The 56005-nt window shown below is 47.1% G+C and carries 57 protein-coding genes, 7 tRNA genes and 2 rRNA genes (1 of these 66 cut by a window edge); 49 read left to right on the forward strand and 17 right to left on the reverse strand.

Annotation, left to right across the window (positions count from 1 at the left end):
• The 9 genes from HU147_RS05460 to HU147_RS05500 all read left to right on the forward strand — a co-directional run.
• Positions 1 to 1343 (forward strand): 23S ribosomal RNA (locus HU147_RS05460); the annotation flags it as partial.
• A gap of 52 nt (positions 1344 to 1395) precedes the next feature.
• Positions 1396 to 1511, forward strand: a 5S ribosomal RNA gene (gene rrf, locus HU147_RS05465).
• 39 nt (positions 1512 to 1550) lie between these two features.
• Positions 1551 to 1623: transfer RNA gene (locus HU147_RS05470), tRNA-Thr, on the forward strand.
• A 53-nt stretch (positions 1624 to 1676) separates the two neighbouring features.
• Positions 1677 to 1751: transfer RNA gene (locus HU147_RS05475), tRNA-Glu, on the forward strand.
• A 16-nt stretch (positions 1752 to 1767) separates the two neighbouring features.
• A tRNA-Val gene (locus HU147_RS05480) sits at positions 1768 to 1843 on the forward strand.
• A gap of 9 nt (positions 1844 to 1852) precedes the next feature.
• Positions 1853 to 1936: transfer RNA gene (locus HU147_RS05485), tRNA-Tyr, on the forward strand.
• Positions 1937 to 1955: 19 nt separating this feature from the next.
• Positions 1956 to 2030, forward strand: a tRNA-Gln gene (locus tag HU147_RS05490).
• Between the two features lie 10 nt (positions 2031 to 2040).
• A tRNA-Lys gene (locus HU147_RS05495) sits at positions 2041 to 2113 on the forward strand.
• A 28-nt stretch (positions 2114 to 2141) separates the two neighbouring features.
• Positions 2142 to 2214: transfer RNA gene (locus tag HU147_RS05500), tRNA-Ala, on the forward strand.
• A 70-nt stretch (positions 2215 to 2284) separates the two neighbouring features.
• Here HU147_RS05500 and HU147_RS05505 read toward each other — a convergent pair.
• Complete coding sequence (locus HU147_RS05505) at positions 2285 to 3364, reverse strand: citrate synthase/methylcitrate synthase (RefSeq protein WP_224075306.1); 1080 nt, start codon at positions 3362 to 3364, stop codon at positions 2285 to 2287.
• Positions 3365 to 3467: 103 nt separating this feature from the next.
• Between HU147_RS05505 and HU147_RS05510 the strand changes: the two genes are divergently transcribed.
• The 9 genes from HU147_RS05510 to glmS all read left to right on the forward strand — a co-directional run bounded on the left by HU147_RS05510 (position 3468) and on the right by glmS (position 12915).
• A complete protein-coding gene (locus HU147_RS05510) occupies positions 3468 to 4349 on the forward strand; it encodes a LysR family transcriptional regulator (RefSeq protein ID WP_224075307.1) in 882 nt (293 codons plus the stop codon).
• A 13-nt stretch (positions 4350 to 4362) separates the two neighbouring features.
• Positions 4363 to 4926, forward strand: a complete 564-nt coding sequence (locus HU147_RS05515; protein ID WP_224075308.1) for a GNAT family N-acetyltransferase — start codon at positions 4363 to 4365, stop codon at positions 4924 to 4926.
• Positions 4927 to 4996: 70 nt separating this feature from the next.
• The gene (gene rocF / locus HU147_RS05520) at positions 4997 to 5905 is read left to right on the forward strand and encodes an arginase (protein ID WP_036802655.1); all 909 of its coding nucleotides are present in this window, start codon (positions 4997 to 4999) and stop codon (positions 5903 to 5905) included.
• Between the two features lie 226 nt (positions 5906 to 6131).
• Positions 6132 to 6695 carry an RNA polymerase sigma factor SigW gene (sigW, locus tag HU147_RS05525; RefSeq protein WP_036802658.1) on the forward strand — a complete coding sequence of 188 codons (564 nt, stop codon included), beginning with the start codon at positions 6132 to 6134 and terminating at the stop codon, positions 6693 to 6695.
• A gap of 12 nt (positions 6696 to 6707) precedes the next feature.
• A complete protein-coding gene (locus tag HU147_RS05530; protein ID WP_224075309.1) occupies positions 6708 to 7343 on the forward strand; it encodes a zf-HC2 domain-containing protein in 636 nt (211 codons plus the stop codon).
• A gap of 98 nt (positions 7344 to 7441) precedes the next feature.
• A complete protein-coding gene (gene cdaA, locus HU147_RS05535; RefSeq protein WP_224075310.1) occupies positions 7442 to 8278 on the forward strand; it encodes a diadenylate cyclase CdaA in 837 nt (278 codons plus the stop codon).
• Positions 8271 to 9278 (forward strand): CdaR family protein, encoded by a 1008-nt coding sequence (locus HU147_RS05540; protein WP_224075311.1) that lies wholly within the window; start codon positions 8271 to 8273, stop codon positions 9276 to 9278. The genes cdaA and HU147_RS05540 overlap by 8 nt, the downstream gene beginning before the upstream one ends.
• Before the next feature lie 80 nt (positions 9279 to 9358).
• A complete protein-coding gene (gene glmM, locus HU147_RS05545) occupies positions 9359 to 10708 on the forward strand; it encodes a phosphoglucosamine mutase (RefSeq protein WP_224075312.1) in 1350 nt (449 codons plus the stop codon).
• 404 nt (positions 10709 to 11112) lie between these two features.
• The gene (gene glmS / locus HU147_RS05550; RefSeq protein ID WP_224075313.1) at positions 11113 to 12915 is read left to right on the forward strand and encodes a glutamine--fructose-6-phosphate transaminase (isomerizing); all 1803 of its coding nucleotides are present in this window, start codon (positions 11113 to 11115) and stop codon (positions 12913 to 12915) included.
• A 115-nt stretch (positions 12916 to 13030) separates the two neighbouring features.
• Here glmS and HU147_RS05555 read toward each other — a convergent pair whose 3' ends face one another.
• Both HU147_RS05555 and HU147_RS05560 read right to left on the reverse strand, forming a co-directional pair.
• On the reverse strand, positions 13031 to 13252 hold the full coding sequence (locus tag HU147_RS05555; protein ID WP_224075314.1) for a helix-turn-helix domain-containing protein: 222 nt from the start codon (positions 13250 to 13252) through the stop codon (positions 13031 to 13033).
• A 9-nt stretch (positions 13253 to 13261) separates the two neighbouring features.
• Entirely contained in the window at positions 13262 to 13741 is a 480-nt protein-coding gene (locus tag HU147_RS05560; protein ID WP_224075315.1) for a DUF2975 domain-containing protein, read from the reverse strand.
• A gap of 501 nt (positions 13742 to 14242) precedes the next feature.
• Between HU147_RS05560 and HU147_RS05565 the strand changes: the two genes are divergently transcribed.
• The 5 genes from HU147_RS05565 (at position 14243) to HU147_RS19510 (ending at position 18907) form a co-directional block, all read left to right on the forward strand.
• Entirely contained in the window at positions 14243 to 15721 is a 1479-nt protein-coding gene (locus HU147_RS05565) for a purine-cytosine permease family protein (RefSeq protein ID WP_224075316.1), read from the forward strand.
• 85 nt (positions 15722 to 15806) lie between these two features.
• Complete coding sequence (locus HU147_RS05570) at positions 15807 to 16301, forward strand: SRPBCC family protein (RefSeq protein WP_224075663.1); 495 nt, start codon at positions 15807 to 15809, stop codon at positions 16299 to 16301.
• A 127-nt stretch (positions 16302 to 16428) separates the two neighbouring features.
• Positions 16429 to 17202 (forward strand): hypothetical protein, encoded by a 774-nt coding sequence (locus tag HU147_RS05575; protein ID WP_224075317.1) that lies wholly within the window; start codon positions 16429 to 16431, stop codon positions 17200 to 17202.
• 14 nt (positions 17203 to 17216) lie between these two features.
• Positions 17217 to 17774 (forward strand): histidine phosphatase family protein, encoded by a 558-nt coding sequence (locus tag HU147_RS05580; RefSeq protein WP_224075318.1) that lies wholly within the window; start codon positions 17217 to 17219, stop codon positions 17772 to 17774.
• A gap of 8 nt (positions 17775 to 17782) precedes the next feature.
• Positions 17783 to 18907, forward strand: coding sequence for a GNAT family N-acetyltransferase (locus HU147_RS19510; RefSeq protein ID WP_317985492.1), 1125 nt, complete (start codon positions 17783 to 17785; stop codon positions 18905 to 18907).
• Positions 18908 to 18923: 16 nt separating this feature from the next.
• Here HU147_RS19510 and HU147_RS05595 read toward each other — a convergent pair whose 3' ends face one another.
• Genes HU147_RS05595 through HU147_RS05605 form a run of 3 tightly spaced genes read right to left on the reverse strand, consistent with a single transcriptional unit; the run spans position 18924 to position 20750 of the window.
• Entirely contained in the window at positions 18924 to 19367 is a 444-nt protein-coding gene (locus tag HU147_RS05595; RefSeq protein ID WP_224075319.1) for a GDYXXLXY domain-containing protein, read from the reverse strand.
• Positions 19364 to 20536, reverse strand: a complete 1173-nt coding sequence (locus tag HU147_RS05600; RefSeq protein WP_224075320.1) for a DUF2157 domain-containing protein — start codon at positions 20534 to 20536, stop codon at positions 19364 to 19366. Before HU147_RS05600 ends, HU147_RS05595 begins: the two co-directional genes overlap by 4 nt.
• Entirely contained in the window at positions 20487 to 20750 is a 264-nt protein-coding gene (locus HU147_RS05605; protein ID WP_224075321.1) for a hypothetical protein, read from the reverse strand. The genes HU147_RS05600 and HU147_RS05605 overlap by 50 nt, the downstream gene beginning before the upstream one ends.
• A gap of 31 nt (positions 20751 to 20781) precedes the next feature.
• Between HU147_RS05605 and HU147_RS05610 the strand changes: the two genes are divergently transcribed.
• Positions 20782 to 21843: a GGDEF domain-containing protein gene (locus tag HU147_RS05610; protein ID WP_224075322.1), complete on the forward strand. Its 1062-nt coding sequence runs from the start codon at positions 20782 to 20784 to the stop codon at positions 21841 to 21843.
• A 36-nt stretch (positions 21844 to 21879) separates the two neighbouring features.
• Here the strand turns inward: HU147_RS05610 and HU147_RS05615 are convergent, their stop codons facing one another.
• Positions 21880 to 22248 carry a DUF3899 domain-containing protein gene (locus HU147_RS05615; protein ID WP_224075323.1) on the reverse strand — a complete coding sequence of 123 codons (369 nt, stop codon included), beginning with the start codon at positions 22246 to 22248 and terminating at the stop codon, positions 21880 to 21882.
• A 138-nt stretch (positions 22249 to 22386) separates the two neighbouring features.
• Between HU147_RS05615 and HU147_RS05620 the strand changes: the two genes are divergently transcribed.
• From HU147_RS05620 to HU147_RS05645, 6 genes are all read left to right on the forward strand, one after another.
• Positions 22387 to 24039 (forward strand): peptide ABC transporter substrate-binding protein, encoded by a 1653-nt coding sequence (locus HU147_RS05620; protein ID WP_224075324.1) that lies wholly within the window; start codon positions 22387 to 22389, stop codon positions 24037 to 24039.
• Positions 24040 to 24143: 104 nt separating this feature from the next.
• The gene (locus HU147_RS05625; protein ID WP_036802683.1) at positions 24144 to 25073 is read left to right on the forward strand and encodes an ABC transporter permease; all 930 of its coding nucleotides are present in this window, start codon (positions 24144 to 24146) and stop codon (positions 25071 to 25073) included.
• Positions 25070 to 26128: an oligopeptide ABC transporter permease gene (gene opp3C / locus HU147_RS05630; RefSeq protein WP_036802684.1), complete on the forward strand. Its 1059-nt coding sequence runs from the start codon at positions 25070 to 25072 to the stop codon at positions 26126 to 26128. Before HU147_RS05625 ends, opp3C begins: the two co-directional genes overlap by 4 nt.
• Before the next feature lie 13 nt (positions 26129 to 26141).
• Positions 26142 to 27176 (forward strand): ABC transporter ATP-binding protein, encoded by a 1035-nt coding sequence (locus HU147_RS05635; protein WP_224075325.1) that lies wholly within the window; start codon positions 26142 to 26144, stop codon positions 27174 to 27176.
• Between the two features lie 69 nt (positions 27177 to 27245).
• Entirely contained in the window at positions 27246 to 27875 is a 630-nt protein-coding gene (locus HU147_RS05640; RefSeq protein WP_224075326.1) for an NUDIX hydrolase, read from the forward strand.
• A 36-nt stretch (positions 27876 to 27911) separates the two neighbouring features.
• Positions 27912 to 28148, forward strand: coding sequence for a hypothetical protein (locus HU147_RS05645; RefSeq protein ID WP_224075327.1), 237 nt, complete (start codon positions 27912 to 27914; stop codon positions 28146 to 28148).
• A gap of 42 nt (positions 28149 to 28190) precedes the next feature.
• Here HU147_RS05645 and HU147_RS05650 read toward each other — a convergent pair whose 3' ends face one another.
• From HU147_RS05650 to pxpB, 4 genes are read right to left on the reverse strand one after another with little or no spacing between them, the layout of a single operon-like run.
• A complete protein-coding gene (locus HU147_RS05650) occupies positions 28191 to 29378 on the reverse strand; it encodes an NRAMP family divalent metal transporter (RefSeq protein ID WP_224075328.1) in 1188 nt (395 codons plus the stop codon).
• A 24-nt stretch (positions 29379 to 29402) separates the two neighbouring features.
• A complete protein-coding gene (locus tag HU147_RS05655; RefSeq protein ID WP_224075329.1) occupies positions 29403 to 30173 on the reverse strand; it encodes a LamB/YcsF family protein in 771 nt (256 codons plus the stop codon).
• The gene (locus HU147_RS05660) at positions 30170 to 31150 is read right to left on the reverse strand and encodes a biotin-dependent carboxyltransferase family protein (RefSeq protein WP_224075330.1); all 981 of its coding nucleotides are present in this window, start codon (positions 31148 to 31150) and stop codon (positions 30170 to 30172) included. Before HU147_RS05660 ends, HU147_RS05655 begins: the two co-directional genes overlap by 4 nt.
• The gene (gene pxpB / locus HU147_RS05665; protein WP_224075331.1) at positions 31134 to 31832 is read right to left on the reverse strand and encodes a 5-oxoprolinase subunit PxpB; all 699 of its coding nucleotides are present in this window, start codon (positions 31830 to 31832) and stop codon (positions 31134 to 31136) included. The genes HU147_RS05660 and pxpB overlap by 17 nt, the downstream gene beginning before the upstream one ends.
• Before the next feature lie 252 nt (positions 31833 to 32084).
• On the opposite strand from pxpB, the gene HU147_RS05670 reads away from it, so the two are divergent.
• From HU147_RS05670 to HU147_RS05680, 3 genes are read left to right on the forward strand one after another with little or no spacing between them, the layout of a single operon-like run.
• Positions 32085 to 33017 (forward strand): ABC transporter ATP-binding protein, encoded by a 933-nt coding sequence (locus tag HU147_RS05670; protein ID WP_224075332.1) that lies wholly within the window; start codon positions 32085 to 32087, stop codon positions 33015 to 33017.
• 12 nt (positions 33018 to 33029) lie between these two features.
• On the forward strand, positions 33030 to 34298 hold the full coding sequence (locus tag HU147_RS05675) for an ABC transporter permease (RefSeq protein ID WP_224075333.1): 1269 nt from the start codon (positions 33030 to 33032) through the stop codon (positions 34296 to 34298).
• A gap of 2 nt (positions 34299 to 34300) precedes the next feature.
• Complete coding sequence (locus tag HU147_RS05680; RefSeq protein WP_224075334.1) at positions 34301 to 35404, forward strand: ABC transporter permease; 1104 nt, start codon at positions 34301 to 34303, stop codon at positions 35402 to 35404.
• 48 nt (positions 35405 to 35452) lie between these two features.
• On the opposite strand, the gene HU147_RS05685 is transcribed toward HU147_RS05680, so the two are convergent.
• Positions 35453 to 36301, reverse strand: coding sequence for a transporter substrate-binding domain-containing protein (locus HU147_RS05685; protein WP_224075335.1), 849 nt, complete (start codon positions 36299 to 36301; stop codon positions 35453 to 35455).
• 178 nt (positions 36302 to 36479) lie between these two features.
• Here HU147_RS05685 and HU147_RS05690 point away from each other — a divergent pair, with 178 nt between their 5' ends.
• The 4 genes from HU147_RS05690 to HU147_RS05705 are packed head-to-tail and all read left to right on the forward strand — an operon-like array spanning position 36480 to position 40032.
• Positions 36480 to 37118 (forward strand): TetR/AcrR family transcriptional regulator, encoded by a 639-nt coding sequence (locus HU147_RS05690; RefSeq protein ID WP_224075336.1) that lies wholly within the window; start codon positions 36480 to 36482, stop codon positions 37116 to 37118.
• On the forward strand, positions 37115 to 38032 hold the full coding sequence (locus HU147_RS05695; RefSeq protein WP_224075337.1) for an ABC transporter ATP-binding protein: 918 nt from the start codon (positions 37115 to 37117) through the stop codon (positions 38030 to 38032). The genes HU147_RS05690 and HU147_RS05695 overlap by 4 nt, the downstream gene beginning before the upstream one ends.
• Positions 38025 to 39629 carry an ABC transporter permease gene (locus tag HU147_RS05700; RefSeq protein ID WP_224075338.1) on the forward strand — a complete coding sequence of 535 codons (1605 nt, stop codon included), beginning with the start codon at positions 38025 to 38027 and terminating at the stop codon, positions 39627 to 39629. The genes HU147_RS05695 and HU147_RS05700 overlap by 8 nt, the downstream gene beginning before the upstream one ends.
• Before the next feature lie 19 nt (positions 39630 to 39648).
• Positions 39649 to 40032: a VOC family protein gene (locus tag HU147_RS05705; protein ID WP_224075339.1), complete on the forward strand. Its 384-nt coding sequence runs from the start codon at positions 39649 to 39651 to the stop codon at positions 40030 to 40032.
• A gap of 84 nt (positions 40033 to 40116) precedes the next feature.
• Here the strand turns inward: HU147_RS05705 and HU147_RS05710 are convergent, their stop codons facing one another.
• Positions 40117 to 40806 (reverse strand): LrgB family protein, encoded by a 690-nt coding sequence (locus tag HU147_RS05710; RefSeq protein WP_224075340.1) that lies wholly within the window; start codon positions 40804 to 40806, stop codon positions 40117 to 40119.
• Positions 40807 to 40808: 2 nt separating this feature from the next.
• Positions 40809 to 41180, reverse strand: coding sequence for a CidA/LrgA family protein (locus HU147_RS05715; protein ID WP_224075341.1), 372 nt, complete (start codon positions 41178 to 41180; stop codon positions 40809 to 40811).
• A 244-nt stretch (positions 41181 to 41424) separates the two neighbouring features.
• Here HU147_RS05715 and HU147_RS05720 point away from each other — a divergent pair, with 244 nt between their 5' ends.
• From HU147_RS05720 to brnQ, 4 genes are all read left to right on the forward strand, one after another.
• The gene (locus HU147_RS05720) at positions 41425 to 42123 is read left to right on the forward strand and encodes an AIM24 family protein (protein ID WP_224075342.1); all 699 of its coding nucleotides are present in this window, start codon (positions 41425 to 41427) and stop codon (positions 42121 to 42123) included.
• A 76-nt stretch (positions 42124 to 42199) separates the two neighbouring features.
• Complete coding sequence (locus HU147_RS05725) at positions 42200 to 43117, forward strand: DUF2971 domain-containing protein (protein WP_224075343.1); 918 nt, start codon at positions 42200 to 42202, stop codon at positions 43115 to 43117.
• Positions 43118 to 43142: 25 nt separating this feature from the next.
• Entirely contained in the window at positions 43143 to 43919 is a 777-nt protein-coding gene (locus HU147_RS05730) for a glucose 1-dehydrogenase (RefSeq protein WP_224075344.1), read from the forward strand.
• A gap of 297 nt (positions 43920 to 44216) precedes the next feature.
• Entirely contained in the window at positions 44217 to 45587 is a 1371-nt protein-coding gene (gene brnQ / locus HU147_RS05735; protein WP_224075345.1) for a branched-chain amino acid transport system II carrier protein, read from the forward strand.
• A 112-nt stretch (positions 45588 to 45699) separates the two neighbouring features.
• Here brnQ and HU147_RS05740 read toward each other — a convergent pair whose 3' ends face one another.
• A complete protein-coding gene (locus HU147_RS05740) occupies positions 45700 to 46353 on the reverse strand; it encodes a GntR family transcriptional regulator (protein WP_224075346.1) in 654 nt (217 codons plus the stop codon).
• Between the two features lie 170 nt (positions 46354 to 46523).
• Between HU147_RS05740 and HU147_RS05745 the strand changes: the two genes are divergently transcribed.
• The 8 genes from HU147_RS05745 to HU147_RS05780 all read left to right on the forward strand — a co-directional run bounded on the left by HU147_RS05745 (position 46524) and on the right by HU147_RS05780 (position 55192).
• On the forward strand, positions 46524 to 46880 hold the full coding sequence (locus HU147_RS05745; RefSeq protein ID WP_224075347.1) for an STAS/SEC14 domain-containing protein: 357 nt from the start codon (positions 46524 to 46526) through the stop codon (positions 46878 to 46880).
• 134 nt (positions 46881 to 47014) lie between these two features.
• Positions 47015 to 48208, forward strand: coding sequence for a class I SAM-dependent rRNA methyltransferase (locus HU147_RS05750; RefSeq protein ID WP_224075348.1), 1194 nt, complete (start codon positions 47015 to 47017; stop codon positions 48206 to 48208).
• Between the two features lie 155 nt (positions 48209 to 48363).
• On the forward strand, positions 48364 to 49575 hold the full coding sequence (locus HU147_RS05755) for an MFS transporter (protein WP_224075349.1): 1212 nt from the start codon (positions 48364 to 48366) through the stop codon (positions 49573 to 49575).
• A 22-nt stretch (positions 49576 to 49597) separates the two neighbouring features.
• Entirely contained in the window at positions 49598 to 50158 is a 561-nt protein-coding gene (locus tag HU147_RS05760) for a GNAT family N-acetyltransferase (protein WP_224075350.1), read from the forward strand.
• Between the two features lie 48 nt (positions 50159 to 50206).
• Positions 50207 to 51946, forward strand: coding sequence for an ABC transporter ATP-binding protein (locus HU147_RS05765; protein WP_224075666.1), 1740 nt, complete (start codon positions 50207 to 50209; stop codon positions 51944 to 51946).
• 62 nt (positions 51947 to 52008) lie between these two features.
• A complete protein-coding gene (locus HU147_RS05770) occupies positions 52009 to 52773 on the forward strand; it encodes a MerR family transcriptional regulator (RefSeq protein WP_224075351.1) in 765 nt (254 codons plus the stop codon).
• A 567-nt stretch (positions 52774 to 53340) separates the two neighbouring features.
• Positions 53341 to 54192, forward strand: a complete 852-nt coding sequence (locus HU147_RS05775; RefSeq protein WP_224075352.1) for an endonuclease/exonuclease/phosphatase family protein — start codon at positions 53341 to 53343, stop codon at positions 54190 to 54192.
• Positions 54193 to 54352: 160 nt separating this feature from the next.
• A complete protein-coding gene (locus tag HU147_RS05780; protein WP_224075353.1) occupies positions 54353 to 55192 on the forward strand; it encodes an endonuclease/exonuclease/phosphatase family protein in 840 nt (279 codons plus the stop codon).
• A 111-nt stretch (positions 55193 to 55303) separates the two neighbouring features.
• Here the strand turns inward: HU147_RS05780 and HU147_RS05785 are convergent, their stop codons facing one another.
• On the reverse strand, positions 55304 to 55933 hold the full coding sequence (locus HU147_RS05785; RefSeq protein WP_224075354.1) for a queuosine precursor transporter: 630 nt from the start codon (positions 55931 to 55933) through the stop codon (positions 55304 to 55306).
• A gap of 11 nt (positions 55934 to 55944) precedes the next feature.
• Positions 55945 to 56005 carry the end of a preQ(1) synthase gene (gene queF / locus HU147_RS05790; protein ID WP_224075355.1) on the reverse strand. The gene runs 434 nt beyond the window's last position, so the window shows 61 of its 495 coding nt (coding positions 435–495); the start codon falls outside the window, past its right edge; the stop codon is at positions 55945 to 55947.

The following is a 56005-nucleotide window of genomic DNA, read 5'->3' on the forward strand; positions in this document are numbered from 1 at the left end:
CCCTGGAGTCCCTGATTTCACACTGCCAAGAAAAGCCTCTAGCGAGGCGGGAGGTGCCCGTACCGCAAACCGACACAGGTAGGCGAGAAGAGAATTCTAAGGTGAGCGAGTGAACTCTCGTTAAGGAACTCGGCAAAATGACCCCGTAACTTCGGGAGAAGGGGTGCTCTGGTAGGGTGAAAAGCCCGAGAGAGCCGCAGTGAATAGGCCCAGGCGACTGTTTAGCAAAAACACAGGTCTCTGCAAAACCGTAAGGTGACGTATAGGGGCTGACGCCTGCCCGGTGCTGGAAGGTTAAGGGGAGTGCTTAGCGCAAGCGAAGGTGCGAACTGAAGCCCCAGTAAACGGCGGCCGTAACTATAACGGTCCTAAGGTAGCGAAATTCCTTGTCGGGTAAGTTCCGACCCGCACGAAAGGCGTAACGATCTGGGCACTGTCTCAACGAGAGACTCGGTGAAATTATAGTACCTGTGAAGATGCAGGTTACCCGCGACAGGACGGAAAGACCCCGTGGAGCTTTACTGCAGCCTGATATTGAATTTTGGTGCAACTTGTACAGGATAGGTAGGAGCCAGAGAACCCGGAGCGCCAGCTTCGGGGGAGGCGTCGGTGGGATACTACCCTGGTTGTATTGAAATTCTAACCCGCGCCCCTGATCGGGGCGGGAGACAGTGTCAGGCGGGCAGTTTGACTGGGGCGGTCGCCTCCTAAAGAGTAACGGAGGCGCCCAAAGGTTCCCTCAGAATGGTTGGAAATCATTCGCAGAGTGTAAAGGCACAAGGGAGCTTGACTGCGAGACGTACAGGTCGAGCAGGGTCGAAAGACGGGCTTAGTGATCCGGTGGTTCCGCATGGAAGGGCCATCGCTCAACGGATAAAAGCTACCCCGGGGATAACAGGCTTATCTCCCCCAAGAGTCCACATCGACGGGGAGGTTTGGCACCTCGATGTCGGCTCATCGCATCCTGGGGCTGTAGTCGGTCCCAAGGGTTGGGCTGTTCGCCCATTAAAGCGGTACGCGAGCTGGGTTCAGAACGTCGTGAGACAGTTCGGTCCCTATCCGTCGCGGGCGCAGGAAATTTGAGAGGAGCTGTCCTTAGTACGAGAGGACCGGGATGGACACACCGCTGGTGTACCAGTTGTTCCGCCAGGGGCATCGCTGGGTAGCTATGTGTGGCCGGGATAAGTGCTGAAAGCATCTAAGCACGAAGCCCCCCTCAAGATGAGATTTCCCATTGCGCAAGCAAGTAAGATCCCTCAAAGACGATGAGGTAGATAGGTTCGGGGTGGAAGCGCGGCGACGCGTGCAGCTGACGAATACTAATCGATCGAGGACTTAACCAACACGTTGTTTTCACCTGTCGCATATCCAGTTTTGAGGGCGCAAGCACTCCTGTCCAGTGATGATGGCAAAGAGGCCACACCCGTTCCCATCCCGAACACGGAAGTTAAGCTCTTTTGCGCCGATGGTAGTTGGGGGTTTCCCCCTGTGAGAGTAGGACATTGCTGGGCCATTTTGTTTTTTTAATGCCGTAACGAATCTTTTACCTTGCTTCCATAGCTCAGCAGGTAGAGTGCTTCCATGGTAAGGAAGAGGTCACCGGTTCGAACCCGGTTGGAAGCTTTTGTTATTATAAGGTTTCTGTAAACGGGAAAAGCACTTATTCATCTTTTTATGGCCCCTTGGTCAAGCGGTTAAGACACCGCCCTTTCACGGCGGTAACACGGGTTCGAATCCCGTAGGGGTCACCATTTTTTATAGTTATGTGGAGGATTAGCTCAGCTGGGAGAGCATCTGCCTTACAAGCAGAGGGTCGGCGGTTCGATCCCGTCATCCTCCACCATTATTTCTCGGTGGGGTAGCGAAGTGGCTAAACGCGGCGGACTGTAAATCCGCTCCTTCGGGTTCGGCAGTTCGAATCTGCCCCCCACCACCAGTTTTATTTATATTGGCATTGGGGTATAGCCAAGCGGTAAGGCAACGGGTTTTGATCCCGTCATGCCCTGGTTCGAATCCAGGTACCCCAGCCATTTTTATTTTGAGCCATTAGCTCAGTTGGTAGAGCATCTGACTTTTAATCAGAGGGTCGAAGGTTCGAATCCTTCATGGCTCATTCTTTATTCCTTGCGCCTGTTCAGCGCGGGGCCTTAGCTCAGCTGGGAGAGCGCGACGCTGGCAGCGTCGAGGTCAGGGGTTCGAGCCCCCTAGGCTCCATTGTTCCATGTGTATTTGTACTATCCATGTGTAAAAAGCCCGTATCCAATTTATTGGATGCGGGCTTTTTTTAGGTTCCGATGTATTCAGATTGCGGACGGAAGATGACATTGTCTTCTTGCTGTTCCAGCGCATGGGCAGTCCAGCCAACAATGCGGGCTGCGCTAAAGGTAGGGGTAAAAAGCACTGGAGGCATTGCAATGGACCGCATAATGGCAGCCGCATAAAATTCCACGTTCGTGTGCAGCGCACGTCCTGGCTTGTGCTGGTTCAAGAGACGGGTAATCTCTTTTTCAGCCGCAACAGCTAAATCTAACCACGGGTCTGCTCCTTGCAAGGCCAAGCATTTCTCCCTGAGCACAATCGACCGTGGATCTTCAGTCCGGTAAATGCGATGGCCAAAGCCCATAATTTTTTCGCCACGGTCTAGTTTTTCGAGAATGACCGGCTCAATGCGCTCCGGCGTTTTAATTTCATCGAGCAAGTCAATGACTCCTGAAGGCGCGCCGCCGTGAAGGGGGCCTTTCATAGTGCCGATAGCGGAAGTAACCGCAGAAACAAGGTCGGATTCTGTGGAAATGGTGACGCGTGCAGCGAATGTGGAAGCGTTCATGCCATGCTCCATCGTCAGCTTTAAATACGTTTCCAATGCCTCGATCTGCGCTTCAGAAGGTTCATGCCCATTCAGCATCCACAAATAATTAGCGGTATGCCCAAGATCTTCGCGCGCTTGAATCATTTCTTTTTCTTCCTGCAGGCTGAACAGAAGAGCAATCAGTACCGGGAAGGCACCTGTTAAAGCTACCGCTTGTTCTCCAATCGGCAATTTGGTAAATTCCTTGTGGCTGTAAGCGGAGATCAAGGTCCGCAGATTGTCCATCAAGGGCGCTTCGCGGGGCAGCAGTCTGGCTGTTTCAATAACGTGATTTGGAAGCTTGCGGTATTCCATTAGCGCATTCTTCAAACCGGCCAGTTCCTGCGGGGATGGGTTCTGGCCATGCCACAAAAAGTATGCAGCTTCTTCAAATGACTTTCCGCTGATTGCCTCTTTTACCTGTTTGCCGCGGTAACGTAATTCGCCTTTGTCGCCGTCTACAGAAGCTATCTTTGTCTGGACCGCTGTAATTCCTTTCAATCCCTTCTGGAACATCGTAACTCCTCCTTTTCTTTTATTTTACCCCCACTTATTGATAACAAAAATTAAAGATATATAATTAAAATAATTCAAATTATTAATTGAAAGGAGCAAGTTAATGGACCTCAATTGGCTGCGTACATTTGCAGATGCTGCTGAAACTTTGAATTTCCGAAAGACTTCCGAACGGTTATTGATGTCGCAGCCAAGTGTCACGGTCCATATCCGGCTGCTGGAAGAAAGCCTTGGAATTTTGTTGTTCAAGCGTGAAAAGAACCGGGTTTCACTGACAGAAGAAGGCCGCCACTTCCGCCAAAAGGCTAACAGCATACTCGCCCAGATGGATCAAAGCATCGAGGAACTCCAAGCCTTTGCCCAAGGGTATCGCCAGAAATGGACGCTTGCCATTTCGCCTTTAATGGCCGAGACGATTTTGCCTTATGTTTTAAAATCGTTTACCCGGGACCACCCGGACCTTGAACTCGTGATACAAGTGGAAGAGTCGGAACACATAGAAGAACTGGTGGAAACAGGGCAGGTGTCAGCAGGCATTTCCGCCTTGCGATCTAAGCGGCAAGATATCCACTGTGAAACGGTTTACAACGATCCGCTTCTTTTTATTTTGCCAAGAGATGCTTACGATGACGAGTCAGGCCCAGCGGTTTCAGGAGAAGCGATGCTCCAGTCGGCCATTTTGTTTACGCATCACCATCCGGCTTTTTGGGACGAGCTGCTGCTGAAGCTGCGTCTTCGTGTGACGGGAATACGGACCATGAAAGTGACACAGGCGCATATTGCCAAACGGTTTATTCAAGAAGGTCTTGGCGTATCGTTTTTGCCTAAATCCATGGTAAGGCGGGAGCTGATTGAGGGACGTTTAATGGACGCCCATTTTGATTTGTTTCCGCTGCCGACGGTGTCGACGTATTTTCTGGCGAAACAGATGGGAGAACTCGAAAAAGAGTTTTTGCAGCGAGTCCAGTCGGTACATTTTAGTTAAAAGGAGGAAGGGCATGAGAATCGAACAGTCGAATATCCGGTTACGGTTATTAACACGAGATGATTTTGAGGCATTGTGGAAGCTTTACAAACCGGCGATTTTTGAGCATATGCTGACGAAAGTGGAAAGCTTTGAACAGTTGTGTGCTTGGCTGGAAACAGGACTAAAAGGGGACGATGTACTTATTTTTGCAGTGGAAGACTCAAACAGCGGGAGCATCGTCGGCACGACCCGCATTTATGCAATCGATAAAGCAAATAAAAGCTGTGAAATTGGTTCAACTTTTTATGCAGAAACTGCACAGCGTACTCATGTGAATACTGCAGTAAAATTTGCATTGCTTGAATATTGTTTTGAAAAAAGGGGGATGATTCGGGTGCAATTCAAAACAGATGCAGAAAACAGCGCTTCCCAAAAGGCTTTGGAACGAATCGGCGCCAAAAAAGAAGGGCTGCTCCGCAACGAACGAATCCGCTCAACCGGCAAGCCAAGAGATGCCGTCGTGTATTCCATCATTGATTCGGAATGGCCGGCAGTAAAAAACGGATTATCGGAAAAATTGAATAAATATACTTGATTTTGTTCGGTTGAGCCAAAGCTTCCTTAACAGGTACAATGAATTCATCTTGTTAAGGGGGCATAAAATCATGAATAAATTAAACGTATCTATTATCGGAGTACCGATGGACCATGGCCAGAATCGCCGCGGAGTGGACATGGGGCCGAGCGCCATCCGCTATGCAGGTGTTGTAGAACGCATTGAAGCTTTAGGGCACACCGTGACGGATGAAGGGGACATCCAGATCGGCCATGCAGACGGCTCCATTGACACAGAAACCAACCTGCGCAATTTAAAAGTGGTAACGGATGCAACCGAAGCACTCGGTGCGAAAGTGTTTGAAGTAGCAGAAGCAGGGAATTTCCCGCTCGTTCTTGGCGGAGATCATAGCATCGCCATCGGAACGCTCGCAGGAATCTCCGAGCGCCATGAGAACCTTGGGGTTATCTGGTATGATGCGCATGCGGATATGAATACAAGTGATACGTCGCCATCCGGCAATATCCACGGAATGCCTTTGGCAGCAAGTTTCGGCCTGGGCCATGAACAATTGACGAACATCCGCGGCTATTCGCCAAAAGTGAAGCCTGAAAATATTGTGATCATTGGCGCCCGTTCTGTAGACCCAGGTGAGCGTGAGTTGATCAAAGAGCGCGGCATCCGTGTCTACAGCATGCATGAACTGGATAAAATGGGAATGGATGCGGTGATTGATGACGCTATCCATTACCTGAAAGAAGAACGCCGAACAGATGCAGTCCATTTGTCTTTGGATTTGGACGGCATCGACCCAATGTATACACCGGGTGTCGGCACACCGGTGCCAGGCGGCATTACGTACCGGGAAAGCCATTTGGCTATGGAGTTGCTGCATGATGCAGGAATCATCACTTCTGCCGAATTTGTGGAAGTTAATCCGATCCTGGATGAAAAAAACCGCACCGCGGATGTAGCGGTGGCACTAATCGGTTCATTGCTCGGCGAAAAATTACTTTAAAACAGGCGAAAGCCTGTTTTTTTTATTTTATTTAAACGTTTCTTCTTCAATAGCCCAAAGCGCCTTTCGAGTGATTTTTTATTTGAAAGAACCAAAACAATCTGGGAATAAGATGGATTTTAATGGTTTAAGTTTGGTACGATAGAAAGAGAAAAATAAAAATGAAACTTTTTGAAAAGCAATCCGTATATAAAAGACAGCCGCATAGGCGGAGGGAAATGAGAACATGGATGCGTTAGTCAATAAACGAATAAAAAAAGTATTAAAAGGCGATCAGAACGCATTCGCCGAACTCGTTGAGCTGTATCAGCACCAGCTATATCAAATCTGTTACCGGATGCTAGGGAACAAACATGAAGCGGAAGATATAGCGCAAGAAGCGTTTACACGTGCATATGTCAATCTTCATACGTTCGATCAAAAGCGCAAGTTTTCGACGTGGCTTTACCGCATCGCGACGAATTTGTGCATTGACCGGATCCGCAAGAAAAAGCCGGATTATTATCTGGACGCAGAAGTGCGCGGGACTGAAGGATTAAATATGTACTCGTCCATTGCCAACGATGATCAGCTGCCGGAAGAAGAGCTGATGCGGATGGAAGTACAGGAACGCGTGCAATACGAGATAAGTCGCTTGCCAGATAAGTACCGTGCCGCTATTGTATTAAAGTATATTGAAGAATTGCCCTTATCGGAAATCAGCGAAATTCTGGATTTGCCGTTAGGTACCGTGAAAACACGGATACACCGGGGAAGAGAAGCTCTTCGGAAGCAATTGAGCAATTTGTAGGAGGCGAGCACGATGAAAGCGTGTCCGGAAAACATCATTCATTTTATGGATGATTATTTAGACGGGGATTTAAACCCGGCCGATGAAGCAGTGTTTAAAACACATTTGGAAAGCTGCATCGAATGTCGAAAAATGTACCATGAACAAACCAAAACGATCGCACTTGTCCAAAGTGCATCACATATACAGGCACCGGCCGATTTTGTGGCAAAGACCATGCAGCGGCTGCCGAAAGAAAGACAGCGGGTCGGTGTGCAGCGCTGGTTCCGGAATCATCCGCTGCTCACAGCTGCCGCCTTATTTCTTTTGTTGATGAGCGGCATGCTGTTTTCGAATTTCAACAATGATCAGCAATTTGCCTTTACGAAACAGCCGAACCTGGTGGTAGAAGGGGAAACGGTTGTTGTGCCGGAAGGTGAAGTGGTAACAGGCGATTTGACGATCCGAAATGGAGATTTGCGTGTGGAAGGTGAGCTGCACGGAGATGTTACCCTCGTCAATGGCCAGTACATGGCTTCGAGCGGAGTCATTACCGGGGAAATTGAAGAGATCGACAAAGTGTTCGAGTGGATTTGGTACACCATTAAAGACGGTGTGAAAGATGCCGCTGCCATTTTTAGCGGCAACGAAGAAAATAGCGGAAAGTAACCTATCCTGTACCGGGATAGGTTTTTTCAATGAAGGCAAGGGAAATTCACTTATGTTATACTGATTTATATGCAGATGTTGAAAAGCGAGGGTTGCAGATGCCGTTTTTGGAGAATTTAACAAACCAAACACCACTCGAACTTTTAGTAAATGTCATTGATATTTTATTAGTATGGTTCGTTATATATAAGTTGATTACCATCATTAAAGGGACGAAAGCGGTCCAGTTGTTAAAAGGGATCTTTTTTATCGTTATTGCGTATCTGATAACCCGCGCTCTCAATTTGGAGACTTTGGGTTGGATCATGCAGCAAGTGCTGAATTGGGGGTTCCTTGCCATCATCATCATTTTTCAGCCGGAGATGCGGCGGGCACTGGAACAGCTGGGACGCGGGAAATTGTTTTCCAGCAGCCAGCTGAACGAAGAATCCGAACGCAACCGGTTGATTGAAGCGATGTCAAAATCGGTCAGCTATATGGCGAAGCGCCGGATTGGCGCACTGATTTCAATTGAGCGGGAAACCGGATTAAGCGAATACATTGAGACCGGAATCCCAATGAACTCGGACATAACGTCAGAGTTGCTGATCAATCTGTTTATCCCGAATACACCGCTGCATGATGGAGCCGTGATTGTACAGAAAAATCGCATCGCTGCCGCCGCTTGTTATTTGCCGTTGTCTGAAAGCCCTTTTATCTCCAAAGAGCTTGGTACCCGGCATCGTGCGGCGCTTGGCATCAGTGAAGTGACCGATGCCATCACCATCATTGTGTCGGAAGAAACGGGCGCCATCAGCTTGACGGCAAATGGAGATTTGCACCGCAACTTATCGCTGGAAGATTTTGAAGTGAAGCTGCGCCGAATTTGGTTTGGCGCCGAACAACAGCCAGCTGATTCTTCCCGTTGGAACTGGAGGATGAAAAAGAATGGATAAATTAATGGACAGCCCTTGGTTTTTGCGGATTATGGCACTTCTGTTAGCATTTCTTTTATTCTTTTCGGTTAAAGCCGATGAAGACGCTGCAAATTCGGCGAACAATGGCACGATTACAGAAGAAATTGAAGGCGTCGAGCTGGAAGTTTTTTATGGGGATACTAACTTGATGGTGAGCGGCTTGCCAGAGCTGGCGGACTTGACGATTTCCGGTCCTACCAGTGCCGTGCAGACGACTCGGCAATTGAAAGATTTCACTTTGTTTGTTGACTTGCGCAATTTGCCGATCGGCGAACACCGGGTTCCAATTCAGACAGAGAATTTATCAGAACAGCTGAGAGTGCAGATTGATCCGGCTTTTGTAGACATCACCATTGAAGAGCGGGTAACACAGGAATTTCGGATCGATCCGGAAATGAACGAACGCTTGCTGAAAGAAGGATTTATTTTAGAGGAAATTTCAGCAGAGCCGAAAACTGCTTCGATAACTGGCCCGAAAAGTGTCATCGATTCCATCAGTTTTGTAAAAGCGACCGTTACCGGCGAGCCGGGAGTAGATGAATCTTTTACAACTGAAGCCCGTATCCGGGTACTGGCGAATGATTTGACGAAATTGGAGAATGTCGTAATTGAACCGGAAGTGGCAGAGGTTTCAGCTGAAATTGAAGAATACAGCAAAGAAGTTCCGGTGACCATTAAGAAAAACGGAGAAGCTCCTACAGGCGTAACGATCGAGTCACTGGTTCCATCCAGCGAGACGGTACGGATTTACGGTCCGAAAAGTGCAGTAGATGCACTGCAGGAATATGTAGTGGAAGTGAATGCGGGAATTGTTACGCCAACGGATACGACAGTGGAAGCGGAGTTAAAAGCGCCGCCAGGGACCACTTCCGTCATGCCAAAAACGTTGAAAGTCGAAGCGGAAATCAGCGTCGACGAAACAGTTGAAGCACCAGAAGGCGCGGAAATTCCAGAGGTGTCAGAAAATCCGCCTTCTTAACGGGCAGGTCCGGATTTGATGTTTCAATAAATCATGTATAATGAAGCGATATTATGCTAGAGATTGAAGGAGAGAAAAGAATGGGAAAATATTTTGGAACTGACGGGGTGCGGGGTGTTGCGAACAGCGAATTGACACCTGAATTGGCATTTAAATTGGGACGCTTCGGCGGCTATATCTTAACAAAAAGCTCGAAAGACAAACCGAAAGTATTGATTGGCCGTGATACACGGATTTCAGGCGAAATGCTGGAAGGTGCTCTTGCAGCCGGATTGCTGTCTGTCGGAGCGGAAGTGATGCGCCTCGGTGTCATCAGTACACCAGGAGTTGCTTATTTAACGCGTGTCATGAGTGCAGAAGCAGGCGTCATGATTTCAGCATCCCACAATCCAGTGGAAGACAACGGCATCAAATTCTTTGGATCTGACGGATTTAAATTATCCGATGAGCAGGAGCTGGAAATTGAAGCATTGCTTGATGCGGAAGAAGATACATTGCCGCGTCCAACTGGCGGCGACCTTGGAAGCATTACGGATTACTTTGAAGGCGGCCAAAAATACATCCAGTATTTGAAGCAGTCAGTGGACGAAGAATTCAACGGAATCCACGTAGCGCTCGATTGTGCACATGGAGCGACTTCTTCACTTGCTACGCATGTATTCGCTGATCTGGATGCGGACATTTCGTCAATGGGCGCTTCGCCAAATGGCTTGAATATCAATGATAAAGTGGGCTCTACGCATCCTGAAAAATTGGCTGAATTGGTAGTTGCCAAAAAAGCGGATGTGGGCTTGGCGTTTGACGGCGACGGCGACCGTTTGATTGCCGTAGATGAAAAAGGGCAGATTGTCGATGGCGACCAGATTATGTATATCATCGGGAAGTATTTGCATTCAGAAGGACGCTTAAAGAAAAACACTGTCGTCTCCACAGTTATGAGTAATATGGGCTTTTACAAAGCACTTGAAGAACATGGCATGGAAAGCAAGCAGACAGCTGTCGGCGACCGCTATGTTGTAGAAGAAATGAAGAAAAATGACTATAATCTTGGCGGCGAACAGTCCGGCCATATCATCTTCCTGGACTACAACACAACCGGCGATGGTTTATTGACTGGCATGCAGCTGGTCAACATCATGAAAGTGACAGGCAAAAAACTTTCTGAATTAGCAGGCGAGATGACCATCTTCCCTCAAAAACTTGTCAATATCCGCGTAACCGATAAACATGCGGTAACAGACAACGAGAAGGTGGCAGCAGCCATTGCGGAAGTAGAACAAGACATGGCTGGAAACGGCCGCGTGCTGGTACGCCCTTCGGGTACAGAACCGCTTGTGCGGGTAATGGTGGAAGCGGCTTCTGCAGAAGACTGCGAACGATACGTAGAAGAAATTGCGAAAGTTGTCCGGGCTGAAATGGGCTTGAATTAATAGAACTAACCGGTCTAAAAGGCAGAAGCCTTTTAGACCGGTTTTTTGGTATTATCAGGATTTATTTTGTTAAGGTTTTGTTGACGGGCGTCCGCCGGCAAGGTATGATAAACTTGCCAAGGTTTAGGCCGCCAAAAAAGGGGGATAGTAAGGCGTATGAGGAAAACAGTTAAAGCGCCAGTACTGGGAAAATCGGATGGACAAATCACTTTCCAGTAGACGAGGAGGAGGAGTATCGAGATTTCGGCGGATACCTCCCGGCCGCGAAGCCCGGTCGTAATATCCAGCATTTAAAGCAGTTGAGCGATCAGCTGTACAACGATGCGGATGGGCTCACGACAAGTGTTTGCGGACATGTGCAAACGCTCATTTTGATTTTATTAGGAAAGCGGAGGAATTACATTATGTGTGGAATCGTCGGGTATATTGGAGAAAATGATTCAAAAGAAATTTTGCTAAAAGGATTGGAAAGACTGGAATACCGTGGCTATGATTCAGCAGGGATTGCTGTACGCAACGGCAAAGGCATTACGGTTTTTAAAGAAAAAGGGCGCATTGCTGACTTGCGCGCAGTTGTTGAAGATGAAGTAATGGGAACAAGCGGGATCGGTCATACGCGCTGGGCAACTCACGGAAAACCGAATCGCGTAAACGCTCACCCTCATCAAAACGACAACGACCGTTTTACTTTGGTGCATAACGGCGTTATTGAAAACTACCACCACATCCAGCGCGACTATTTGGCGGATGTACAAATGGAGTCGGATACGGATACAGAGATCATTGTGCAATTGATCGGCAAATTCGTAGCAGAAGGCATGACAACGCAAGAAGCTTTTAGCAAAACTTTGACATTGCTTAAAGGATCATACGCGATCGCATTATTGGACGCGGAAGAAGAGCAAACAATTTTTGTAGCGAAAAACAAAAGCCCATTGCTTGTCGGACTTGGAGACGGCTTTAACGTAGTCGCAAGCGATGCAATGGCTATGCTTCAAATCACAGACCAATTCGTGGAATTGATGGATAAAGAAATCGTGATCGTGCGCAAAGACAGCGTGGAAATTTTGACATTGGACGGAGAGAAAGTAAGCCGCCAGCCATTTAAAGCTGAAATTGACATGAGCGATATTGAAAAAGGCACTTACCCTCACTACATGTTGAAAGAAATCGACGAGCAGCCGGCAGTGATGCGCAAAATCATCCAGGCTTACCAAGGCGCCGATGAAAAATTGACAATCCAGCCTGAAATCGTTGAGGCATTGAAAGATGCAGACCGCATTCACATCATTGCAGCCGGTACAAGTTATCATGCAGGATTGATCGGTAAAGAATACTTGGAAAAAATGGCTCAGATTCCGGTAGAAGTGCACGTAGCAAGTGAATTCGGCTACAACATGCCGCTTCTGTCCCAAAAACCGTTGTTCATCTTCATCTCACAATCAGGTGAAACAGCTGACAGCCGCCAAGTATTGGTGAAGATCAAAGAACTTGGACACCCATCGTTGACCATCACGAACGTAGCAGGCTCTACGCTATCGCGTGAAGCGGATTACACATTGTTGTTGTACGCAGGCCCGGAAATCGCTGTAGCGTCTACAAAAGCCTACACAGCGCAAATTGCGGTCCTTTCAATTCTTGCAGCGGTAACAGCACAGTCAAAAGGCATCGACATCGGCTTTGACCTGGTACAGGAACTTGGAATTGTAGCGAACGGCATCCAAGCGCAAGTGGACATGAAAGAAGAAATGGAGCAAATTGCCCGTGACTTCCTTTCCACTACACGCAACTGCTTCTTTATCGGCCGTGTAATGGATTACTTTGTGGGCCTTGAAGGTGCATTGAAACTGAAAGAGATTTCGTATATCCAAGCGGAAGGCTTTGCCGGCGGCGAATTGAAGCACGGTACAATCGCTTTGATCGAAGAAGGCACGCCAGTAATTGCACTAGCAACACAAGAAGCGGTTAACTTGAGCATCCGCGGAAACGTGAAAGAAGTAGCGGCACGCGGCGCTCATCCTTGCATCATTTCGATGGAAGGCTTGCAAGAAGAAGGCGACAGCCTTGTGCTTCCAAAAGTACACGAATTGCTGTCTCCGCTGGTATCGGTTATTCCGATGCAGTTGATCTCTTACTATGCAGCGCTTCACCGCGACTGTGACGTAGACAAGCCGCGTAACTTGGCTAAATCGGTTACAGTTGAATAAGTAAAATTTGAAAATTTGAGCCCGCTAATTCTTTATAGAATTAGCGGGCTTTTTAATGCTTTGGACTGTTTTAAGGCAACGAAAAAGGAACAGGTTTATCCTGCTCCTTTTGATTTTACTGCTCTTGCACATTTTCGGCTCTGTATTCCAGAATGTCCCCCGGCTGGCAGTCCAGCGCTTTACAGATAGCCTCAAGCGTAGACAAGCGGACTGCTTTCGCTTTGCCGTTTTTTAGGATGGACAAGTTGGCCATCGTGATTCCGACCCGTTCCGAGAGCTCCGTGACGCTCATTTTCCGTTTCGCCAGCATAACGTCAATATTGATTATAATTGCCATATTCTCACCTCAGACCGTTAAATCGTTTTCAGATTTTATATCGATGGCATTTTGCAGCAGCTTTTGAAGAACCGCCGCGAAAACGGCGATTACTATGGCGCCAAACGTAATGATCATTCCGATGCCGCCGAGTCCCGGAGCATCATCCACCTCTGCCATATACAGAATAATTGGCAGGCACAACATATACAGGATCGTGATGACGATGGCGCAGTACTTGATATTCTTCAGCGCCTTAACCGACCGCTCAGAAAATGCGATGTTTTTATCAATGTAACCAAGCAGCTTCAAAGTTTGGTACAAAGCTGTGAAATAAGCGACCGCTGTCAAATACATGGCGATCAGAAAGACGTATTGCAAAAAAGCCCATTGGGGGATGATTTCCGCCACAAATGAAGAAAGCGGCGGCACTACGAATATACAGACTGCCAGAACCGGAATGGCCATCAGGATAATCACGGCCTTTAAAAAAAGTGTTTCCCGTTTCATCTAAAGCACCTCACTTAACTATTGATAATTATAGTTTAGCATATATTTTATCGTTTTGCGATAAAATATTATCTATAAGCAATAACGTTTTGTGCAGTGATGATTTTGCCAATCACTATCTGAACCGATCATGTTTAAGCAAAAGAAGGAAAGAGAAAAATAGTAAGGCCTTCTAGACACCTAGTCGTTTGTCCGCTACTTATTATAAACTATGTGTGCTTCTTCAAAGAATTAGTATTTCTATAAAACATTTAATTGTTTCTTTAGAAGTATAGTTGAGTGAAAGCTTCGGTTAGGACGAAAGAATGAGTTTGAGTGGATTTTCAATAAAGTTGTCTAAATTATGCTAAAATAAAGAAGCGAGTGGTTTATCCGTCATTTTTCAAGAAAGCGACGGAGAAAATACACCTGCTTTTTTTTGCTTTTTCGCAAGGCTCTACGCCTTCCCGGCATTGCACTGAAAGCAAAAATGAAATTTATCGTTGAAAGGAAGATGATTGAATGAGATCTGATATTACCGCAGATCACCGATTGAGAGAAAAAGAACCAAGAGAGAAAAAACTAAACGAAAAAGTGCTCCAACAAAAAGAATTGAAGCAAAAAGAAATAAGGCAAGAACCCGAAACCAGCGGTGATTATACGTTTGACCGAGTCCCAAGGGACGAACGTAAAATGGGATGGCTGAGCATCACCAATATCACCTTCGGCATCGCAACCGCAATTTTTTATTTTCAGATGGGCAGTGTCATGGCATTGCAGTTTGGTGCAGCCAATGCCATCATCTCCGCCGTTTATGCCATTATTGTGGCCGGCATACTCGGAACCATTATTGTGTATTTGTCCGCTAAATCGGGCATGAACGTCAACTTATTGTCCCGCGGAGGATTCGGCTATATCGGAGCCTCATTAACCTCACTAATCTACGCATCGAACTTTATTATGTATTGTGCATTCGAAGGCATGATACTCGTCGCAGCTGTCCATGCATACTTCCCCGCAATCCCCATGTGGATTCTCATCATCCTCTTCGGTTCAGTGGTCATTCCGTTAAACTGGTTTGGCATCAAGCAATTGGATAAGCTGCAAAAATGGTCGTTGCCACTTTTTGGCATCTTTTTAATCGCTGCTATCGTGATGGCATTTAAACAGCCTTCTCTTTATAACGGCAGCTTTTGGACATACATGCCTGAAGGCGTCCAAATAGGCGGAACCGCCTTGCTGTTGTGCATTGGCATGCAGCACGGCATCATGGGGCTGACCGCCTTGATCGCTTCCGACTATGCGCGTTTCTTAAAACCGAAAGACTTGAAGATTGGTTCGGTCGCCATCGGCTTTATCCCGCAGATTTTCTGTTTTGGTGTCATGGGCGGCCTTGGCATCTGGTTCGGTGTTACGCTGGGCGAATCGAACCCAGGGATTTACATCGTGGTGCTGCTTGGGCTTGGTGGCGTGATTTTTACCATGCTGACGCAAATCCGCATCAACATCACGAATATCTACAGCAGCTCCCTGTCGCTGTCCAGTTTCTTTGAAAACATGTTCAAGTTTACTCCGGGACGCCGCTTCTGGGTGGTCGCTGCAGGTGTCATTGCCATGGCATTGATGCTTGGAGGCATCGTGGACCATCTTGGCACAGCCATGACGTTCCAAGGCGTTGCACTTATGACATGGGCTTCCATTCTGGTGACGGATGCCCTGGTCGTGAAGAAAATGCTGAAAATCGGGCCTGGCTATTACGAGTCAAGGCAAGAAAATTTGTACAAATGGAATCCGGTCGGCGTGGTCTCGCTGATTGTGCCAAGTGTTTTAGGAACGATTGCAGCCCTCGGCTATATGGGAACCTTCCTGCAAAGCACAGCGGCATTTTTCGCGGCCATCTTCGCGGCGTTCTTGACTACGGGGCTGGCAGTGTTGACAAAAGGGCGCTACTATGTGAAAAAAGAAGTAACGGATATTCCAAAAGAAGATTATATTGCCTGACAAAAAACTTTCGGGTAAAGTGTCAATAAAGAGCAAAACAACTTCAAAGAATAGCACCTGACTTGATTTGGAGAGGATGAGCAAAATGGCGATCACTTCAACCGTCACCTTAAATTTGGCTCGGCGCTTTTATGCAAAATCAGAAGCGGTGTTTGAAGCCTGGACAAATCCGGAAATCATGAAAAAGTGGTTGTTTACAAGAGAATCGACCAACAAAGCGGCCAAAAGTGACCTTCGCATTGGCGGAACGTGGGAGATCGTTGATCATCGGGAAGGCACCGATTACCGCGCACTCGGCCAATATGCAGAAATCAGCCAGCCGAACAAACTGGTATTCACGTTCAGGATGCCGCAATTCAGTGATACAGAAGACATTGTCCGGGTGTTTATCTCTCCAGTCCAGGACATGTGCGAAATGACGTTTTCTCAGGAAATCATTGTTCCGCATGAAGAGATTTGGACAGAAGAAGACGTGGAACGGGCAAAAGCTGAATACAGTGCTCAATCCGAAGAAGGCTGGAGCCGGATGTTTGAAAACCTAAAAGAGCTGGTCGAAACCGGTATTGTAAAAACTGAATAAGAAATGCCACAAACCCCGAGAGGTGCTTCTGCGCCTTCCGGGGTTCTTTTTTGGAATCTGCCGAGCAGGAATCGGGGGCAGGAAAATCGAAATAAGATAGCAAACCAATAGAGAAGGTGAGTGCTCCATGAAAGCACCAGAAGAAATTCTAGCTGTATGGAAGAAATTTAGCGGTTTTCCGATGGAAACTTTGACAAAAGCCTGGTTTTATTCACGTTCGGGCGATAAAAAGCAGCGCACAGTCGCATTGATGAAAGAACATAAAGCGCAATACGGCATAACCGGCAATTGTTTTGACCTGGCGATTTGGCTTTTGGATGAGTTGAAAAGAGATGGAATTGAGGCATACCCGATCGGCAATGAACTGGGGACAGAAGAAGCGCATGCGGCGCTAATCGCATTGGATACACATGGAAACCGCTATTTATGCGACCTTGGCGACCAATGGCTGCAGCCGGTACTGATCGAAGCCCGGCACGAAGCATTTTCAACAGAAAAACAAAGCGGCTTTTTCCCTGCAGCTGATGTACAGGTCCTTTCCCGGCATGCGGAAGTGGAAATCATTTATCACCGGCCGGGCGGGAAACAGTCACGGCAAACTTATGACACCACTCCGGTAACAGAGGCGGATTTTTGGCAAGCCGGCGAGTTTTCGCAAAATCATGTGTATCCGAAGCCGCTTGTGGAAGTGCGGCTTCCTTACAAAGAAGAAACCGCGCATTGGGAATTCGATAACTGGAAAAGTTTTTTAAGCACGACGGAAGGGTTATATCCCGATCAGCCCTTGGCTACTTTGGAAGAATGGGTGGATAGAATCGGACAGAAAACTGGTTTTGACCACAAGTTCTTGTTTGATTCATTAAACTTTTACAAACAGATGAAGAAAGAAAGCAGGAGATAAGTTTGCAAACTCACTTGTATTTGGTTCGGCACGCCCATTCCGATTATACTCCGGATGAACGGTCACGGCCGTTATCGGAACAAGGCGTAAAAGATGCCCGTAAAGTGGCTGAATCCTTAAATACGGAAGGAATTGAGCGGGTTATCTCAAGCCCGTACAAACGGGCCATTCAGACAGTGGAAGGCATTTCCCGGGAAATAAATACAGGGATTACCCTATGGGAAGGATTTCGCGAACGTTTGTTGAGCAAGGAACCACTAGTGGATTTTCCGGCTGCCGTTGCAAAAGTTTGGGAAGAAGAGCACTTCGCCTTTGAAGGTGGCGAATCCAATCAAGAAGCAAGGGCGCGCGGCATTAAAGAAGTACAGAAATTGCTTCAGCAACATGCAGGCGAACGCATTGCCATTGGGACACATGGCAATATCTTGGCCCTGATCCTCAACCATTTTGATTCCCACTACGGAATAGATTTCTGGCGACAGCTCGAGATGCCGGATATTTATTGCCTGAGTTTTGAAGGACTCGAATTAAAGAACGTACGGCGGATTCCGCTGAGTGTAAAAGCGATATGATCAAAGCGGTGATTTTTGATTTAGACGGTACCTTATTGAATCGGGATGCTTCGTTGAAGTCGTTTATTGATGCGCAGTACGAGCGTTTCAAAAGCCACTTGGAGAAGGTGCCAAAATCCCGCTACGCCGAGCGGTTCATCGAATTGGATGCACGGGGAATGGTTTGGAAAGACCGCGTATACCGGCAGTTGGCCGAGGAATTCGAATTGCCGGTTGCTTGGGAAGAGCTGCTGGAAGATTATATGACACATTTCAAGCAGCATTGTGCTCCATTTCCGCATATGAAATTTCTCTTGGAACAATTAAAAGGGAAATCGCTGCGCTTGGGCATTATTTCAAACGGCAAAGGGCAATTCCAATTGGATGCGATACAGGCGTTGGGAATCGAGCCGTATATGGACGTGATTTTGATTTCCGAATGGGAAGGCATGAAAAAGCCGGATCGGAGATTGTTCAGAATGGCAGTGGAGCGGATCGGCGTCAAACCGGAAGAAGCCATGTACGTCGGCGATCATCCGGATAACGATATAAAGGGAGCGCGGAATGCCGGCCTCAAAACAATCTGGAAAAGGGATGCCCAGTGGAGCAGCGCCGAAGCGGATTACATCATTGAAGATTTAGCGGAAATTGTCACTATAGCCGCACAAGAAAACCTGCAGATCCGAAAATTTCAAGAAGCAGATTTGGAGGAAGTCGTCGCCTTATTTTACGGCACCGTCCATACGGTTAACGCAGCAGATTATTCCGGCGAACAATTGGCAGCCTGGGCACCAAAAGACGAACAAGCGCAAAAGGCAGCGGAGTGGAAGAAATCGCTGCAGCAAAACCTAAGCTATGTAGCGGAAATAGATGGTGAAATTGCCTGCTTTTGCGATATGACGCCAGCCGGTTACTTGAACCGGCTGTATGTCCATACAGATTATCAGCGTCAGGGCATTGCTTCCCGTTTGGTCAGCCAACTTGAACAGGAAGCGGAAAAGCTGCAGTTGTCCTGCATTTTTACAGACGCCAGCCTGACAGCAAAACCGTTTTTCGAAAAACGGGGATTTTGGATTGTGCGAAAGCAGTCCGTGGAACGGCGAGGCATCGCCATCCCAAATTACCACATGCGAAAAAAACTTTCCTCCGGCTAAGCGGAAGAAAGTTTTTTTAGTGTGGACGGGCCTCCAAAAAGACCGGCCGAATAGCGCCCCAAGGAGCGACGTCTATGGTGACCGCCAGTTCTTCGGCTTGTTCAAGCCCTGGGCCGGTTCCTTGTTCCACATAATATTGCTCTAGTTGGGGAGCAGTTAAAGTATCGCTGTAATACGTGCCGTGGATGGCTCCCCAAAAAGGCTCGTTCGAAACCCGGTCAAGAACAGCGTAGCCATCCGGACCTTCTTTCAAGGTGAAGTAAACTTCACCGTTTTTTAAACCTTCCGGCCGCAAATCCGGGTATTGCAGAAGCACGTATTCGCCGTAAAACGGATCAAATGGATCATACGGTTCTGCCCGCAGCATGAATTGGTCACCGAACCATGACGCTGCGTAAAAGCTTAAAGCGATTGCCAGCACAACCAGAGTTTGGACGAAGGGAAACAGAAAATTCTTCATGAAACAGCCCTCGCTTTCTTACGGTTAAACCACCAGGCGATTCCGGACAAAGCAAACAAAAGAAGCGCACCGACCAGGAAGAACAGCGACATATCCAGCCGTTGCCAAGCAAAGATGAAGTAAAGCACAATTTGCACCAAAATAAAATACACAAATCCGAGTCCGAGCGGCTGATTTTGGCGATGGTTAACCGCAAGGTAACCGAGCGCCACTGCTTCCGCTAACACGGCCAGCCCAATTGCGGAACTGTCGTATAGCGATAACCCAATCGCACCAAGCGCTGATATCCAGACAAGTGGTCGGATGCGGAAATAACACCAGGCTAAAATTGCTATGCCTGCTGCCAACAGCAGCGCCGATTCTAGCCCTTTCAAGTCTTCAAAAAAGTCCAGGGAGGCGCCGCGGAAAGCCAGGTAACCCAGTGACATGGTACCGCCTGCAAGCAAGTAAAGCGGCTGCAGTGCTTTTTGCTTTTCGGGAAAAACAAAAGCCAATAGCACAACCAAAGCGAACAAAGTCCATATCGGCCATAAGAGGCTTTCATAGTCAGCCACAGCCCAAAGCATCAATCCGCTTCCGAACAGCAACAGCCAACTGAACCTTATTGGCAATTTGTCTTTGCTGAAGTAGAGCCAACCCAGGGATACAGCGGAGTAAACCAACCATTCAGGCCAACCCATTGTGAGAACGGAAGACAACAAGATCTGAACGCCGAAAATAAACGCCGCCACAGCATAGGCAAGATGGCGCCAATAAAAATAATGGGCAATAGCTGCCAGATAAAGCGCCCAGCCGATCAGCGAACCGGATAAAGGCAAATGGAACGCTTGAACAGCCACAATCATCGCTGCGCCGAACATAGCGAGTCCAATCAGCCGAAACACATGCGGCCAGCCGAAATTTTTGCGTTCGGACAAGTATCCGAGCCCATAAAACAGCCACATCAATAACAAAATCAACCCGATTTTTACAGCAGCCGGCATGACTTGCCAATTAGCTGCAATAAAACTGAAGACGGCCAGCGAGAAAAAAACAAGGCCAATGATGAGCAAAAGCGGAAGACGGTTCGGTTTTTCCTGTCTTTGCTCGAATGCCCAAATTTTTTCAGCCGTATTTTGGTCAATCAACCCTTCTTTTTGCCAAAGCGATAACTTGTCTTTCAGTGCCATTTCCCCACCTCCTGCTTAGCGTCATTATAAGCTTTTGGCCAATAAAAGGATAGGTAATTTGCATGGTGTGGATGCTAGTTGCAACGGGCATATGGCAGAAGGATCGTGCTGTTCTTAAGGTTATAAATAAAGAAGTAAAATAAATCTGTAATTTATTTACTTTCATTGATAGAATATGGATTAACACGGCCACTAGGAGTTGTTGCTGAACCATGAATTCGCTTCTTTTTTTCTTTCTCGAAAATATGGCATTGATTATTGCTTTGATGTACCTCGCTTTAAAAGTTAAAGAACTTTTGGTGCTGGAATTGAAAAAGCCTTCTTATTTGCTTGGGCTGTCAGCCCTTTTTATCAGCTTTCTCACGTTTTCCGTCATGTACAATCCGTTCAGTTATGAGGGGATGCGGCTGGATTTGAGGGAAGTCCCTTTGTTTTTTGTCAGTTATGTAGGAGGCTGGCAATATGGTCTATTGTCCGCTATTATTCCGGCCATTTATCGTGCTTTTACGGGCGGTCCCACGGCGGTCATTGGTATATTCCAGGCCATTTTGCTGCCGGTGGTTATAGGAGCTCTTTTCCACCGCAAACATCCAAAGACCGATATCTTTTTTCCGCTCATCGATTTTAAAAGAATGCTTATTGGATTCCTTGTGTTTGAGCTTCTTAAATCGGTCTGGATGCTGCTCAACACACCGGTCTCCGTATCGATTACCATTGCGATGTTCTTTTTTGCCGTGATTGCGGTGCTGGCGATGGCATTGATTTTAAATGAAGAAAACCGCAATTTTCTTTTGCGCAAAGAACTTGAAATGTATTCAAACCAGGATGCCCTGACCCGCTTGCCGAACATCCGCTTTTTCAAAAACAAAGTGGAAGGTCTTCTAAGCGAGAATACACCGATGCTGATTTCGATGATTGATGTCGATTATTTTAAAGTTTATAACGATACGCATGGCCACCAAAAAGGGGATTCAGTTCTTCGGACGCTTGGCCAATTGCTGTTGGAAAGTGCAAGAGAAGAAGATATAGTCGCCCGCTATGGCGGAGAAGAGTTTGTGATTTGCTATACGAATGTTTCCAAGCCGGAAGAAGTGATTTTCTTAGCGGAAAGGTTCCGCAAAAAAGTGGAAGAATACAAGTTTGAAGGTGAAGATCGGCAACCAGGTGGAAAACTGACTGTTTCGATGGGCCTGAGCTTTTCGTCTGAAAACAAAACTCTGGAGCAAATCATCGAACAAGCCGACCAGGCACTTTACGAATCGAAAAGGCACGGGAAAAACCGGGTCACAATATACGAAGCCTCTTAAAAACCCTTCCGCTCAAACAAGCGGAAGGGTTTTTCATTAAAAGAAATAAATTGCCGAAGATAAGAACAGGCTTACCCCAAAAAACAGCAGACCGATTTGAAAGAAAGCTTTTCGGGATGGAAAATTTTTTGCATATTCGACCGGGTGGGATGTTCGTTTTTCGCTTTCCAGAATCACTTGCTCGCGTTTATTTATTTTCGCAAAAAAGCTTTTGGTGCTTTGAATAAAGGCCATAAAAAACCTGCCTTCAATCAGCAGCATGACCGAAGCGATGACCAGCAATAGTAAACCCGTCAGAAAAATGCTATCCAGCCAGTATAGCAAGCTCCAACTGCCTTCAAGCAAAAAGGGCATCAAAAAAGATGCAATCAATGATAGCGTAAATAAAATAAATTTAAATGTCATAGATGATGGTCCTTTCTCTAGTTATATAAAGATTACCACCCCTTCGTAGTTTTTGAAAATTAAAATATCTTATTGCCTAATCGTAGAATAACTATTATGATTAAAAAGAATTATTAGAAAAATAGGGGGTAGGGGAAAATGGAGAGAAAGATTAGAATTCAAGCATTGATGATTCTTATGGCATTCGTTTTAATACTATCCGGATGTAACTTTAATTCTTCTGAAAGTTCCAGTGAAGGAAGCGGGGACAAAGAAGGGGATGCGAAAGCAGCAGGGCAGGTATTGAACATTTCAGCAACAGCGGACATTCCTACTTTGGATTCTACAAAAGCGCATGACGGCGTAGCGTTTACGGTATTGAACAACGTAAACGAAGGGCTTTACCGCCAGGATGAGAACCATCAGCCAATTGAAGCTTTGGTAACAGAACATACAGAAAACGAAGATCAAACCGTGCATACATTCAAATTGCGCGAATCAAAATGGAGCAATGGAGATCCGGTCACTGCACAGGATTTCGAATACGCGTGGAAACGCGTGATGAAAGATGCAAGCCCGTACAACTTCATGTTTGTTACAGCGAGCATCAAAAATGCGGAAGCAATTATGAACGGCGAAAAAGATGCAGCTGAACTTGGAGTGAAAGCTGTAGATGAGCAAACTTTGGAAGTGACATTGGAAAGTGCCAACCCATTATTGGAATCTCTTTTGACTTTCCCGACCTTCTTGCCGCAAAACCAGAAATTTGTTGAAGAGCAAGGCGATCAATATGCACTCGAAGCAGAAAACATTCTTTTCAACGGACCATTCAAATTGGTTGAATGGACACATGACCAAGGCTGGAAATACGAAAAGAACGCAGACTACTGGGATGCAGAAGCAGTTAAGTTGGATACGATCAATGCGTATGTCGTAAAAGATCCAGCAACTGGCGTTAACTTGTATGAAACAAATAAAGTGGACCGCATCGAATTGAGTTCAGAATCAGTTGATCAATTTAAGAACGATCCAAACTTTGATACCATTTTGGAGCCAAGTATGATTTTCTTGCGTTTCAACCATACACATCCGGTACTTGGAAACAAAAATATCCGCCAGGCGATCAATATGGCAATCGATAAAGAAAGTTTGACGGATGTTATCTTGAAAGACGGTTCTACGGCATTGAACGGCGTTGTGCCAAAAGGGTTCTTCCAATCCCCTGAAGGAAAAGATTACCGTGAGCTGAACGGCGACTTCAATACAGGAACAGTGGAAGAAGCACAAAAACTTTGGGAAACAGGCTTGAAGGAAACGGGCGCATCTGATGTTACGGTTTCCATCAACATCTCAGACTCAGAAGACCATAAAAAAGTGGCGGAATATCTTCAAGCTCAATTAGAAGACAACCTGCCAGGCTTTAAATTGGAAATCAAAGCAGTTCCGTTCGCTCAGCGTCTGGAAATCGAAAAAGCCATTGACTACGATTTGTCATTATCTTCTTGGGGCCCTGACTACAGCGACCCAATGACGTATTTGGATATGTGGGTAAAAGGCGGATCTGCTAACCGTATGGATTACCACAATCCGAAATTAGATGAATTGGTAACGCAGGCACGTACAGAAACGGATCTTTCAAAACGCTACGAAATGCTATTGAACATCGAGAAAATCCTGTTGGAAGAAGATGCAGCAATCGTGCCTCTTTACCAGGACGGAACTTCTATCTTGATGAGAGAAAAAATTAAAGATTTAATCGTACACCCGACTGGTGCAGCGCATTCTTACAAATGGGCATCGATCGAGGAGTAATTTGCAGCTTATACAGCTATAGATACGAGGGTGTAGCCGGGAAACCGGCGCCCTCGTATTTTTCATCCAGAAGGCTACTCAACTTACAGAATTGAGGTGTTACCATGAAGCGTTATTTCGTGCAGCGAATAGGATATATGTTGATTACACTTTTTATCATTGTTACCGCTACGTTCTTTTTAATGCAGCTGTTGCCCGGAACGCCATTTACCAATCCGGAGAAATTGACGGCCCAGCAATTGACGGTCTTAAATGCAAAGTATGGATTGGATCAGCCGGTGGCCATGCAATACATCCGTTATTTAGGAAACTTGGTGCAAGGGGATTTGGGCTATTCTTTCCAGCATGAAGGACGGACGGTTTCCAGCATGATCAGCACCCGCATCGGGCCATCCGCTTTTATCGGCTTGCAGGCGTTAGTTATCGGTGCCATTCTTGGCCTTGTGCTTGGCATCATTTCAGCTTTGAAGCATAATTCGATTTTTGATTACGGGTCGGTAGCACTAGCAGTTATTGGCATGTCGATTCCATCTTTCGTTTTTGCTGCCTTGCTGCAATATTACGTAGGCGTTAAATTGGAATGGCTTCCGGTCGCCTTGTGGGAAGGCTACTCGAGCACCTTGCTTCCTTCCATTGCTTTGTCGGTGACCGTTACTGCGACGGTCGCCCGGTTTATCCGAAGCGAAATGCTTGAAGTGCTGGGACAAGACTACGTCATAACGGCGCGGGCAAAAGGCATGAAAGAAAATCAGGTCATTGTCAAACACGTGGTCCGGAACGCACTTATTCCAGTAGTGACGATGCTTGGACCGCTTGCGGTCTCAATTATGACCGGAACACTGGTTATTGAAAAAATCTTCTCAGTTCCAGGTCTTGGCGAACAATTTACTTTGTCCATTCTTGTGCTGGATTACAGCGTTATCATGGGGATTACCATTTTCTACAGTGCATTGTTCATTTTTGTGGTCTTTGTAGTCGATATCATCTACGGCTTCCTGGATCCCCGCATTAACTATAAGGGGGAATCCGCATGAAGGAATTTGATGCAAAACTTCCAGTGCACCGGGATATTCAAACCCAGAACGATTACATCCCGGATGACATTCCATCCGACTTGTTTGTAAAAGCGCCGCTTGACCAAAAGAAAAGCGAAGAAATTTCGACGCCTTCTATGTCCTTTTGGCAAGAGGCTTTCCAGCGTTTAACGAAAAACAAAGGGGCCATGATTTCCTTAGTGCTGTTGCTGCTCCTGATTGTCATGGCATTGATCGGGCCAAGCATGAACGAATTTACGTACCGCGAACAGAATTTGGCTCACTCCAATATGCCGCCCAAAGTGGCCGGACTGGAGTGGATGGGCTTTGACGGCATAGATGCGAATGGTGTGAACCAATATGCCGAGCGCGACGTGGCGACGAATTATTGGTTCGGCACCGATGAATTTGGCCGTGATCTTTGGACACGGGTTTGGAAAGGGACACAAATTTCCTTATTCATTGCACTAGTGGCAGCTGCGCTCGATCTGGTGATCGGGGTGATCTACGGCGGCATCTCTTCGTTTTACGGAGGGCGGGTGGATAACGTCATGCAGCGGATCATTGAAGTGCTGATGGGGATTCCGAACTTGATTGTCATCATCCTCTTTATCCTGGTGCTCGAACCGGGCATCCGGTCCATCATCCTGGCGATGATCATTACCGGCTGGGTCGGGATGGCCCGGGTTGTGCGCGGGCAAATCCTGCAGCTCAAAGGGCAGGAATTCGTCCTTGCTTCCCGGACGCTCGGCGCTTCAAACGGTCGTTTAATCTGGAAGCATTTGATGCCAAACGTCATGGGACCGGTCATTGTCACCGTCATGTTCACGATTCCAACGGCGATTTTCTTTGAAGCGTTTTTAAGCTTTATCGGACTCGGGCTGCAGGCGCCGCTTGCGTCTCTCGGAGTACTGATCGAAGACGGCTACAAATCGATGCGGTATTTCCCGTACAAACTGATTTATCCAGCGCTGGTCATCAGCATCATCATGATTTGCTTTAACTTGCTCGCTGACGGTCTGCGCGACGCACTAGATCCGAAGATGAAAAAATAGGGGAGGGTCCACCATGAAAGACACCGTTTTAAAAGTTGAAGACTTGCATGTTTCCTTCAAGACCCAAACCGGCAAAATCACTGCGGTGCGGGGCGTGAATTTCGAGTTGAAAAAAGGCGAGACCTTGGCGATAGTCGGGGAATCCGGTTCCGGAAAATCCGTGACGGCGAAGTCGATTATGCGCCTGCTGCCGAAAAGCACGACGGAAATCACAAAAGGCGATATTCTTTACGACGATAAAAGCCTGTTGAAACTATCGAATAAACAAATAACAGACATCCGGGGTTCTGAGATTTCAATGGTGTTCCAGGATCCGATGACTTCGCTGAATCCGACGATGAAAGTCGGCAAACAGATCATGGAAGGCTTGCAGCGCCATCAAAGCATGTCGAAAGCGCAGGCGCGTGAACGGGCGCTTGAAATGCTGAAACTTGTCGGCATTCCAAAGGCGGAAATGCGCCTTGATAATTACCCGCATCAATTTTCAGGCGGAATGCGCCAGCGTGTGGTCATCGCCTTGGCACTCGCCTGCAATCCGAAAGTGTTGATTGCAGATGAGCCGACAACGGCACTGGATGTGACCATCCAAGCGCAAATTCTCGATCTGATGAAAGACTTGCAGAAAAAGACCGATACGGCAATTATCCTCATCACACATGACCTTGGAGTCGTCGCCAATATGGCGGACCGGGTAGCTGTAATGTACGGCGGGAAAATCGTGGAACAAGGTACTTTGGATGAAATCTTCTATAATCCGCAGCATCCGTATACGTTAGGTTTGCTGCAATCAATGCCGAAGATGAATGAAGACCGTTCCCAGCCGCTATTGCCGATTGCCGGTTCGCCGCCGAACCTTGGGACGCTCGGGGAAGGCTGCGCGTTTGCTGCCCGCTGTCCGCATACGATGAAAGTGTGCCATACCTTTACACCGCGCGACACGGTCGTAGGAAATGATCATCATACAGCTGCATGCTGGCTGCAGGATCCGAGGACACAAACGCAAGTTAAAGAAGAGCCAGCGCTTGTCGAAGCAGGCAGTGGCTCTTAAAATAGAAACACCAATGAAAAAGTTTGCCTGTACTTGGCAAGCTTTTTTCTGTAGTCAGGAGGATGTGCCATGAAAACAGAGAAACTCAATATTTATGATGAAAACCAGAACCATCTTGGGATAGAAACACGGGAAGAGGTGCACCGGAAAGGACACTGGCACGAAACGTTCCATTGCTGGATTGTCAGTCAGGAAGAAGGTGCTGGCCGGATCCATCTGCAACTCCGCAGCAGCAACAAAAAAGACTTCCCGGGGCTTTTGGACATCACAGCTGCAGGACATCTCCTGTCGATGGAAACAGTACGTGACGGGGTACGGGAAGTGGAAGAAGAGCTGGGGCTTGCCCTAGACTTTGAGGACCTTGTGCCGCTTGGCGTCATCAAAGATCAGATTCACCAAGCTGATTTTATCGACAACGAGCATTGCCATAATTTTTTATATCGGACAAAAAACGCTGACCTAAGGTTCGAGTTGCAAAAAGAAGAAGTGGCCGGGATGGTGTCGGCTGACTTTCAAGCTTTCACAGAGTTGTGTATAGGAAAAAGGGAACATGCGGCTGTAGAAGGATTTAAAATAGCAAGTGACGGAACCGCAGAACCGTTTGCTAAAACCATCAGCAAAAAAGACATGGTGCCGCATAGTCCGGAGTATTTGAAACAGGTGGCAAGCCGAATAAAGCAAATGCTTGAGAAAAAGTGAATTGTCCAGGAAAAGCCGAAATCAAGGAGGCTGAACATGAGCAATATTGATAAACGCAACCGGTTGGACGAAGAACCCTTTACCTATAAAATTTCCAAGAGCCAAATGGTTTTTATTTCGTATAAAGGCAAAGAAATCAAAAGCGTCAAAGGGAAAGAAGCGGAAAAGCTGATTGGCCGGCTGCAGCAAGCTGAAACCTCCAAAGACCTTCAATTGGTGTTAGCAAAAGCCACCGGCCATTTTAAGCACGGCAATGAAAATATGGGGAAGTAAATGAAAAGACGTTGGTGCACAATGCACCAGCGTCTTTTGCTGTTATTTGAACAATTGAGGAATGCCGTTCGACAAAGTGTAAATGCCCATCCAAGCCATTGCGATAACAATGACGATACCGAAAATGGTCATCCAGAGCGGATGCTTATAATCGCCGACAATTTTGACTTTATGCGCAGCAACGAGCATGACACCCAGCGCAATCGGCAGGATCAAGCCATTCAAGGAACCGACAAGGACTAGAATCAACACCGGCTGGCCGATAAATACAAAGACCGAAGTGGAAATGACAATAAAGCTGATGACCAGTAAGCGGTTGTACTTCTCGAGTGCAGAACTGAATGTCCGGATAAAGGAAACGGACGTATAGGCAGCTCCGACAACAGACGTGACGGCTGCTGCCCACATGACCACACCGAAGATTTTATAGCCAATATTCCCGGCAGCCAATTGGAAAACTGAAGCCGGAGGATTAGATGGATCCAGTGACAGGCCTTGTGAAACGACGCCGAGGACAGCCAGGAAAAGGATAATCCGCATGATGGAGGCAATCCCGATGGCATAAACCGAACTGCGGGTCACTTCCGGAACAGCGGCTCTGCCGGTCAACCCTGCATCAATGAGCCGGTGTCCGCCGGCAAATGTGATATAGCCGCCAACCGTACCGCCGACCAGCGTGACAATCGCAAAGATATCAATGGTATCCGGCACAAAGGTTTTCGCTACAGCTTCACCAATCGGCGGCTGAGCGGTGAACATGACGTATAGAGTTAAAGCAATCATGACAAATCCAAGAATTTGGGCAAAGCGGTCCATTGCTTTGCCGGCTTCTTTCACCACAAAGATGCCAATGGCCAATAAGCCGCTCAAGACGGCTCCGGTTTTGGCATCAATGCCAAAGAGTACATTCATCCCAAGTCCGGCTCCGCCGACATTGCCGATATTAAAGGCAAGTCCGCCCATTACGACCAGCAGGGCCAGAAAATAACCAAGGCCAGGAAGAACGTCATTGGCGATGTCCTGAGCCCGTTTTCCGGATACAGCGATGATGCGCCAAATATTTGTCTGGGCACCAATATCAATAATGATGGAAATTAGGATAACAAAACCGAATGATGCCAGTAATTGTTCAGTAAAAACGGTGGTCTGTGTCAGGAAACCCGGTCCGATGGCAGAAGTCGCCATCAAGAAGGCGGCGCCAAGCAAAATGCTGCGGTTCGTATTCTTCATGCGTTTTCCCTCCCTTTCATTGTTTTATATAAACTCCTCCACTTTTACGATGTCAATTTCTGCTTCTTTTAATGATTTGGAGATGGCTGCTGCAAATTGGAGCGCCGTTACGCCGTCTCCGTGTATGCAGATGGTTTCGGCTTTGATCGCAACATCCTGGTTTTGTACGGTGTGCACTTTGTTTTCCTGCACCATACGGATAACCTGATTGATCGCTGTGCCCGGGTCGGTAATAAGGGCATTCGACTGGGTGCGCGGCGTCAAGGTTCCGTCTTGTTGATAGGTCCGGTCAGAAAAAACTTCATTGGCTGTGCGCAGCCCGATTTTTTCGCCGGCTTTCATCAGCTCGCTGCCGGACAAGCCGAATAGGATCAGTTCAGGATTGACTTTATAGACAGCTTCAGCAATTGCTTCGGATAAAGCGGCATCTTTAGCGGCCATGTTATAAAGTGCCCCGTGCGCTTTGACATGCTGCAAACGGCCGCCTTCCGCCTGCACAAAGCCGGACAAAGCCCCGATTTGATATACTGTCAGATCATAGGCTTCCTGCGGGGAAATGGCCATATTCCGGCGGCCGAAACCGACCAAATCCTGAAGACCTGGGTGGGCGCCGATCCCGACATTTTTCTCAAGCGCCATTGTGACGGTTTTTCGCATCGTTGCCGGGTCTCCCGCATGAAACCCGCAAGCGATGTTAGCGGAAGTTACAAAATCAAGAATTTTCGCGTCGTTTCCTAACTTATAAGCTCCGAAACTTTCTCCCATATCGCAATTCAAATCTACTTTAAACGTCATTTTCCTTCCTCCCTTTTTAAGTTGATGCCGATTTTTAATTGACGGATTTGCTGTTCTTGTTTCCTGTAAAGCTGCTGTGCATCTGTTACAGAAATTTCTTTAAACCGAATCCTTTCCCCTGGCTTCAGCTGGCTGACAAGCGGCAGGTCAACAGTTGCCACTTGCCCGATCTTCGGATAGCCGCCGGTAGTCTGCCGGTCTGCCAGTAAGACGATGGGGTTGCCGTCTGCAGGTACTTGGATCGAACCAAAAGCTACTGCTTCAGAGATCAATTCTTTTGGTTCTTCCAGTGCGAGCCGTGTTCCTTCTAACCGGTAGCCCATCCGGTCGGAATGGGAAGAAACTGCAAAAGCTTCGTTGAAAATATGGCGCTGGCTATCATGGTTAAACAACTTGAACTGGCGGCCTTTCATCATTCGGACTACCGGTTCACTGGAATAAGGTGGAGCCGCAGTTTTCCATTCCACTCCATTGCCGGTGGCGTGAAGCAAAGAAGCAGCAAGATGCGGTGAAATAGGGTTTACCGGGACTATGTCGCCCACTTGCAGCGCACGTCCGTGGAAACCTCCGATTCCGGCCCGCAAGTAAGTGGATTTGCTGTTCATCAAGTCTGGAACATCTATTCCTCCTGCGACTGCCAAATAGGCTCGGCATCCTGAACGGGGAGCGCCGAATTTCAAAACACTTCCTTCTTTGACAGAGACGGTCCGCCACATTTTCATGTCGGTTCCGTCAATTTTGGGAGACAAATTTCCTCCGCAAAGCGCGATGAACGCATCGTGCTGAAACTGGATGACAGGACCTGTCATGGTAATTTCAAGCGAGGCGGCATTTTCTCCATTGCCGACCAGCAGATTCGCTATTCTATGCGCAAAAGGGTCCATGGCACCGCTTGCGATGACGCCATATTTTTGAAAGCCGAAACGGCCCAGGTCCTGCACGGTTGTTTGGAGGCCACTTTTAATAATTTTCAGCATGCTCTTCCTCCTTCCATGCGTCGTACTCTTTTTCCGATATTCGCCTGAATACAATTTTGTCCCCGGCCCGCAGCAAGCTTGGAATTTCCTGTTCCGGACGAAACAGCCGGATCGGCGTGCGGCCGATCAACTGCCAGCCGCCAGGCGTTTCAATTGGATAGACGCCTGTCTGTTTGCCGGCAATGCCCACGGTGCGTTCCGGGATCCGCAGTCTCGGCGTCTCGCGCCGTGGTGCCGCAATCTTCTCGGACATGCCGCTGATGAATGGAAAACCGGGAGCAAAGCCGATCATGGAAACTGAGTATGTGCCGGAAGTATGGATATCGATTACTTGCTCGGGGGTCAGCCCGTTGTGTTGTGCCACAAACTCGAGGTCCGGGCCAAACTCGCCGCCATAGCAGACCGGGATTTCAATTGTCCGCGAAGGAGATGCAGCCGCTTCTTCGACATGTGGCAGCAATGCTTCAAGGTCGCTTTTGGCGGTCTCATACAAAACGGTTGCTGGATTGTAAAAAACTGCTACGGTTGTAAACGCCGGGATGAATTCCACCATCCAGGCCGGCGGCTCCGCTTCAAGCAAAGCTGCGATGGTCCGGATTTTTTTTTGTGTATTTTCATTGATTTCGGTACCGGCTTCAATAACGATTGCCCCTTCGCCGAGAGGAGAAAATGTATAGGCCATGTGATCACCTCATCCTCAGATTATTCTAACTACTCCGTTTAGTATAAGGTTTTCTATGAAGCGGCGAAAGGTTTACAAAGGCGACGGAAGGAATTTTTTTGAAAAATAAACCATTGATGTTGGAACGGAAGTGAATCCGTATGCGTACATAAATGGATGATATTCGGTTTTTAATCCCGTAGTATAGGAACCATCAAAGAAGCTAAAGCGGCAAAGGAAGAAACGGATGGAAAGTGGAGAGAGGGGAAGACGATGCTTGAAACAGAGGAATTGAAAAAAATATTCAAAGAAAAAATTGCTGTGGAAGGGGTTAACCTGCACTTGGACAAAGGTGAGGCGGCGGGCTTGCTTGGCCCGAACGGAGCAGGGAAATCTACGACGATCTCCATGATTTCAACCCTATTGAAGCCAACGTCTGGAGATGTGCGGCTAAATGGAAAGAGTGTTATCCAAGATCCGAGTGAAATGAGACGGATTTTAGGCGTGGTGCCGCAGGAAATAGCATTGTACGCAGAGTTGACGGCGTATGAAAACCTGAAGTTTTTTGGAAGGATTTATGGCCTTTCAGGAAAAGCGCTGGAAAGCGCCATTCAGCGTTCCCTGGAATTGGTCGGGCTGGCAGAACGCCAACAAGAAATTGTCAAAACCTATTCGGGCGGCATGAAGCGGCGCATTAATATGGCTGCTGCAATGATGCACGAACCTGAAGTCATTATCATGGATGAGCCGACGGTCGGAATCGATCCGCAATCGCGCAGCCACATTTTGGAGATGGTGCGCCGCCTCAATCAGGAAAAAGGTCTGACCGTATTGTATACCAGCCATTATATGGAAGAAGTGGAGCGTCTCTGTGACCGGATTTATATTATGGACCACGGAAAAATCATCGCTAGCGGCACAAAAGAAGAATTAAAAAATATCTTATCCAGTGAAGAAACGATTTGGATCGAATTAAACCGTCCACATCAAAAATTTTTCCAAGAACTGAAATCTTTTGAAGGGGTGAGACAGGCATTTGAGAAGGAGAAAGGCATCAAATTGATTCTTCCAAAAGGGAGCCTCCTGCTGAGAGAGATCTTTCAAGCTTCGGAACGCCACCAGGTTCAAATCATAAACATCAATGTCCAGACCCCTAGCTTGGAAGATGTGTTCCTTCATCTGACAGGCCGAAAACTGAGAGATTGAGGAGGCGGGCCCATGTATGCATTTTTGAAGAAAGACATCCTGGTTTTAGTGCGCAACCGGACTGAACTGGGTGTACTTCTGGCGATGCCTTTCGTTTTAATTGCGATTTTAGGATTTGCCTTAAGCGGGTTGCTTAGCGGAAACTCAGCGGTATTGTCGATGGAAGTCGCGATTGTGCAAGAAGACGAAGAACAGCGGGGGCTCGCCCGGTTTGCAGAGGAACTTGAGAAATCAGGAATGCCGGCAGCTGCACAAAGAAGATTAATGGAAGCGGCTGAAGAAACCAGCCCTTCCACTTGGCTGCAGGAGATTTTAAGGGGGGAAAGTCTCAGCAGTTTGGCAACAGTCACTGAAATGGATGCGGCAGCGGCGAGGCGCGCGCTCGAACAAGAAGAAATAGTGGCAATCCTCACCATACCGGAGGATTTCACTTTCCATGCGTTGCAAAAAATGCTGTTGGCTGCAGGGGGCGGAAGCGAGCTTCATTTGGTGGTTTCGGATCATGCACCGACCCAATCGGAAATATTCCATGATATTCTGGATGAAACTATCCGGTCACTGAATTTTGAAAGTGCCATTTCGAGTGCCGCAGGTGAAGAAGTGGTGCTGAAAGAACCACAGCCACAGTTAGGCGGTATAGAAAGCGTTTCGGCCGTCGAACCCATCTCTTCTTTTCAATATTACACGATTGGCATGGCGGTGATGTTTGCCTTATTCGTCAGCGGAATCATCTCGGCAATGGCCTATACGGAGAAAAAGCAATTTGTCTTCGACCGGATTTTGCTGTCGAATCATCATCCGTTTACTTATTTAAGCGGGAAATTGATTTCTGCAGCAGTGATCACGTTATGCCAGTTCTTTATTTTATTTTTCTTTTCTTCACTGGTCTTTCAGGCCTTCGATTTGACGGATCTGTCATTCTGGCCGGGCATGCTGCTGATTGCTTTCAGTTTGGCCACCTGCGTCGGTGCGCTGGCTGCTTTCTTAACATCTTTGATGATCCGTTTTAATAATGACACCATTACCATCGTCTTTTCGGGCATTGTTGTCACGATGTTTGCTTTTCTTGGCGGCAGCTTCACGCCTACGGAAAGCCTGCCTGTTTTCGTGCGTGAGCTCGGGGCATGGACGCCGAACGGCGCTTCTTTGAATGCGTTTCTCATCTGGGTACAGACCTTGGAAATCGGCATGCTGTGGGAACCGCTTAGCCGTGTTTTTCTGGTGACCATTGTGCTGATCATTTTAAGTCTGCTGATATTTCCGCGAAAGGGGGAGGCTTAACAATGAAAGCGGTATTTTTCCTGCAATGGCAGAGATTTCGCCGAGCCCCCGTCATGATTTTATCGTTTCTGATAATGACCATTGTCTTTGTGGCTTTGCTCTCCGGCAACAATCCGGCGGAGCGTCCGCCAATCCTCACTTACGCAGACGATTCGCTAGAGGAGGAGGCGGCGGAAGAATGGGTGGCTTTGCTGAATGAAGCAGAAGAATTCGAGTTCCGGCTAATGGGGGAAAAAGAGGTGCGCGAAGCGGTTTCGGCTGGTGATGCGCCATTAGGGCTCCGCCTCATGGACGGGAATTACCGGATCTTGCTGGCAGCAGATGATGTGAGCCGTTTTGCCTTAGAAGCATTTTTAAATAGGCAATACCATGAAGAGGCACGGCTCGAACAAGTGGAACAGCAAGTTCCAGGCAGCGATATCCGGGCCCAAGCAGCCGCTGCGCTGGAAGAGCCGGCGTTTCAAGTAGTGACGTCCACTTTGGACGGCAAAGAAGCATATCAATACGACAATCCATTACAGATGCTTTTTGGGATGACCCTTTTCTTCTCCGTCTACACTATCATGTTCAGCTTGATGAAAATTGTCGAAGAAAAAAAGCAAGGCACCTGGAACCGCTTGATTTTGTCTCCGATCGGGAAATGGAAAATTTACTTGGGCCATCTCGCGTATAGCTTCACCATCGGCTATTTCCAGATTATCCTGATTTTTGTGTTATTCAAATACATCTTTCTTTTTGATATCGGCGACCGTTTCGGGGCGATTTTAGTGATTGCTGCGTGCTACACTTTCGCGATAGTGGCGCTGGGGCTGCTTGTTATCAGCCTCCTCAGCCGTCCGCAACAACTGAAAGCGATTATCCCGATTTTGGCAACCGGCATGGCAATGATCGGCGGTGCTTTCTGGCCGATTGAACTGGTCAGCAACCGGATACTGCTGGCCATCTCTAAAATCCTGCCAATCACTTATGGGCTTGATGCATTAAAAGGCGTTGCGATATATAATCGCAGCTGGCAGGAACTCAGCGAACCAATTTTGATTTTGCTGCTGTTCGGCATGGTCTGTATGGGGATTGGCATCAGTTTGATGGAGCGGCGTTCATATTAAATGAAAAATGAAAGAAGCTGTCCGCATAGGCGGGCAGCTTCTTTGTATTTATTCCTCAATATCCACTTTTTGTGTCGCATCCGCGCCGTTGAAGAATTCGCCGGAGATTTTGGCAATGGTGCCGTCTTCAAGCATTTCTTCGATGACGCGATTCACGTTTTCCGCCAGTTCGGTATTGTCTTTGTTCATCACAACACCCACTTCGGAAGGGCTGTATTTGATGTCCGGGTGGATGGTGATGTTCAGTTCAGGAAAAGCGGCAAGCGCCAGCGTCTGCAAATAATAGTCGTTCAAAATGACATCCGTGCGCCCAATAGAAACGTCGCGCAAGTACACTTCGTTTGTGGCGTTGTCATAAACGACTTCTTCTGCGCCGTATTCACGTGCAGTTTCCATATAAACGGAAGTGGAAGCGCCCGCCGCTTTTTTGCCTTTTAAATCTTCCAGTGTCTTGATTCCGGATAAATCGTCTTTCCGGACAATAGCAGTGCCGTATGAGTACTTGAACGGCGTTGAAAACGTGAAGTTTTCTTTCCGGTCTTCGGTCACTTCAATATCGTTGGCTGCCACATCCACTTGGCCGGTTTGCACAGACGTCAGCATTTCATCAAAGCCCAGTTCAGTAAACTCAACTTCCAATTCCAAGCGTTTGGCGATTTCGCGTACGACTTCCACTTCGAATCCGGTCAGCTTGTCCGATCCTTCTTCGCGGTAGGAAGTAGGAAACAAAGTGCCGGAAGTGGCGACCGTCATGGAGCCTTCCTCCTGGATTCGATCCCATTCTGTCGGTTCTTCCTCAGCCGTATTGTCACTGCCGTTTCCACAGCCAGCCAGTAACGACAAGGCTAATATTCCAGCGAACAAAGAGCCGCTTTTTTTATTCCATAAGGTTTTCAATTATTATTCCTCCTATAATTTATTTCAACTTGAACATAGCATTAAGTAGTAAACAGAGCAAAGGTTTAATTCTGAAAAATTAAAAATAGAAAATTCTAAAAAAAGTTGACCAGGGTGGTCTAAGGGTGTATTCTGGAGTCGACCGAAGGGGTCTAAACGAGCGGAGAGGTTGGCGCAGATGGAAAAGTTCATAAATCTCAACGACATTAAAAAGCAGAAAATCTTGGATGCGGCCCTTCAGGAATTCGCAGAATACGGGTACCAGCAAGCTTCGACGAACCGCATGGTGAAAAAGGCGGGAATCGGCAAAGGAATGCTGTTTTATTATTTTAAAAGTAAAAAAGAGCTTTATGAATACTTGATTGAGTACAGTTTGGACATCGTAGTAAACGAGTACCTCAAACAGGTGGATACCGGAGAAACGGATTTTATCGAACGATTAAAGCAGGCTGCGCAAGTAAAAATGAAGGCGCAGCTGGAAAACAAGCAGGTTTTTAATTTCTTGGGGAGTTTTGTATTGGCAAAAGAAGTGGAGATGCCGCTGCATTTACAGAAAAAATACGCCGAATTGAATACCTTGGCAGCGGCGTTGATGTACGAAGGCATTGATAAGTCGCTGATTCGGAAAGAGTTGGATGCGGACAAAGCGTTTCAATTGATCCGCTGGTCAATCGAAGGGTATCAGAAGGAATTGCTGCAGCGCCTTGAAGGCCGAAAAATATCTGCCATTGATTTTGGTCCTTATTGGCAAGAGTTTTATGGCTACTTGGATATTCTCAAGAATAGTTTCTATCTAGAACGGGAGGATTTGCCATGAGCATTTTGAAAACCAGCGCGTTGACCAAGAAATTCGGAGATTTCGCGGCACTGGACGGAGTGGAGATTGAAGTCGGCAGAGGAGAAGTGTACGGTTTTATCGGTCCGAACGGTGCAGGCAAATCAACGACGATCCGTGTTCTTTTAGGGATCTTGAAAGCGACTTCCGGAAAAGCGGAAATCTTTGGGCTTGATTCCTGGGAGGAGGCAGTGGAAATCCACAAGCGTGTCGCCTATGTCCCGGGAGACGTGAATTTATGGCCGAATTTGACAGGCGGGGAAGTAATTGATCTATTTGTAAAATTGCGCGGAGGAAATGGACGAACGCGGCGGGAGGAGCTGATCCGGAAATTCGACTTGGATCCGACCAAGAAATGCCGGACGTATTCAAAAGGGAATCGCCAAAAAGTGGCTTTGGTGGCTGCATTGTCCATGGAAGCCGACCTTTATATTCTTGATGAGCCAACTTCTGGTCTTGATCCCTTGATGGAACGGGTTTTCCAGGAATGGGTGGCTGAAGCCAAGCAGCAGGGCAAGAGCATTCTGCTTTCCAGCCACATCCTTTCTGAAGTCGAAAAGCTTTGTGACAAAGTGGCAATCATCCGGCAAGGAAAGATCATTGAAACGGGAACGCTGCGCGAATTGCGCCATTTGACGGGCAGCATTTTGACTGTGGAAACGAAGCGGCCGATGCCTTTACTGCACCAGGTAAAAGGGGTGAGCGGAATTCAGGAAGATGAGGGGAGTGTCTCATTCCAAGTAGATACAGAAGAAATGGACGAAGTGGTTCGCTATGTCAGCGGGTTTGGTGTGGTCCGGCTTGAAAGTTCGCCGCCGACTTTGGAAGAGCTGTTCATGCGCCATTATGAAGGAGGAGCGGCAATGCAGGAACAGGAGGCAGCTTCTAATGGATAAAAGCTTGTTTAACGAAACAGGTACATTGATGCGCTTTATTTGGCGTCGGGACCGCATCCGTATTTCGGTCTGGCTGCTGTCGTTCGCTGCCGTGTCCATGCTGACAGCTGTTGCCTTTACAGATTTATATCAAAATGCTGCTGAACGGCAGGCGATTGCGGAAACGATGAGAAACCCGGCGATGACGGCAATGGTCGGTCCCGGGTATGGGCTCGATAACTATACGGAAGGAGCCATGATGGCCCATCAAATGCTGTTGATGACCGCTGTTGTGGTCGGGCTGATGGGCATTCTGCTCGTTGCCCGGCATACACGAAGCGATGAAGAAGAGGGGCGGATTGAATTGATCCGTTCACTGCCGGTAGGGCGTTTATCGACTCTTCAAGCGGTACTGCTATCCATGCTCATCGTCAATGTTCTTTTAGCAGTGACGACAGGCCTCGGGCTTTATGCTTTAGGAATCAACAGCATGGACTTGGAAGGTTCGCTGCTTTACGGCGCAGCTCTTGGAGCAACCGGCTTGTTTTATGCAGCCCTTACCGCAGTATTTGCACAGCTTGCCCAGAATTCGAGAAATGCAATCGGCCTTTCGGTTATCGTGCTGCTCTTTGGCTATGCTTTGCGGGCAATCGGAGATATCGGAATGGAGGCTCTGTCGTGGACCACGCCGCTCGGCTGGATTCTGCGCTCCGAGGTATATGTTCAAAATATCTGGTGGCCGGTCTGGCTGACAGTGGGAGCTGCGATCGTGCTGTCACTTCTGGCTTTGTATTTGAATTCCATCCGGGATTTGGGTTCCGGATTTCTGCCAGCGAGAACTGGCAAGGCCCATGCATCGCTGGCATTGAAAAGTCCTCTTGGCTTAGCGGCGCGGCTGCAGCGTACCGGCTTGATCGCTTGGGCAATCGGTCTTTTTTTAATCGGTGCTTCTTACGGCTCCGTACTGGGGGATTTGGAATCCTTTTTTGCGGATGTGGAAATCATGCAGGAATTCTTAGCGGAAACGTCCGGAAATTCATTGACGGAACAGTTTATTCCCATGCTGATGTCGGTCATGGCGATTATTGGCACAATCCCGGCATTGCTGGCTGTATTAAGGTTGAAAGGCGAGGAAAAGAACAACCGGCTGGAACATTTCCTCAGCCGTGCCGTTTCCAGAAACCGTTTATTGGGTAGTTATGTAGTAATTTCCCTTTTCACCAGTTTCATCATGCTGTCGTTTGCAGGACTGGGACTCGGCCTTGTAGGAAACGCCATGATGGAAGAAGGGCTGCCGCTTCGCATGTTCTATGAAGCCGCTATCGTCTATCTGCCGGCAGCCTGGGTGATGATCGGTTTGGCAACTGCTTTGATCGGATGGCTGCCCAAAGCAACAGGCCTCGTATGGCTGTATCTGGTTTTCTCTTTCACTGTTGTATATCTGGGGGCTTTGTTCCAGTTTCCCGGTTGGACAGAGAAGGCGACGCCTTTTGGCTATATTCCGCAGCTGCCGGTTGAAGAGCAAAACATGACGGCTTTGGCCATCTTGACGGCAGTCGCTGTAATTTTGCTGATAGCCGGTTTTACAGGTTTCAACCGAAGAGATATCAGCAATTGAAAGAAGGAGTGTATGCGCATTGGAAAAGGTAATTCCCAAAATCACCACATTTTTAATGTTTTCAGGCCAAGCAGAAGAAGCGATGGAGTTCTATACGGGTTTGTTTGAAGATTCCCGTATCGAAGCTATTGTCCATAACGAAGATGGGACGGTCATACAGGCTACTTTTACATTAAAGGGGCAAACCTTGATGTGTATTGACAGCGTGGTCAATCATGAATTTACGTTTACACCGGCAATTTCTCTTTTTGTTACATGCGATAGCGAAGAAGAGATTGACCGTTTGTTCGGCGAACTTTCAGAAGGCGGCGGTGTTCTTATGCCGCTCGATGAATACCCGCACAGCAAAAAGTTCGGCTGGCTGGTGGACCGCTTCGGCGTGTCCTGGCAATTGAATTATTAAAAAGAGAAATCCTGCAGGGGAACGGACATGTAAAGTTTCCCTGCAGGATTTTTATGTGATTCAAGCCTGGAAAAACGTTTTTCATTAAAAGAACAGCCAGACAATGACAGGACCCAAAAACGATCCAACAACCGCACTTAATGTCATCGCGACAGAGCTCATCGACGCTTCTTCCGGTCCATATTCAAAAGCTTTCGCGGTGCCAAGCCCGTGGGCGGAAGAACCAAGGCCGATGCCGCGGCCGATTGGCGAGTCGATGTGCAGAGTTTTCAAGAGCCATGGCCCGACAAGGATTCCGGTAAAGCCGGCGACCATCACATAGACGGCGGCTAGTGAAGGAATGCCGCCAAAAGCTTCCGCCATTTGCATGGCGACTGGTGTGGTGATTGATTTCGGCAGCATCGTCAAAATCATTTCAGCGGAAAAGCCGAACAACTTCGTCAACAAAGATCCGCTGAGCAGGCCGATAACCGAACCTGCCGTTACGCCAATGGCAATGGGCAGCAAGTTCTTTCTGAGCAGTTCCCGCTGCTTGTAAAGGGGCACCGCCAAAGCTACAACCGCCGGTCCGAGCAATTCACCGACCCACTGGCCGCCCAGCATATAAGTATCATAAGAAACATCAAAGACGAGCAAAACAATCACCAATGCCACGGTGGTAGTCAATACGGGGTTTAAGATGGTCCAGCGGTATTTTATGTATTGGCTGTTCAAAAACAAATAGAGAACGGTTGTCAGTCCTGCAAAAAGCAGGGACAGAAGAAAAATGTCCATATTCAGTTGCCCTCCTTTTGCTGCGTCGTACGAGCTGTCCATTGGCTTATCAATGCAGAAACCGCCATGGTCAAAAGCGTGCTAAAGATGGCAATGACCAGAAGCCAAACGCCTTTTCCGGTAAAAACATCGGCATAATCGATGACGCCGACTGTCGCCGGAATAAAATACAGCGACAGGAAAGCCAGCAGGAAATGAGCCCCGGAATCGATCCATTTCAGCGGATAGATTTTTAGGAGAAGGACAGTAAATAAGAGCAAAAACCCGATAATGCTGCCTGGGAGCGGCAAGTTAAAAAGTTCACGCAGCCATTCGCCAAGCAAATAAAAGCCGAACAAAACGGCAAGTTGAATAAAAGTAAGAAGAAATTTCATCAGCAATCGCGCCTTCCTTTAAAATGAACGAGTGAAACGGTGCAAGATTTATTTCACTGTCATTTATTTTACCGCAAATTTTATGAAAAGCGAGAGGTGTGCATATATATAGAAGGAACTGATTAAAAATAGAGGAATTGTATGTTTATTCAATGCGAAAGGCAAAGGAATTCAGGCAGCACTTGGAGTGAAACTTCTCCATTGGAACAACGTAATTATCTGTATAAAGAAAGGGGAATGGACAATGGGCAACTATACAATTGATGAATTTATTCAACAGACCAAGCAAGATGAACAAGAGAACGATTATTTTGAACTGGAAACGCCGCGCATCTTGGAAGTGAACTTGTCGGATATGGTATGGGCAAAGGCAGGCTCCATGATTTCGTATACCGGCCAGATCAAATTTGAGCGGGAACGGCTGCTTGAACACGGCGTGGGGGTCATGTTCAAAAAAGCAATGACCGGCGAAGGGGCTTCTTTGATGAAAGCTACCGGCCGGGGGCGCCTGTATTTGGCGGACCAAGGCAAAAAAATCACCATTTTTGAGCTGAATGGCGAATCGATCACGGTTAATGGCAATGACCTTCTCGCTTTCGAACCGGGCATCGAGTGGGAAATTAAAATGATGCGGAAAGTGGCCGGCATGATGGCGGGCGGCTTGTTCAATGTAACGTTAAAAGGAAAAGGAAGAGTCGCCATCACTTCGCATTACGAACCGTTGACGCTGCTGGTAAAACCGGGAGAGCCGGTGATTACTGACCCGGGAGCAACGGTTGCCTGGTCCGGCAATTTAACACCGGAGTTCCGGACAGACATCAGCATCCGGACGTTTCTAGGCAGAGGCAGCGGCGAATCGATCCAGATGGAATTTACCGGTGAAGGTTTTGTTATTGTGCAGCCGTTTGAAGAAAAGTACACTGCCACAAATATACCAATGTAAGCTGTTTGAATCGTGGATAATCGGGAATAAAAAAAGTCAATCAGCTGTTTCATTTCGGATGAAAGGAGCTGCCGCTATGGCGACGAACGGTAAATTGGCTGAAGAGCTGGAATGGCAGTTCCGGAACGAAGTCGATAAACAAATAAGGAAAACGCATGAATCCGGACAGACGCTTTATCATTACACCAGCCTTCAAAGTTTGATGGGAATGGTCGAAACCAATAATTTGTGGATGAGCAAAGGCAATTTTTTAAATGACTCCAGTGAATTGATTTATTTCTCAAATGTGCTAAAAAGTATCATCGGGAAAATGAAAATTCAGCGAGAGACAGAACTTTGGCAGTTGTTTATACAGGAACTGGAAAGTTCAATGGAACGGTTCTTGGAAGGAATCGAGAGAAGCGGCTTTGAAGTTTATATTTTTTCGCTGTCCTATTCGCCGGACTCGCTGGCTCTTTGGTATAACTATGCAAAAGGTGAAGGATATAACCTTGGTTTTGATGCGGAAGAACTTCTCCAAAAAGCGGCTGCTTTCCCGGACGACTCGGATGTCCTGCACGGTCTGGTTGTATACGACCGGCAAGAACAGGAATTGATTTTGATGAATTTTTTGATTGAAACCTTCAAACGGGTGGTTCAATACGAGCCGGATGAGATTAAAAAAGCATTGCCGAACCATTTCTTAACGGTTATTGCGACATGTGCCATCTTTTTTAAAGACCCGGCTTTTAAAAGCGAAGAGGAATACCGGATTGCGTATATGAATACAAGCGGCAATATGCATCAGGCAGTACGTTTTCGGGCACAGAATGGTGTAATCATTCCATTTATCGCGGTTGATTTTGAAGAACGCCTCCCAATCAGCCATATCACCATCGGTCCGAAGAACAATATTGATATAGCCAGAAGAGGCATAGAGCATTATTTAAAAAGCAAAGGCTACAATATGAAGAGCTTCTCCATCAGTAAATCTGTTGCCGCCCTTAGGTATTGACTCTAAAACGGCAAGGAGTGGTTGGATGTATCTGGATTTAGCAGGAAAAACTGCAATTGTCACGGGCGCTTCAAAAGGGATTGGCAAAGGAATCGCCGAACGCTTCGGCAAAGAACAGATGAACGTTGTAGTGGATTACCATACAGACCATCAAGGTGCGGAAGATACCGTTGCTGCGATTGTGGCAAACGGCGGCAATGCCGTGGCTATAGAGGCTGACGTATCGAGCGAAGCAGGAATTCAAAAGCTGATGACTGCGGCAATCGATCAATATGGAAAACTGGATGTGCTGGTGAATAATGCCGGCTTCAGCGAAAGCGAACCTTCTGAAGAATTGACTTTGGAAAACTGGCAGCGCGTGTTGGATGTGAACTTGACGGGTGCTTTCATCGCCAGCCGTGAAGCGATCAAGCACATGTTGGAAAATGGAGGGGAGGGCTGCATCCTCAACATTACGAGTGTCCATCAAACCATTCCGAAAGTGAACAATGCCCATTATGCGGTAACGAAATCCGGTTTGAAGATGCTGACGGAAACGCTGGCGCTGGAATATGCGGAACAAGGCATCCGGATTAATGCCATCGCTCCCGGCACCATCAATACACCCGCTAATCCGGCAGAAGATGCCGACCCGGAAGAAAAGGAAAAAATTCTTGAGAAAATTCCGATGAAAAAAATCGGGCAGCCGGAACAAATAGCTGCAGCGGCAGCCTGGATTGTATCTTCAGAAGCAGATTATGTGACCGGCACTACATTATTCGTAGATGGCGGCATGACTTTATACCCTTCTCAATTAAAATAATCCCAAAAGCTTTGCCGACTCGGTAAAGCTTTTTTATATGCCCATTTTTGCTGCAGTACATGTTTTATCAAGGGTTGGGACGATTAAGTTATTCTGAAAAAATAAGACCTTTGACTAAATTCACTAAATAGACAGACTTTTTTAAAATTAGTGGGTATAAAACGTTGCAATTTCTTAAAAATGCTGTATTATTACTTTATGCGATATATTGCATACTTTTTAAGCGTTATATTGAAATTATTGTCTAATGAAACCACAGGAAAATACATGGTGATATACACCTAGGAGGAAAACAGAATGGATACGAAATTATCTTTTAAAGCTTATGCGGTCGTCGGCATGATGTTATTCGCATTATTTTTTGGAGCAGGAAATTTAATCTTTCCGGCACAGCTCGGCCAATATGCCGGTTCAGAAGTATGGATCGCTATTGCCGGATTTTTAATTACAGGCGTCGGCTTGCCGCTGCTTGGAATTTTGGCAATCGGCTACTCGAAGAGCAGTGACCTTCAAGATTTGTCAAGCCGTGTTCATCCGATTTTCGGATTGATCTTTACAGCAGCGCTGTATTTAACAATCGGGCCGTTCTTTGCTTTGCCAAGAACCGGTGCGGTTTCTTACGAAGTCGGGATTGCACCGTTTATCGGACAGGAATACATGTCAGTCGGCCTTATTGTTTTCTCGGCCATTTTCTTCGGAATTGCCTTATTGCTTTCCTTGAATCCTTCAAAAATGGTGGACAGCATCGGGAAGTTCTTGTCGCCGGCGATTTTGGTGACACTCGGCCTGCTATTAGTGGCGGCCATTTTCAATCCGATGGGCTCGCCGGAAGCGCCGCAGGAAGCTTATTCGAGCGGAGCTTTCTTGAAAGGATTCACCGAAGGCTATAACACAATGGATGCTTTGGCATCTTTGGTATTCGGGATCATCGTTATCGCGACTGTGCGTAAACTGGGTGTTACTTCGTCCAAAGGCATTTTAACTGCTACTCTAAAAAGTGGGGTTGTCGCAGCTGCTCTATTGGCGATTGTTTACACAGGAATTGCATACTTGGGTGCGACAAGCACAAGTACGCTGGGCGTTTTGGAAACAGGGGGTCCTGTACTAAGCGGAACATCTGGCCATTACTTTGGAACATTCGGTACTTTGCTCTTGGCGGTCATCATTACGTTGGCTTGTTTGACAACAGCAATCGGTTTAATTGTAGCCAACGCTGAATTTTTCCATAAGCTAACGCCTAAAATCAGCTACAAAACCTATGTCGTGATTTTCTCAGTGTTCTCGTTTATCGTAGCCAATGCAGGTCTGGCGAATATTATTACGTATTCAATTCCAGTCTTGATGTTCTTGTATCCTCTTGCGATTGTCCTGATCATCTTGGCTTTCACTTCACCATTGTTTAAGCATGATCGACTTGTTTATGTGGCGACGATCACAGTAACGTTCTTTATTGCAATTATCGATGGCTTGAAAACCTTGACAGGTTCACTGGGAGTTGCAAATCCGGGCTGGCTGCAAGCGATTATCGATTTTTATGCCGCTGCTTTGCCGTTATATGCAGATGGATTGGGCTGGTTATTGCCGGCAATTATCGTGATTGCCGTTACGGGCTTGATTGCACGCAGCAGAAAAGGCGTAAAAGTTCATACAGCTCAAAACGAAGGTTAATAAAAGTTAGCATTGGCGAGCCTGAAATTCAGGCCCGCTTCTAAATATAAAAAGCTGCCCCGAAAGCTAATCGCTTTTGGGGCAGCTTTTACAATGGAATCAAAACCGGAAATCAATTTACAGACAATTCTTCTACGGTGCGGATCCAATTCGACTTCATCAGTTTTGTGGCTTTTTCAATATCTTTATCTTTAAAGGTTTGGATAATTTCAATGTGTTCATCCACTGAAGACTGGGTCAAAATCAAAGAATGATGGAAAAAGAGTCTTCTGACATGGGCTTGAAGGCGATTTAATATATTGTCGACATATGGATTTTGGGAAGCGGTCACAATATGTTGATGGAATTCTTCATCAATTTTAAGCGCCGAGAAGTTGTCTTTTTCTTCAACAGCTTCAGCAAAGCGTTGGTTTGTATGTTCCAATAGCTCAATCAACTCGTCATCTGAGTTGGGAATGGCCAGTTCTACGGCTAAGGACTGCAGTGCGGCCAGTGGAGGCAAGAGGATTTTGATGTCTTCTTTATCCACTTTTGTGACATGCGTTGCTTTGCCAGGAAACATTTCCACAAATCCTTGGACTTCCAATAGCTGCAAAGCTTCTCTGACTGGGGTTCTGCTTAGATTAAGGGCTTGTGCAAGCTCCGTATCGACTAGTTTTTCTTCAGGCTGCAATGTACCATCTATAATCCACTGTTGTAGTTGTTCAAATGCGCTTTCCTTCGCAGTGATGCGAATCGGTTTGGCATGGTTTACTGGAATCGGCATTGCAGATTCATCCTTTCTATGTCGTGCAGTATAGAATAATTATACCCTATTTTGTGGAAAAATGAAATATTCTTAATGCAATATATTGCTGGTGTCGGTCTTGACTAGTTTCCGTTTTGCTTTTTCTGAATAGGGAATAGGAAAATAAGCTTTTAAAAGGAGGCCATACGATGCTCGCATTTGTACCAAGCAAAGATACCGAAACAATTGCCATGGAGTTTAACGGAAAAGCCACTCGGGAAGATTTGGAGAAGTTCGACAAAGTCACCCAGGAAAAGTATGGGGAAAAGGGCGGCTTCAATGTATATTTGGTGGTTCATGATTTTGACGGTGCAAGCGCCAAAGCGATGTTGGAAGAAATGAAGATTGACGTAAAACGCTGGAGCCAATATCAGAAACTGGCAGTGGTCAGCGATAAAAGCCTGCTCGGGGCGATGGCGGAGTTTGCCGGTTATTTACCCGGCGTCCAAGCGAAGCATTTCGAAATGGACGAAATGGAAACAGCTTGGGAATGGATTAAGAACTGATTGAAAAGCCTTGCGAACCTGCAAGGCTTTTTTGCTGGAAGTTGAAGTTCCTTTTGGCGATGGTATGAATAGGGATCGCTTTGTATTAAACTGAAGAGAAGACAAATGTGTTTTAACGGATAGGATGAGTGATGATGAGACAAGAAATTACACTAACGGTGACAGATAAAGCGAAAGCAGAATTCCAGCGGGGATTTCCACTGATTGCAAAAGAAGCCCTTGAAGATGCCGATAAACTTGCTCAAGAAGGAACGATTGTAAACCTGGTGGACAAGCAGGGCAAGTTCCTGGCGAAAGGGTACCACGGCAAACAAAACAAAGGCTACGGCTGGGTATTAACTCGCAACAAAGACGAAGCGATCAGCCAAGGGTTTATGGAACGCACGTTTTCTGCAGCGATTGACCAGCGGCAAAGCTTTTTCAACAATCCGGATACAACGGCTTTCCGTGTGTTCAACGGAGAAGGAGATGGCTTCGGCGGTTTGACAATCGACTATTATGCCGGTTTTTATTTGCTGAACTGGTATAGCGAAGGCGTGTACAGTTTTAAAGATGAAGTGGTTGCGGCGCTGGAAAATGTCGTAGATGCGAAAGGCATCTACGAGAAAAAGCGTTTTGATACAAAGGGCCAGTACATTGAAGACGATGATTTTGTAACCGGTGAACGCGGGGAGTTCCCATTAATCGTAAAAGAAAACGGCGTGAATTTTGCGGTTTACTTGAACGACGGGGCGATGACGGGGATCTTTCTGGACCAACGGGATGTCCGGAACGCCATCAAAGAAAAATATGCCAAAGGCAAAACGGTTTTGAACACCTTCTCTTACACAGGCGCTTTTTCGGTAGCGGCAGCAATCGGTGGTGCAGCAAAAACGACGAGCGTTGATTTGGCGAAGCGCAGTTCAGCGAAAACCATTGAACAGTTCAGTGTGAATGGCATCGACTATGAACATCAGGACATTCTTGTCATGGACGTTTTCAATTACTTTAAATACGCGAAACGGAAAGAATTGAAATTCGATTTGGTCGTTCTCGATCCGCCAAGTTTTGCGCGTTCAAAAAAATACACATTCAGCACAGCGAAAGACTATACCAACTTGATGAAAGAAGCAATTGCGATTACGGAACAAAAGGGCATGATTGTCGCTTCGACCAACAGCGCTTCGTTCGGCATGAAGAAATTTAAGGGCTTTATCGAAAAAGCTTTCAAAGAAGAAGGCAAGAAATACCGCATTGTTGAGGAATACACGCTCCCTTCTGATTTCCGTGTACGCAAAGAGTTTAAAGAAGGCGATTATTTGAAAGTGTTGTTTGTGGAATTGGTTTAAGGAAAGCATAAAGAATGCAATAAGCGATTGCAGGAGACTGCCTCAAACACCTACGGATTTTTTTCCGTAGGTGTTTTTGTCTTTGTCTGCCGATTGCCGGTGAACTGTTCTATAATGGAATTATCTGATTATAATATTTGAAAGGAGGAAATTTAATGGCAAGAGCAATAAGTTCCCCTTTGGCTGGGAATCCGGTTTACCCGGTTATGTTTGCGATGGGCGCTTGCCATTTGCTGAATGACTCCTTGCAAGCCGTCATCCCGGCAATGTTTCCGATTCTGGAAAAAGACCTTGGCTTAACGTTCACTCAACTCGGAATGATCGCTTTTGCATTGAACATCGTCGCCTCTTTGCTGCAGCCGGTTGTGGGCTTTATCAGCGACCGCAAACCGATGCCGTTCGCTCTGCCGCTTGGCATGACCAGTTCGCTCATCGGCATGGCGGGCCTGGCATTTGCTCCGGAATACTGGATGATTCTCGTGTCGGTGATGTTCCTGGGGTTCGGTTCAGCCATTTTCCATCCGGAAGGCTCTCGTGTTTCTTATATGGCAGCGGGCACGAGACGGGGTTTGTCGCAGTCGATTTACCAAGTGGGCGGAAACTCAGGGCAGGCGCTGGCGCCTTTGATCAGCGCATTCATTCTCGTGCCGCTCGGGCAACACGGCGCCGCTTTGTTCTTATTTGTCGCAGCTCTCGGCATCTTCATTCTTTCCAAAATTTCGTTTTGGTATAAAGAGCAGCTGGCCAAGGAGAAATTGCAAAAAGGCAAAAAGGTTTTGCTGTCTTCGCTGCCGGAATTGACCAAAAAACAAGTGGGTGTGGCTTTGGCATTGTTGTTGATCATCATTTTTGCCCGCTCATTTTACGTCACCAATATGACCAGTTTTTACATTTTTCATTTGATGGATTCATACGGCCTGACGATTCAAACGGGCCAGCTTTACATTTTCTTATTTTTAGCAGTCGGGGCAGCCGGCACGTTCTTCGGCGGACCGATGGCGGACAAAATCGGCCGGAAAAACGTGATTGTCTTGTCGATTCTCGTTCCCATCCCCTTGGCGATTGCACTGCCTTATGTACCACTGGTTGTGGTAGTTATTCTCCTCGCATTGATCGGTTTTTTCATCATGCTGAGCTTCTCGGTAACCGTCGTCTATGCCCAGGAGCTGGTGCCGAGTAAAATTGGTACGATGTCCGGACTGACTGTTGGGCTTGCTTTTGGCATGGGCGCAATCGGCGGCGTCGTGATTGGTATTTTAATGGATTACATCGGAGTCTACGAAACGATGGTTGTCGTCTCGTTCCTGCCGATTATCGGCCTTGTCGGTTTAGGTTTGCCGAAAGACCGCAAAATAACCGCTGCATAATCTGACAAAAAGGATGATGAACATGGACAAAGCAATTCCTGAAGTTCCCGAAGAAATCCGCACCGAACGTTTATTGATACGCATGCCGAAACCGGGAGACGGAAAAGTGGTGAATTCCGCAATCCGGGCTTCCATCAAAGAACTGAAAGCGTGGCTGCCTTTTGCCCAGCAGCTGCCTACTGCCGAAGAAACGGAAATCAATACATTGGAAGCGCATCTCAACTTCTTAAAGCGTGAAAATCTGCGTTATCTTATTTTTAACAAAGAGACAGGCGAGTTTATCGGGTCGAGCGGATTTCATGCGATTGAATGGGATGTGCCGAAGATGGAAATCGGCTACTGGATCGATACGCGCTGGAGCGGCTTTGGCTATATGGCAGAAGCGGTATCTGCGCTGTCTGAACTCGCTTTGGATGGGTTCGGGTGCAAACGCTTGGAAATCAGATGCGATGCTGAAAACGTAAAAAGCCGGGCCATTCCTGAAACCCTTGGCTTTGTTCTGGAAGGCATCTTACATAATGATGAACTGTCAGTGGACGGCAAGAATCTGACGGATACGTGCATTTACGCGAAATTCATGTAAATAAGAAAAGAAAGCAGAAATTTAATTTTTAGAATGGAGCTTTCGATGATGGAAAAAGCACAAGCAACGACAAGCATAAAAACATTTATTTCACTTCTACTTTCGTTAAAGATTCCGAAGTGGGCACTGATTATTGGGTTGGGTTCAAGCGTTATTACCACGTTAGTGGGACTGGCAGTTCCGCTATTGACCAAGAATTTAGTGGACGGCTTTTCAATTGACGCAATTAGCCCGTGGCTGGTCGGCGGCTTGGTCGCTGCTTTTATCCTCCAAGCTGTCATCAACGGAATATCGATTTATTTATTAAGTCTGGTCGGTCAAAAAATCGTGGCGAACTTGAGGAGACGGATGTGGACCCATTTGATCCGGCTGCGGGTTCCGTATTTTGACCAGCAAGCGAGCGGGGAAACGGTCAGCCGTGTCGTTAACGACACGGGGATTGTCCGCAACTTGATTACCGACCATTTTCCACAGTTCATCACCGGCATCATCTCCATTATCGGAGCGGTCATTATCTTGCTGGTGCTCGATTGGAAAATGACGTTGATCATGTTGTTGTCTGTACCGATCACGATTGCCATCATGATTCCGCTCGGGCGCCGGATGGCCAAGATTTCCCGCAGCTTACAGGATGAGACCGCGGTATTTACCGGCCATGTACAGCAAACGCTGAGCGAAATCCGTTTGATGAAATCTTCAACCGCTGAAAAAGTAGAAGAAGATCGAGGCTTAGGCGGCATTCAAAAGCTCTTCAAAATCGGATTGAAAGAAGCGAAAATCTATGCGCTTATTGCACCGCTCATGTACACCGTTGTCATGGCGGTCATCGTCCTGATAATCGGCTACGGCGGCGTGCGGGTGGCAGAAGGAACGATGTCGACAGGTTCGCTGGTGGCGTTTCTTTTGTACCTGTTCCAAATCGTCATGCCGATGACCAGTTTTGCGCTGTTTTTCACGGAAATTCAAAAAGCGAAAGGAGCCACCGAACGCATTATCGGCATTCTGGATTTGCCGCTTGAAGAAGGGCAGGAAGGTCTTGTAATTGATATTGCCAATAAAACCTTGCGGCTTGAAGGAGTGGATTTTGCATATGAACAAGGGGAACTCGTTCTTCGGAATATCACCTTTGAAGCGAATCCGGGTGAACTGATTGCTTTTGCAGGTCCAAGCGGAGGCGGGAAAACGACCGTTTTCGGTCTGATCGAGCGCTTTTACGAGCCGACTGCCGGAACCATCACCATTGGGGGCATTTCGATCAACGAATTGTCGATGATTTCCTGGCGCAGCCAAATCGGCTATGTCTCTCAGGAAAGTGCAATGATGGGCGGCACTATCCGGGCAAATTTAACATATGGTTTGCCGGATGCCAATCAGATTCCAGATGAGGAGCTGTGGCATGTTGCGCGCATGGCTTATGCCGAAGAATTTATTCAAGGCTTTCCGGACGGCCTGGATACAGAGGTCGGGGAGCGCGGCGTGAAATTGTCCGGCGGCCAGCGCCAACGGATTGCAATTGCCCGGGCTTTTCTCCGCGATCCGAAAATCCTCATGATGGATGAAGCGACTGCGAGCCTCGACAGCCAGTCGGAAGGCATTGTCCAACAGGCTTTAAGCCGCTTGATGGAAGGACGTACAACCTTGGTGATCGCTCACCGCCTGTCGACCATTGTCGATGCAGACAAAATTGTGTTTATTGAAAAAGGGCATGTAACAGGCGTTGGAACCCACCTCGAACTCAGCCGTTCCCATGAACTTTACAGCGAATTTGCCGAACAGCAATTAACTTAAATTTCATGCTTGACCTTGACGTTGCGTAAAGGTATAAAGTGAAGGCATCAGGAGGTGAGCAAATGGAATACACCGTTCAAAAGCTGGGGAACTTGGCAGGCGTCAGCACGAGGACTTTGCGGTATTACGATGAAATCGGAATTTTAAAGCCGGCACGAAAAAATTCAGCGGGATACCGGATCTATAGCCGGCGTGAAGTGGACAAGCTGCAGCAGATCCTCTTTTACCGGGAACTCGGGCTCGATTTGGACAGCATCAAGCGGCTTGTCAACGACCCAGCCTTTGATGGGGCTGCAGCGTTAAAGAATCACCGGCTGCAGCTTCTGGAAAAACGCCGCCAGCTCGATCTCTTGATCACGAATGTGGAAAAAACCATTTCCGCAGCGGAAGGGGAAATCCAAATGGCTGACAAGGAAAAGTTCGAAGGCTTCAAGAAAAAGTTAGTAGATGACAACGAACAGCAATACGGCGAAGAAGTGCGCGCCAAATACGGCAATGACGTGGTCGACCGTTCCAACGCCAAAATGCTGAATATGAGCGAAGCACAGTACGAGGAATTCACCGGCATCGAAAAAACGCTTATGGAAAAACTGGCAGAAGCCTGTGAAACAGGAGACCCGGCAAGCGGCATTGCCCAACAAACAGCCGATCTCCATAGACAATGGCTGAGCTTCACATGGCCAACGTACAGCAAAGAAGCACATGCCGGGCTTGCCGAGATGTATGTAGCAGATGAGCGCTTTGCAGCTTACTATAACAAAGTGCATCCAAAAGCAGCAGAGTTCCTGCGGGATGCGATTTTGATCTACACCAGCACAAGCGAATAAAGAAAGAAGAAAAAGGTTCCAGCCAAACGGCTGGAACCTTTGAGCTTGTAGACAAAAGAATTTTTATACTTGAGAGATCAATTGACATACAACTGGACATCCCGAATCCATCGTTTCAGCCGGACGTGTTCCGCGGGCTCGCGCCGAGCTATCCCGCTGGAGTTGCTTTTCCTCATAAGATGTCTGTTTAAGTTTCAACCCGATTCACCTTCACCATTGAAGCAAAGAGAGACACCCAACCGGTTCGGCCACGGAGACTCCTGTGGGACAGCGAAAGCTGAAGGCCCCGCAGGAGCAGAGCGACGAGGAGACTGAAGCTGAGCCCACGGAAAGCGAAGTGGCCGGTCCGGTTAGCTTTATGTATTGCTATATATTTCATCTAGACTTTGTCTACAGTCTGAAAGGTTCCAGCCAAACGGCTGGAACCTTTTTTCAATGTAATCCGGCTTTACAAACTCTTAACAGGAATTTACATATTTAAAATAAGAATCGATCATTTAGTTTGCTATACTCAAGGTGACTAAAGTACGGAACGGAAAATTGCTTCATTCAAAAGGAGAGATTTGCATGCTGGAAAGAAAAAAGGAACCACTTGTTTCTGTTAAAGTCATGTCATTTAATATCGCTCACGGCTTAGGAATGAACGGGATTGTGGATTTGGAAAAAACGGCAAGCATCATTGAAGATTCCTGTGCACAGATCATCGCTTTGCAGGAAGTGGACCGCTGCTTTTCGGAGCGCAGCGCTTTTGTGGACCAAGTGGAATGGCTCAGCGGCAGATTGGGTATGCAGGCGGTATTTGGAGCCAACCTCGACTTGGAACCATTAGAAACGGACCGACCGCGGCGCCAATACGGCAATGCCATTTTAAGCAAACATCCGATCAAATACTCGGAAAATCATTTATTGACCCAAGTGCTGACTGATTTCGGCAAGAACGAGCAGCGCGGCATTTTGGAAGCAGTGATTGAAATTAGAGGAAATCTCATTACAGTGTATAACACGCACCTTGCATTAGAAGAGGAAGAGTTGAAAGTCAGCATTGGCGAATTGCTTGGCATCATAGAAAAGCGCAGTTTTCCCCGAATTGTGCTGGGGGATTTCAACGCACCTCCACGGGATGGACAGATCAAAAGATTGAACCGTCATTTAAGCGATGCCTTTTTGAAATTGAAAAGAGGAGACGCTTATACGTACCCGGCGCCTTATCAAAATGCTGAAACAGGCGAAAACCTCAAGCCTGTAACTCGCATTGATTATATTTTTGCTGATCCTGAACTGAATCCCGTGCAAGTAGCGGTTATGGAAACAGATGTTTCCGACCATTTGCCGATTGCCGCAGACTTTATTGTCGCACCGGCTCAAAATCCACTGCAGAAATCGGCACAGACTGCTTTCCCGGAAGTCATAGTTTCTTAATCGCTTTAGGGATGGCATAAATAGGAATAATTTTGATGTTCAAAAATTAGATGAAAATAGCGCGCATAAATAACTGCTTTTGTAACAGAAAATTGCTATAATCAATGCATCTATTATCCTTCGCCATGGACTCGGTTCATATTAAAAGGAGATGTTTTTTATGGAGAGTGACAAAATCCCCCCCACGGTGCCCATTAAAGTGATGTCGTTTAATATCGCTCACGGACTCGGCATGGACAACACTGTAGACTTGGAAAGAACAGCAAAGGTCATTGAACAGTCAGGAGCAGAAATCATCGGGTTGCAGGAGCTTGACCGGCATTTTACAAAACGCAGCGCTTTTGTGGACCAAGTAGATTGGCTAAGCAAGCGGCTGGGCATGTACAGTGCATTTGGCGCAAATCTCGATATGGAGCCGAATGAATCCGGAAAGCCAAGGCGCCAGTACGGAAATGCGGTTTTAAGCAGACATCCGATCAAGTACGTTGAAAACCACCTGCTGACAAAAGTCGTTTCTCCCATTGCAAACAGTGAACAACGTGGAATACTGGAAGTTGTACTCGAAGTAAAAGGAACGTATGTGAGCTTTTTCAATACCCATTTGTCGTTAAAAGAAGAAGAACTCAAAGTCAGCATCGACGAAATTTTGGAGATTACAGAAAAAAGCCGTTTTCCTAAAATCATTACAGGGGATTTTAATGCGGATCCCGACCATCTGCAGATCAAGCGAATGGAAAATCATTTCGACGATGTGTTCTTGAAAATCGGCAAAAGCAATATGTATACGTATCCGGCTCCTTATGAACACGACAGCGATGGCGTGAAGTTAAAACCGGTAACACGCATCGATTATATTTTTACAGATCAAAATTTTGAGCCCGAAGAAGCCGCTGTTATCGAAACGTCCATATCGGACCATTTGCCGATCACAGCAGACTTGGTTCTGTCGCGCGTAGGCAGTAAAATGAAAACAGCTAATGGAGCCAGAAGCTTAAAGTGACTTCTTTTATTAAGCAATTGAACTTATCTGGAGAAGCATTTTCTCCCACATAAAAAACTGTAACCAAGCTCAGATGAAGAGCAATTTGGTTACAGTTTTTTATTATGTGCATTATCCGTAAACACGTGCGCCGCTGGATTCGCTGCGTCGGCATAGCCTTACCAGCAAGTAGACAAGCGGAGTATCGCAGGCTGCTGCCAGCCATTTAAAAGCGTATTGTGTAAAGATCATGGCAAGGAGTGCTGCAGTCGGCATCGTCCCATAAAAAGCGATGACGATAAATAGAGTGGTATCAACGAGCTGGCTGACCATTGTCGATGCGTTATTGCGAAGCCAAAGTTTGGATTCGCCGTGGCGGTCTTTCAACTTATGGAAAATGGTCACATCCAAATTCTGGCTGATGAAGTACGAGATTAAACTTGCTAATGTCACACGGAATCCGGCAGAAAAAATAGTTTCAAACGATGCCTGGTCTCCGAAGAACGGAGCGGCAGGCAAGTGAATGGCCAAATAGATGAAAGCCAGTGCACAGCATTGCGTGATGAACCCGGCAAACACCGTCTGGCGCGCCGCTTCCTTGCCGTAAACTTCCGCAATCGTATCGGTAATGGGAAAGGTGAAGACGTAGACGACTACGGCTGCCGGCAGTACCAGCCATTCGCTGATGCTGAACAGTTTGACTGCCAGGATATTCGATAAGATAAGCAATCCGACAAATGCTCCGTTTAAGTAAAGTAACATAGCGCTCTCCTTTACCGGTTGGTGATCGTTTCCGGATACATATCGTGGTTCATCATCCGGTAAGACGCCATT

Origin of the sequence: Planococcus chinensis (genome assembly GCF_020071995.1) — a bacterium.
GTDB lineage: Bacteria > Bacillota > Bacilli > Bacillales_A > Planococcaceae > Planococcus > Planococcus chinensis_A.

What these genes read in the sequence shown, in the direction of transcription:
- HU147_RS05670 (WP_224075332.1), top strand. Translation starts at nt 32,085, where the DNA reads ATGCTTGAAACAGAGGAATTGAAAAAAATATTCAAAGAAAAAATTGCT.
- HU147_RS05760 (WP_224075350.1), top strand. Translation starts at nt 49,598, where the DNA reads ATGGACAAAGCAATTCCTGAAGTTCCCGAAGAAATCCGCACCGAACGT.
- HU147_RS05780 (WP_224075353.1), top strand. Translation starts at nt 54,353, where the DNA reads ATGGAGAGTGACAAAATCCCCCCCACGGTGCCCATTAAAGTGATGTCG.
- glmM (WP_224075312.1), top strand. Translation starts at nt 9,359, where the DNA reads ATGGGAAAATATTTTGGAACTGACGGGGTGCGGGGTGTTGCGAACAGC.
- HU147_RS05620 (WP_224075324.1), top strand. Translation starts at nt 22,387, where the DNA reads ATGGAGAGAAAGATTAGAATTCAAGCATTGATGATTCTTATGGCATTC.
- HU147_RS05575 (WP_224075317.1), top strand. Translation starts at nt 16,429, where the DNA reads ATGAAAGCACCAGAAGAAATTCTAGCTGTATGGAAGAAATTTAGCGGT.
- HU147_RS05555 (WP_224075314.1), bottom strand. Translation starts at nt 13,252, where the DNA reads ATGGCAATTATAATCAATATTGACGTTATGCTGGCGAAACGGAAAATG.
- HU147_RS05690 (WP_224075336.1), top strand. Translation starts at nt 36,480, where the DNA reads ATGGAAAAGTTCATAAATCTCAACGACATTAAAAAGCAGAAAATCTTG.
- HU147_RS05600 (WP_224075320.1), bottom strand. Translation starts at nt 20,536, where the DNA reads ATGGCACTGAAAGACAAGTTATCGCTTTGGCAAAAAGAAGGGTTGATT.
- HU147_RS05765 (WP_224075666.1), top strand. Translation starts at nt 50,207, where the DNA reads ATGGAAAAAGCACAAGCAACGACAAGCATAAAAACATTTATTTCACTT.
- cdaA (WP_224075310.1), top strand. Translation starts at nt 7,442, where the DNA reads ATGCCGTTTTTGGAGAATTTAACAAACCAAACACCACTCGAACTTTTA.
- HU147_RS05675 (WP_224075333.1), top strand. Translation starts at nt 33,030, where the DNA reads ATGTATGCATTTTTGAAGAAAGACATCCTGGTTTTAGTGCGCAACCGG.
- HU147_RS05610 (WP_224075322.1), top strand. Translation starts at nt 20,782, where the DNA reads ATGGCATTGATTATTGCTTTGATGTACCTCGCTTTAAAAGTTAAAGAA.
- HU147_RS05750 (WP_224075348.1), top strand. Translation starts at nt 47,015, where the DNA reads ATGAGACAAGAAATTACACTAACGGTGACAGATAAAGCGAAAGCAGAA.
- pxpB (WP_224075331.1), bottom strand. Translation starts at nt 31,832, where the DNA reads ATGGCCTATACATTTTCTCCTCTCGGCGAAGGGGCAATCGTTATTGAA.
- HU147_RS05785 (WP_224075354.1), bottom strand. Translation starts at nt 55,933, where the DNA reads ATGTTACTTTACTTAAACGGAGCATTTGTCGGATTGCTTATCTTATCG.
- HU147_RS05625 (WP_036802683.1), top strand. Translation starts at nt 24,144, where the DNA reads ATGAAGCGTTATTTCGTGCAGCGAATAGGATATATGTTGATTACACTT.
- HU147_RS05655 (WP_224075329.1), bottom strand. Translation starts at nt 30,173, where the DNA reads ATGACGTTTAAAGTAGATTTGAATTGCGATATGGGAGAAAGTTTCGGA.
- HU147_RS05755 (WP_224075349.1), top strand. Translation starts at nt 48,364, where the DNA reads ATGGCAAGAGCAATAAGTTCCCCTTTGGCTGGGAATCCGGTTTACCCG.
- HU147_RS05660 (WP_224075330.1), bottom strand. Translation starts at nt 31,150, where the DNA reads ATGCTGAAAATTATTAAAAGTGGCCTCCAAACAACCGTGCAGGACCTG.
- HU147_RS05540 (WP_224075311.1), top strand. Translation starts at nt 8,271, where the DNA reads ATGGATAAATTAATGGACAGCCCTTGGTTTTTGCGGATTATGGCACTT.
- HU147_RS05710 (WP_224075340.1), bottom strand. Translation starts at nt 40,806, where the DNA reads ATGGACATTTTTCTTCTGTCCCTGCTTTTTGCAGGACTGACAACCGTT.
- HU147_RS05680 (WP_224075334.1), top strand. Translation starts at nt 34,301, where the DNA reads ATGAAAGCGGTATTTTTCCTGCAATGGCAGAGATTTCGCCGAGCCCCC.
- HU147_RS05565 (WP_224075316.1), top strand. Translation starts at nt 14,243, where the DNA reads ATGAGATCTGATATTACCGCAGATCACCGATTGAGAGAAAAAGAACCA.
- HU147_RS05770 (WP_224075351.1), top strand. Translation starts at nt 52,009, where the DNA reads ATGGAATACACCGTTCAAAAGCTGGGGAACTTGGCAGGCGTCAGCACG.
- brnQ (WP_224075345.1), top strand. Translation starts at nt 44,217, where the DNA reads ATGGATACGAAATTATCTTTTAAAGCTTATGCGGTCGTCGGCATGATG.
- glmS (WP_224075313.1), top strand. Translation starts at nt 11,113, where the DNA reads ATGTGTGGAATCGTCGGGTATATTGGAGAAAATGATTCAAAAGAAATT.
- HU147_RS05745 (WP_224075347.1), top strand. Translation starts at nt 46,524, where the DNA reads ATGCTCGCATTTGTACCAAGCAAAGATACCGAAACAATTGCCATGGAG.
- HU147_RS05700 (WP_224075338.1), top strand. Translation starts at nt 38,025, where the DNA reads ATGGATAAAAGCTTGTTTAACGAAACAGGTACATTGATGCGCTTTATT.
- HU147_RS05615 (WP_224075323.1), bottom strand. Translation starts at nt 22,248, where the DNA reads ATGACATTTAAATTTATTTTATTTACGCTATCATTGATTGCATCTTTT.
- rocF (WP_036802655.1), top strand. Translation starts at nt 4,997, where the DNA reads ATGAATAAATTAAACGTATCTATTATCGGAGTACCGATGGACCATGGC.
- HU147_RS05640 (WP_224075326.1), top strand. Translation starts at nt 27,246, where the DNA reads ATGAAAACAGAGAAACTCAATATTTATGATGAAAACCAGAACCATCTT.
- HU147_RS05775 (WP_224075352.1), top strand. Translation starts at nt 53,341, where the DNA reads ATGCTGGAAAGAAAAAAGGAACCACTTGTTTCTGTTAAAGTCATGTCA.
- HU147_RS05715 (WP_224075341.1), bottom strand. Translation starts at nt 41,180, where the DNA reads ATGAAATTTCTTCTTACTTTTATTCAACTTGCCGTTTTGTTCGGCTTT.
- HU147_RS05695 (WP_224075337.1), top strand. Translation starts at nt 37,115, where the DNA reads ATGAGCATTTTGAAAACCAGCGCGTTGACCAAGAAATTCGGAGATTTC.
- HU147_RS05505 (WP_224075306.1), bottom strand. Translation starts at nt 3,364, where the DNA reads ATGTTCCAGAAGGGATTGAAAGGAATTACAGCGGTCCAGACAAAGATA.
- HU147_RS05605 (WP_224075321.1), bottom strand. Translation starts at nt 20,750, where the DNA reads ATGGTTCAGCAACAACTCCTAGTGGCCGTGTTAATCCATATTCTATCA.
- HU147_RS05645 (WP_224075327.1), top strand. Translation starts at nt 27,912, where the DNA reads ATGAGCAATATTGATAAACGCAACCGGTTGGACGAAGAACCCTTTACC.
- HU147_RS05530 (WP_224075309.1), top strand. Translation starts at nt 6,708, where the DNA reads ATGAAAGCGTGTCCGGAAAACATCATTCATTTTATGGATGATTATTTA.
- HU147_RS05515 (WP_224075308.1), top strand. Translation starts at nt 4,363, where the DNA reads ATGAGAATCGAACAGTCGAATATCCGGTTACGGTTATTAACACGAGAT.
- HU147_RS05570 (WP_224075663.1), top strand. Translation starts at nt 15,807, where the DNA reads ATGGCGATCACTTCAACCGTCACCTTAAATTTGGCTCGGCGCTTTTAT.
- HU147_RS05720 (WP_224075342.1), top strand. Translation starts at nt 41,425, where the DNA reads ATGGGCAACTATACAATTGATGAATTTATTCAACAGACCAAGCAAGAT.
- HU147_RS05740 (WP_224075346.1), bottom strand. Translation starts at nt 46,353, where the DNA reads ATGCCGATTCCAGTAAACCATGCCAAACCGATTCGCATCACTGCGAAG.
- HU147_RS05560 (WP_224075315.1), bottom strand. Translation starts at nt 13,741, where the DNA reads ATGAAACGGGAAACACTTTTTTTAAAGGCCGTGATTATCCTGATGGCC.
- sigW (WP_036802658.1), top strand. Translation starts at nt 6,132, where the DNA reads ATGGATGCGTTAGTCAATAAACGAATAAAAAAAGTATTAAAAGGCGAT.
- HU147_RS05595 (WP_224075319.1), bottom strand. Translation starts at nt 19,367, where the DNA reads ATGAAGAATTTTCTGTTTCCCTTCGTCCAAACTCTGGTTGTGCTGGCA.
- HU147_RS05730 (WP_224075344.1), top strand. Translation starts at nt 43,143, where the DNA reads ATGTATCTGGATTTAGCAGGAAAAACTGCAATTGTCACGGGCGCTTCA.
- HU147_RS05650 (WP_224075328.1), bottom strand. Translation starts at nt 29,378, where the DNA reads ATGAAGAATACGAACCGCAGCATTTTGCTTGGCGCCGCCTTCTTGATG.
- HU147_RS05725 (WP_224075343.1), top strand. Translation starts at nt 42,200, where the DNA reads ATGGCGACGAACGGTAAATTGGCTGAAGAGCTGGAATGGCAGTTCCGG.
- opp3C (WP_036802684.1), top strand. Translation starts at nt 25,070, where the DNA reads ATGAAGGAATTTGATGCAAAACTTCCAGTGCACCGGGATATTCAAACC.
- HU147_RS05510 (WP_224075307.1), top strand. Translation starts at nt 3,468, where the DNA reads ATGGACCTCAATTGGCTGCGTACATTTGCAGATGCTGCTGAAACTTTG.
- HU147_RS05635 (WP_224075325.1), top strand. Translation starts at nt 26,142, where the DNA reads ATGAAAGACACCGTTTTAAAAGTTGAAGACTTGCATGTTTCCTTCAAG.